Raw genomic sequence first — 57,671 nt, forward strand, 5'->3', positions numbered from 1 at the left:
ATTCAATATCAGGCTACAGTAAAGCTCCACGGGGTCTTTCCGTCCTGTCGCGGGTAACCTGCATCTTCACAGGTACTATAATTTCACCGAGTCTCTGGTTGAGACAGTGCCCAAATCGTTACACCTTTCGTGCGGGTCGGAACTTACCCGACAAGGAATTTCGCTACCTTAGGACCGTTATAGTTACGGCCGCCGTTTACTGGGGCTTCAGTTCAGAGCTTCGCTTACGCTAACCCCTCTCCTTAACCTTCCAGCACCGGGCAGGTGTCAGCCCCTATACTTCGCCTTACGGCTTCGCAGAGACCTGTGTTTTTGCTAAACAGTCGCTTGGGCCTATTCACTGCGGCTTTCCGTTAAGAAAGCACCCCTTCTCCCGAAGTTACGGGGTCATTTTGCCGAGTTCCTTAACCAGAGTTCTCTCGCACACCTTAGGATTCTCTCCTCGCCTACCTGTGTCGGTTTGCGGTACAGGCACCTTTTATCTCGCTAGAAGCTTTTCTTGGCAGCGGGGAATCAAAGACTTCGCTCCATAAGGAGCTTCCCCATCACAGCTCAGCCTTCACGATAAGCGGATTTGCCTACTTATCAGCCTAACTGCTTGGACGTGCACAACCAATCGCACGCTTCTTCTATCCTTCTGCGTCCCTCCATTGCTCAAACGATAAAGAGGTGGTACAGGAATATCAACCTGTTGTCCATCGCCTACGCCTGTCGGCCTCGGCTTAGGTCCTGACTAACCCTGAGCGGACGAGCCTTCCTCAGGAAACCTTAGGCATTCGGTGGACGGGATTCTCACCCGTCTTTCGCTACTCATACCGGCATTCTCACTTCTAAGCGCTCCACCAGTCCTTCCGGTCTGACTTCACTGCACTTAGAACGCTCCCCTACCACTGATACCATTGGTATCAATTCGCAGCTTCGGTGGTGTATTTAGCCCCGGTACATTTTCGGCGCAGAGTCACTCGACTAGTGAGCTATTACGCACTCTTTAAATGGTGGCTGCTTCTGAGCCAACATCCTAGTTGTCTAAGCAACTCCACATCCTTTTCCACTTAATACACACTTTGGGACCTTAGCTGGCGATCTGGGCTGTTTCCCTCTTGACTACGGATCTTATCACTCGCAGTCTGACTCCTAAGGATAAGTCATTGGCATTCGGAGTTTGACTGAATTCGGTAATCCGATGAGGACCCCTAGTTCAATCAGTGCTCTACCTCCAAGACTCTTACACTTAAGGCTAGCCCTAAAGCTATTTCGGGGAGAACCAGCTATCTCCAGGTTCGATTGGAATTTCTCCGCTACCCACACCTCATCCCCGCACTTTTCAACGTGCGTGGGTTCGGGCCTCCATTCAGTGTTACCTGAACTTCACCCTGGACATGGGTAGATCACCTGGTTTCGGGTCTACGACCACGTACTAAACGCCCTATTCAGACTCGCTTTCGCTGCGGCTCCGCCTCTTCAGCTTAACCTCGCACGGGATCGTAACTCGCCGGTTCATTCTACAAAAGGCACGCCATCACCCATTAACGGGCTCTGACTATTTGTAGGCACACGGTTTCAGGATCTCTTTCACTCCCCTTCCGGGGTGCTTTTCACCTTTCCCTCACGGTACTGGTTCACTATCGATCACTAGGGAGTATTTAGCCTTGGGAGATGGTCCTCCCAGATTCCGACGGAATTTCACGTGTTCCGCCGTACTCAGGATACATTCAAGAGAGAACGAAGTTTCGACTACGGGGTTGTTACCCTCTGTGACGGACCTTTCCAGGTCGCTTCGTCTACCTCGTTCCTTTGTAACTCCGTATAGAATGTCCTACAACCCCAAGAGGCAAGCCTCTTGGTTTGGGCTAGATTCCGTTTCGCTCGCCGCTACTCAGGAAATCGCATTTGCTTTCTCTTCCTCCAGGTACTTAGATGTTTCAGTTCCCTGGGTCTGTCTTCCATACCCTATGTATTCAGGTAAGGATACCATACCATTACGTATAGTGGGTTTCCCCATTCGGAAATCTTCGGATCAAAGCTTACTTACAGCTCCCCGAAGCATATCGGCGTTAGTCCCGTCCTTCATCGACTCCTAGTGTCAAGGCATCCACCGTGCGCCCTTTCTAACTTAACCAAACTAAAATTAAAAAAATATGAGCTACACTGTTATCTAGTTTTCAAAGAACATACATTTAAACTTGAGAGATAGTTCTCTCAAAACTGAACGAAACGAAACAAGTCAACGTTTATTGATGAACTGCGTTCATCAATTCTCCATAGAAAGGAGGTGATCCAGCCGCACCTTCCGATACGGCTACCTTGTTACGACTTCACCCCAATCATCTGTCCCACCTTAGGCGGCTGGCTCCATAAAGGTTACCCCACCGACTTCGGGTGTTACAAACTCTCGTGGTGTGACGGGCGGTGTGTACAAGGCCCGGGAACGTATTCACCGCGGCATGCTGATCCGCGATTACTAGCGATTCCAGCTTCATGTAGGCGAGTTGCAGCCTACAATCCGAACTGAGAACGGTTTTATGAGATTAGCTCCACCTCGCGGTCTTGCAGCTCTTTGTACCGTCCATTGTAGCACGTGTGTAGCCCAGGTCATAAGGGGCATGATGATTTGACGTCATCCCCACCTTCCTCCGGTTTGTCACCGGCAGTCACCTTAGAGTGCCCAACTTAATGATGGCAACTAAGATCAAGGGTTGCGCTCGTTGCGGGACTTAACCCAACATCTCACGACACGAGCTGACGACAACCATGCACCACCTGTCACTCTGCTCCCGAAGGAGAAGTCCTATCTCTAGGATTTTCAGAGGATGTCAAGACCTGGTAAGGTTCTTCGCGTTGCTTCGAATTAAACCACATGCTCCACCGCTTGTGCGGGCCCCCGTCAATTCCTTTGAGTTTCAGCCTTGCGGCCGTACTCCCCAGGCGGAGTGCTTAATGCGTTAACTTCAGCACTAAAGGGCGGAAACCCTCTAACACTTAGCACTCATCGTTTACGGCGTGGACTACCAGGGTATCTAATCCTGTTTGCTCCCCACGCTTTCGCGCCTCAGTGTCAGTTACAGACCAGAAAGTCGCCTTCGCCACTGGTGTTCCTCCATATCTCTACGCATTTCACCGCTACACATGGAATTCCACTTTCCTCTTCTGCACTCAAGTCTCCCAGTTTCCAATGACCCTCCACGGTTGAGCCGTGGGCTTTCACATCAGACTTAAGAAACCACCTGCGCGCGCTTTACGCCCAATAATTCCGGATAACGCTTGCCACCTACGTATTACCGCGGCTGCTGGCACGTAGTTAGCCGTGGCTTTCTGGTTAGGTACCGTCAAGGTGCCAGCTTATTCAACTAGCACTTGTTCTTCCCTAACAACAGAGTTTTACGACCCGAAAGCCTTCATCACTCACGCGGCGTTGCTCCGTCAGACTTTCGTCCATTGCGGAAGATTCCCTACTGCTGCCTCCCGTAGGAGTCTGGGCCGTGTCTCAGTCCCAGTGTGGCCGATCACCCTCTCAGGTCGGCTACGCATCGTTGCCTTGGTGAGCCGTTACCTCACCAACTAGCTAATGCGACGCGGGTCCATCCATAAGTGACAGCCGAAGCCGCCTTTCAATTTCGAACCATGCAGTTCAAAATATTATCCGGTATTAGCCCCGGTTTCCCGGAGTTATCCCAGTCTTATGGGCAGGTTACCCACGTGTTACTCACCCGTCCGCCGCTAACTTCATAAGAGCAAGCTCTTAATCCATTCGCTCGACTTGCATGTATTAGGCACGCCGCCAGCGTTCATCCTGAGCCAGGATCAAACTCTCCAATAAAGTTAGTTTGTCTAGCATCTAAAAATAAAAATTGACGTTCACGTTGTTTGTTTCGTTCAGTTTTCAAAGAACTACTTAGTCGCTCATTTGCGACTTCCTTATGTTAACATCTTCATTTTTCGATGTCAACTAAGTTTTTTAATTTCTTTTTTGTCGTTTTCTGCGTTTCCGCATCAGCGACGGTTATTAATATATCATGTGGAAAAATGAAATGCAATAGTTTTTCTAATAAAATTTTTAACTTAGTAAAAAAGCATAAAAACAGCACCTTTCTTCTATATAAGTATAGTTTTTTAATCTGGCATCCATTTAACGAGCAATAATCTCACTTTGCTTTTAATAGAAGGTTTCTCTCCCCTCAAATAAAGAAATAAAAAAAAGCTTTGGAGAAATCTCCAAAGCTTAGTCTTGTTTATGGCGCATAGCTGGGAATAATAGTACGTCACGAATAGATGGTGCGTTTGTTAATAACATAACAAGACGATCAATACCGATTCCTAATCCGCCCGTAGGAGGCATACCATACTCAAGAGCTTCGATATAGTCATCATCCATCATATGAGCTTCATCATTACCTTGCTCACGCTCTTTTAATTGGGCTTCAAAGCGTTCCTTTTGATCGATTGGATCATTTAACTCAGTGAATGCATTAGCATGTTCACGTGCAACGATAAATAACTCGAAACGATCTGTGAATCGTGGATCTTCGTCATTCTTTTTCGCAAGTGGCGAAATTTCTACCGGATGACCGTAAATAAATGTTGGTTGGATTAATTTATCTTCTACTTTTTGTTCGAAGAACTCATTAATAATATGACCAACTTCCATTGTATTTTTAATTTCTACATTATGTTCTTTTGCAAGTTCACGCGCTTCTTCTACACTCATTGGATTCCAGAAATCTGCTCCAGAGTGTTGCTTAATTGCATCTACCATATGAAGACGTGTCCATTCCGGTTCTAGATTAATTTCATAATCACCATATTGGATTGTTGTTGTACCCAATACTTTTTTCGCGATATGAGCAACCATATTTTCTGTTAGTTTCATAATATCATTATAATCAGCGTACGCTTCATATAATTCAATCATCGTAAACTCAGGGTTATGACGAGTTGATACACCCTCATTACGGAATACACGGCCGATCTCATAAACTTTTTCTAATCCGCCCACAATAAGACGTTTTAAATGAAGTTCAATTGCAATACGCATATATAATTCCATATCTAACGCATTATGATGTGTAGTGAAAGGACGAGCAGACGCTCCACCTGCAATCGCGTGCATCATAGGCGTTTCTACTTCAAGATAACCGTTGTCATCTAAATATCTTCTCATTTCACGAATGATTTTACTACGGGTAACGAACGTTTCACGGCTTTCCATACTTGTAATTAAGTCCAAGTAACGTTGACGATAGCGTTGTTCAACATCTTTTAAACCATGGTATTTATCCGGTAATGGACGAAGAGATTTCGTTAAAAGTGTAAATTCTGTTGCTTTTACTGAAAGTTCTCCAACGTTTGTTTTGAACACTTTACCTTCAATACCTACTAAGTCACCTAAATCTGCTGTCGTAAATAACTCGTACTCTTCATCTCCAACAGCATCTTTACGAACATAAATTTGAACTTGTCCATGTAAATCTTGAATGTGCGCAAATCCCGCTTTTCCTTTACCGCGTTTTGTCATAATACGACCAGCGATAGAAACAGTGATTTCTTTCTCTTCTAATTCTTCTTTAGAGAATTCTCCATATAGACTTACTAAGTCAGTTGTTGAATTTGTGCGTTCAAATCGTTTACCGAACGGATCGATTCCTTGCTCACGTAAATTATGTAGCTTTTCACGACGAACAAGCAATTGGTCGTTTAATTCTTCGTGGTTCATGTTATCCATGATATTGATATCACTCCAGCTCTATTAATTTTTACAATATATACAGTATAGCATTTTCTACTCAACTAGAAAAACTGCCAGCAACCAACTGGCAGTTCTTCTTTCTTTCACGTAATTATAGGAAGTGTATAGAAGAATGTCAATCTCCTATGCCCCCTTATTAACCAACATAAATTGTTTGTTGTTTCGCTTCTACTTCTTCTACAAATGCACCTAATAAATTCGCAAGGTCTTCACGGGTGTTACAAATATTGATACCATTGCGCACACTCGCATTACCACGAACACCTTTTAAATACCAAGCTGCATGCTTCCTCATCTCTCTTACAGCGACATTTTCGTTCTTTAAATCGATAAGACGATCTAGATGCAACATACATACATCAATTTTCTCACGCACTGTTGGTTCCGGCATTAATTCACCTGTCTCTAAATACTTTACCGTACGATAAATCATCCACGGGTCTCCAAGAGCAGCGCGGCCAATCATAACTCCATCTACACCAACTTCATCAAGCATACGCTTTGCATCTTGCGGTGTTTCCACATCACCATTTCCGATAACCGGGATATTCACAGATTGCTTTACTTGTTTAATAATATCCCAATCCGCTTTCCCTTCATACATTTGCACTCGTGTACGTCCATGAACTGCTACTGCTTGCCCACCAGCACGCTCAACAGCTTTAGCGTTTTCAACTGCGAAAATATGATCTTCATCCCAACCAATACGCATTTTAACTGTAACTGGTTTTTCAACAGCATCTACAACTGCCGCTACCATCTCATATATTTTATTTGGATCTAAAAGCCACTTTGCTCCGGCATCACACTTAGTGATTTTCGGTACTGGGCAACCCATATTAATATCAATAATGTCTGCTGTCGTATATTTATCTACGTATTTTGCAGCATCTACAAGAGTTTCTTTCTCTCCACCAAAAATTTGTAAACTTAATGGTTTTTCTCTCTCATCGATATATAACATATCTAATGTTCTTTTGTTATTAAGTAATATTGCCTTATCACTTACCATTTCAGCACAAACTAAACCTGCACCAAATTCTTTTACTGTCAAACGGAATGCAGAGTTACACACCCCCGCCATCGGTGCTAGTACAACTGGATTTTTCATCTCAATATTTGCAATCTTTAACACCCGACTTACTCCTTCCTTTATGGTCACTTCGGCATCAATTCGTCTATTGAAACGTTTAATGTTTTAGCGACTTCTACTACAAAATCTTGGGAAGGTGATCTATTGCCCCTCTCAACTTCACCTAAAACCGATACAGATACTCCTAATTCTTTCGCAAAACCTTCTTGCGTATAGCCTTTTAGCTTTCGAAAAGCACGAATGCGTCTTCCCCATTTTTCTGCTTCCATACCGTTACTCCCTCTCGCCTTTTCATTTCTTCTACTTGTGAACGTGAAATGTTTTGTTTTATATCTTGATTAATCTCTAACAACGGAACGATAACAAAAGCTCTTTCGAACATCCGCGGATGCGGAACAATAAGATTCTCTGCTTCAATATTTTCTTGATTATATAGTAAAATGTCAAGGTCGATGGTCCTCGGACCCCATCTGATTTCCCTTTTTCTTCCTAGATCATTCTCTACCCTTTGTGTTACTTTCAATAATTCTTGCGGTGATAAATTGGTAGAAATTTTTACAACTAGATTTAAAAAGCAATTTTGGTCAGTATAGCCAATCGGATCAGTTTCATATACAGACGAAACATCATCAACTTGGATATGCTGGTTTTTATTTAAAAACTGAATTGCTTCAGTTAAATAAGTATAACGCTCCCCAATATTCGAACCTAATGCAATGTACGCTATATTATTCATGGACGTTCTCTCGTAATTTCTACCGCTACAGCACGATAATGCCCCGGTATCGGCGGATCTGGTTTAATTACCTTAATTGTACACTGTGAAATACTCTCATATTGTTTCAATATATCTGTAGCGATATTTTCAGCGATACTCTCTACAAGCTTATACGTTCTATCTTCAACAACTTTTCTACATAGTTCGAAAAGCTCCCCGTAATTGACAGAATGCTCTAAGTCGTCACTTTCTCCTGCACGTTTTAAATCCAACTCCACCGTTAAATCCACTTTAAACCTCTGACCCAATTTATTTTCTTCTGGGAATACACCATGATAACCGTAAAACTCCATATCATGGATATAAATTTTATCCAATTACTTTACCCCCTTACCAATCATCGCGTCCATCATCTTAGCCATACGTGCCATTTCTTTCACATCATGAACACGGATAAACTCACAGCCCTTTTCAATACCAAGACAAACGGTAGCTCCCGTTCCTTCAAGACGCTCCTCCACGGGTAAATCTAATACATGGCCAATAAAGGATTTTCTTGAAGTACCTAATAGAACCGGGTAACCCAATACATTTAACTGCTCTAAATTACGCATCGCTTCTAAATTTTGTTCAGGTGTTTTCGCAAAACCAATACCTGGGTCTAAAATAATATTCTCATCTCGCACACCTGCATCTTTAGCAATTTTAATACTCTCATACAAATCAGCAATCATATCAGCCATTAAATTGCGGTAGTTCATATTATCTCGGTTATGCATTAAGATAATAGGCACATCATAATAGGCTGCAACTTCAGCAATCTTCGGTTCCACCTTCGCTCCCCAAATATCATTAATAATATGAGCACCAGCTTCAATCGCTTGTTTCGCAACCTCAGCTTTATACGTGTCAATAGAAATAGGTAGCTTCACTTCTTTTGAAACTGCCTGAATCATTGGAACAACTCGCTTTATTTCTTCTTCTACTGAAACTTTAGCGAAACCTGGGCGGGTAGATTCACCACCGATATCAATAATATGAGCACCTTCATTTTTCATTTCTTTCGCATGGCACACTGCAGCATCTACTTCGTTGTAACTCCCACCATCAGAAAATGAATCTGGCGTTACATTTAAAATCCCCATAATTAATGTCTTTTCATTTAAATTCAATGTATATTCGCCGCAGCGCAAATCATAATCCCACTTCAAACTACACATCTCCTCTTCGCAATTCATTTCTGCTCCACAATTTCTCTCTCTGCACTTCATAAAGATCCATAAGTCTTTTTGTAACCACTCCCACTTTACCCGGGAAATCTTTCTCCTCTATACGATAAAGGGGGACGATTTCTTGAATAGAGTTCGTTACGAACACTTCATCCGCTGAAAGCAATTCATCTTTTGTAAAGAAACCTTCCTTTACCTCTATATCTAGCTCTTCAGCAGCCTTTATAATAAACGCACGAGTGATTCCGTTTAAAATCCCTGTTTCTAGCGAAGGAGTATATAAAATATCTCCTTTAACAAAAAAGAGATTCGAAACAATACCCTCTGCAACATAACCTGTTTCAGTAAGAAAAATACCTTCCTTATTCACAACATTTCCAATTTCGCGTTTCCCTAAAATATTATTTAAATAATGATGGGACTTCAAGCGAAACGCACCTTCTGGTGTATTTCGCACTTGCTTTAAAATAACTCCTTCTTTTTCCACTACATTCCCTGGAGCTGCTAAAGATTTGATAAAAACAATAACAGACGGTTCTTCATATACTTCCGTTTGTAATCCTATTTCATCTATACCCGCCGATACATTTAAGCGCACATATGCATGTTTTAACCCATTCTTAACGAGTAGATTCTTTAAAATAAGCATCACTTCATCTTTTGGCATTGTCCATTTGATTTGCAATATATCGAGCGCATCCATTAAGCGTTCATAATGATCATCCAATAAAAAGGGATGACCATTATAAATACGAAATGTCTCAAAAACCCCAAGCCCATATAGGTAACCGTGGTCATAAGGAGAAATTTTCGCTTCACTCGCTTCTATATACGCGCCATTTACGTAAATTAACACGATGTCACGCTTGGGCTATATTTGCGAATGAAATTCTGTAGCAACTCTTTCCCGTGAGAAGTCATAATAGATTCCGGATGGAATTGTACCCCTTCAATCGGCAACGTTTTATGACGAAGCGCCATGATTTCACCTTCTTCAGTCCAAGATGTTATCTCTAAACAATTCGGTAATGTCTCTTTTTTAACGATAAGAGAGTGATAACGTGTCGCAGTAAATGGATTTGGAATATCAGAAAAAATCGTCTGCCCATCATGATGCATTAAAGATGTTTTTCCATGCATCAAACGCTCTGCCCTGACAACATCCCCTCCAAATACTTGTGCAATTGATTGATGTCCAAGACAGACCCCAAAAATCGGAATCTTTCCAGCAAAGTATTTAATAACCTCCATACTAACACCCGCCTCATTAGGACTACATGGACCTGGCGAAATCATTAAAAAATCTGGTTTCATATTCTCAATATCCGAAATAGTCACTTTATCATTACGCTTAACAACAAGCTCTTGTCCAAGTTCTCCAAGAAATTGCACTAAATTAAATGTAAAAGAATCATAATTATCAATCATTAATATCATTTCTCTCACCTAACCGTTTCTTCGCTACTTTCTTTTGCACGCCATAAAGCGATTGCCTTTTTTAACGACTCTTTATATTCATCTTTTGGATTTGAATCAATTACAATACCTGCTCCAGCTTGCACATGCGCTTGTCCATCTTTAGCAAGTAGTGTTCGGATTACAATATTCAATTCCGTATCTCCAGAATAACCAATCCAACCAATTGAACCCGTATAAATTCCTCGGCGAACAGGTTCTAATTCTTCAATAATTTCCATCGTACGTATTTTCGGGGCACCGGTAATTGTCCCACCAGGAAATACAGCCTTCACCAAATCGAAAGCATCTTTATCTGCTTCCACCTCACCACGCACATTAGAAACAATATGCATAACGTGTGAGTATTTTTCAATTACCATGAATTCATCTACTTCAACAGTGCCATATTTGCAAACCCGGCCCAAGTCATTTCGTTCTAAGTCCACAAGCATTACGTGCTCTGCTCTTTCCTTTTCGTTTTCAATTAATTCTTTCGCTAATTCCTCATCCTCTTGCTCACTTGCCCCTCGAGAGCGCGTACCAGCAATCGGTCTTGTACTCACTTCTTTTCCTTGCTTTTTAATTAGCAATTCAGGCGAAGCACTAACAATTTGAAAATCCCCAAACTCCAAGTAACCCATATATGGAGATGGATTAATTTCACGAAGACTTGTATAAATTTCTAGCGGATGTGTTTGTAACGTTCTTTCTTGTCTTGTCGACAAGTTTACTTGAAACACATCACCATTTCCAATATATTCTTGAATACGTTCAACAGCCTTCATAAAGCCTTCTTCCGTAAAAGCGACTGCTTCATTTTTCTTTTCAGGACATTCAAACGGCATAGTCACTTCGGGCACTTCTTTCACCCAAAGATCCTTCCATTCATTTAACCGTTCTTCTGCCTCTTCACACTCATCTATATAATGCGTAATAATCCATAATACTCTTTCTTGTTGATCATAGACAAACACGTCATCAAATAATAAAAAGAATATATCAGGTATATTAATGTCATCCTCCGCAAGAGAAGACAGTTTTTCAATATAACGGATACAATCATAACTAAAGTATCCAATTGCCCCACCTTGAAAAGGTGGGTACTCCGGATTATAATCCGTTTTCCATTTCTCCATATACGCTTGCATTAAATCTAGTGGATTCCCTCTCTCTATTGTTTCCTTATCACTTTCACTTATATGTAACGTCTCATTCTTACCCTGAATTATCGCTACTGGATCCAGCCCAACGATGTTATAACGACCACCACGTCCACTTTCTAACAAAATATGTTGTGGCTTATCCTGGGAAAGAAATTTATATTGCTTAAAGAAATCTAACTGATATGGAATAGAAAGCGCTAAAGATTTTCTTCGTTGCATATCAACACCCCGTCTTCTTTTATCCCACCCTCTTAAGCTAACCAGCTCAAACTACATAAAGTTATTTATATAGAGAATGATTATACTCGAGGGCTAGTGAAAATAAATTAATTATACTACTTCTTATTTTACATGAAGTTTTCTAGTCATTCACTCTTTTCCTTTTTCCAATCAAAAAGAAAAAGCATCCTTTTTCAAGGATGCTTTTCAAATCGCATTCAATTATGATTCAAATTGATAAAGTGGTGTACTTAAATAACGTTCACCGTTACTTGGGATGATAACAAGTACCTTTTTCCCTTTACCTAATTTCTTCGCAACTTCTATTGCTGCATAAACGACTGCTCCTGAAGAGATACCAACTAAAATACCTTCTTCTTTAGCTACTCTTCTCGCATATTCAAACGCTTGCTCTGTTTTCACTTGAATAATTTCATCATATACTTCTACATCCAATGTCTCCGGAACAAATCCCGCTCCAATCCCTTGGATTTTATGCGGTCCTGGCTTTCCACCAGATAATACTGGTGAATCCGCAGGTTCTACCGCATAAATTTTGATATCTTTATAAGCTTCTTTCAGCACTTCACCGGCACCTGTAATTGTTCCGCCTGTACCAATACCTGCGATAAACGCATCCAATTGATCACCCATTTGTTCAACGATTTCTGGACCTGTTGTTATACGATGGATTTCTGGATTCGCTTGGTTTTGGAATTGTTGTGGTATAAAGTAACCATGCTCTTTTGCTAATTCAGTCGCTTTTCGAATTGCTCCGCCCATTCCTTCAGGTCCTGGAGTCAATACTAATTCAGCACCGTAAGCACGTAATAAATTACGACGCTCAATACTCATTGTTTCTGGCATTACTAAAATCGCCTTATATCCTTTAGCAGCCGCTACCATCGCTAAACCAATTCCTGTGTTACCACTTGTTGGCTCAATGATTGTATCGCCTTCTTTTAATAATCCTTTCTTTTCAGCATCTTCAATCATAGCTAATGCAATACGATCTTTAACACTGCTCCCAGGATTCATAAATTCTAATTTTAAGTATACATCTGCGCTGTCTGATTCTACGATGCGGTTCAACTTAACGATCGGCGTTTTCCCGATTAATTCTGAAACTGATTGTGCCACTCGCATTCCTGTCACTCCTAACACCGAGTATTTTTATTGGTTTTATCTATATTTAGATTTTGTCAGAAAATTCCCTGTTTGTCAATCTATCCGAGCGAACAATTCTCCACTTAAACTTCCTTATTACAAGCTCACAATTATGCTTGTAATATCTTCTTTAGAGAATTTATATCGTTCATTACAGAAATGACAGTGCACTTCCGTCTCTTCTTCTTCTTCACGAATTTGCTCTAATTCTGTTTTACCTAAACTAATTAACACACTCTCAATTCGTTCGCGTGAGCAAGTGCAATTAAATTGAACATCCATAGTTTCTAATACTTTTACTTTATCTTCCCCAAGAACTGCATATAGTAGCTCTTCTGGAGAAAGACCTTGTTCGATCAATGTTGATACAGGAGGAATTTTTTGCAAACGATCTTCAATGAATGAAATTGTTTCTTCCTGTGCGCCCGGCATAATTTGAAGGATAAATCCACCTGCCGCTAATACGCTGTCATCTCCATTTACAAGAACACCAACACCAACAGAAGAAGGCGTCTGTTCAGAAACTGCAAAATAGTACGTGAAGTCTTCTCCTAATTCACCTGAAACAATTGGAGATTGACCGATAAACGGTTCACGCATACCAATATCTTTAATTACAGTTACAAACCCTTCTGTACCTACCGCTTGATATACACGCAGTTTTCCTTGTTCTGTTCCTTCAAAATCAACATGCGGATTCGTTACATAACCACGTACATCCCCATTTGCATGAGCATCCACTAGGATTGGACCAATCGGACCGTTACCCTCTACCTTAATTGTTAACTTTTGGTCACCTTTTAACATCGCACCCATCATTGTACCCGCAGTTAAAGAACGGCCAAGCGCTGCTGAAGCAGTTCTCCACGTGTCATGACGTCTTTGCGCTTCGCTAACTGTATTTGTTGTACGCACACTATACGCACGTACTTCTCCATCAAATGCTAAAGCTTTTACTAAATAATCTTTCATACTTATTTATTCACCTTTCTCATACTGTAAATTTGCATTACGTTCATATAACATATACAAACCTTTTAACGTTAAAAACGGATCTACGATATCAATTACATTTGATTCTTCTGAAATTAATTTCGCTAATCCACCTGTTGCAATAACTTTCGGTTCTTGCTTAGCTTCTTCTTTCATACGCTTAACAATACCTTCCACTTGTCCAACGTATCCATAAAGAATACCTGATTGCATCGCACTTACTGTATTCTTTCCGATAACACTACTCGGTTTTGTAATTTCAATACGAGGAAGCTTTGCTGCTCTGCTATATAAAGCCTCTGCTGAAATCATAATTCCTGGCGTAATGACGCCACCCATATAATGCTTCTCTTCGTTAATATAACAATATGTAGTAGCCGTACCAAAATCAACAATAATAAGCGGACTTCCATATAAGTGGATTCCTGCTACCGCATTTACAATTCGGTCCGCGCCTACTTCACGTGGATTTTCATATTTAATATTCAAGCCAGTTTTTATCCCAGGCCCCACTACAAGCGGTTTAATTTTAAAATACTTTTCACACATACGCTCTAAAGCGAACATAATTGGCGGTACGACTGAAGACACAATAATACCTTTCACATCTTCAAAAGAAAGACCTTCATGCTCAAGTAACTGCTTTACAAGCATCCCATACTCATCTTCTGTTTTATGACGATCTGTTTCCATGCGCCAATGCTGACAAAGTTTCCCCTCTTCAAACACACCTAATACCGCATTTGTGTTCCCTACATCCAATACAAAAATCATATTCTCACCACTTATCTTATTTAATCTTTATTTGTGCAGTATGTATAAAACTTATAAAAACATCATATCACACATACTTATATAATCAGTTTTTCTATACTCATCATTGTACAAAAAGATTACTCCCTATTTCAATTTTTAATAATAGTTTCATTTAAATTCTTTTGCCACTTAAATTCATTCCACAAAAAAAGGAGTGACTATTGTCACTCCTTCGTTTCTTACTTATCTTCTGTATCTTCATCGTCTTTCTTCGTATTGATGTTTACTTTCACATCATCTGAAGATGTTGGACGCTCAGGTAATCTGCCATAATCATATAAATGATTAATTTGCTCTGCATCTAATGTTTCTACTTCAAGTAACGTTTTCGCGATAATATCAAGCTTATCTCGTTTTTCAGTAAGAATTTGTTTCGCACGAGCATAACATTCTTTAATAATTGTTTGCATTTCCACATCAATTTCATGCGCGATTGCATCACTGTAGTTTTGTTCTGAATGGAAGTCTCTTCCTAAGAATACCTGACCACCTTGTGAGCTACCAAATTGCATCGGTCCAAGCTTATCACTCATCCCGAATTCTGTAACCATACGTCTTGCAATACCAGTCGCACGTTGGAAGTCGTTGTGAGCGCCTGTACTTGCTTCACCAAATACAATCTCCTCAGCTACTCGACCACCAAGTAAACCAGTAATTTTATCAAGTAACTCTGGTTTTGTCATGAAGTAACGATCTTCCTTCGGAAGCATTACCGCATATCCACCAGCTTGACCACGAGGGACAATTGTTACTTTATGAACGATATCTGCTTCATCAAGGACAACACCAATTACAGTATGGCCAGCCTCATGGAATGCAACAATATTACGTTCTTTTTCAGAGATAACACGACTTTTCTTAGCTGGACCTGCAATAACACGATCCGTCGCTTCATCGATGTCACTCATATCAATTTTCTTCTTGTCTTGACGCGCAGCTACTAAAGCCGCTTCGTTTAATAAGTTTTCAAGATCGGCACCAGAGAATCCTGGTGTACGAGTTGCAATTGCTCTTAAGTTGACATTCTCATCAAGCGGTTTATTACGAGCGTGTACTTTAAGTACAGCTTCACGACCATTTACATCTGGACGATCTACTGTAATTTGACGGTCAAAACGACCTGGACGTAATAACGCTGGATCAAGAATATCGGGACGGTTTGTCGCAGCGATGATAATAATACCTTCGTTTGCACCGAACCCATCCATTTCAACAAGCAATTGGTTCAACGTTTGTTCACGCTCATCATGACCACCGCCAAGACCCGCGCCACGTTGACGTCCTACCGCATCAATTTCATCAATGAAAATGATACAAGGAGCATTTTTCTTTGCATTTTCAAATAAATCACGTACACGGGATGCACCGACACCGACGAACATCTCTACGAAGTCAGAACCACTAATAGAGAAGAACGGAACGCCTGCTTCACCTGCAACAGCACGTGCTAGTAAAGTTTTACCTGTACCTGGAGGTCCCACTAATAGAACACCCTTCGGAATACGGGCACCAACTTCAGCGAACTTACGAGGGTCTTTCAAGAATTCAACTACCTCAACAAGTTCTTGTTTCTCTTCATCCGCTCCAGCAACATCTCTGAAACGAATTTTTTTCTTTTCATCATTATATAGCTTCGCCTTACTTTTCCCGAAGTTCATAACACGGCTACCGCCGCCCTGAGCTTGATTTAATAAGAAGAAGAATAAAATGAAGATAATGACAAACGGAATGATAGAAGTGAAGAACGTTACCCAAGCACTTGTTTCTTCTGCTGGTTGATACTTAACTTCAGCCCCTTGCGCTTTATCATTAATTTTCTTTTGTAATTCCTCAGTATTTGGTGCATAAGTAACAAATTGCTCTCCTTGGCTAGAAGTCTTGAATTGTCCCTTTACCTCAAACACACCATTTTTCGGTTGAAGCTGCACATTACGCACTTCACCTTTTTCAAGTTGAGTAATGAATTTATCGTAGCTAACTGATGTCGTTTTTTGCGTCGAACCATTAAAATAGCTTACGATTCCAATTACTACTAAGAATATCAGTAAATAAAAGATGGTATTACGGAAGATACGATTCATTCCTAACCTCCTCTCACGGCATAAACACTATAGTAAATCGTAACATAGAAAAACTTTCCTATACAATTGTAACGCCTATATTTAATTAATTTGAGTAAACACTTGGTTTTAATACTCCTACATAAGGAAGATTACGGTATTGCTCTTTATAATCTAATCCATATCCTACAACAAATTCATGAGGAACAGTAAATCCAACATAATCTGCTTTCAGATCAACCTTACGGCCTGTTGGCTTATCTAATAACGTAACAATCTTTACAGATTTCGCTTTACGATATTTAAACAGGTCTACTAAATAGCTTAGTGTAAGACCGCTATCAATAATATCTTCAACGATTAAAATATCACGACCTTCTACAGAAGTATCAAGATCTTTTAAGATTTTTACTTCGCCTGTTGAAACTGTAGAGTGACCGTAGCTAGATACAGCCATAAAATCCATTTCAAGATATGTATCTGTTCTCTTTAATAAATCTGCCATAAATGGCATTGCGCCCTTTAGTACACCAATCGCAAGAGGTACTGTATTTTTGTAATCCTCTGCAATAACTGCACCTAGTTCGTGCACCTTTTCCTGTATTTGCTCTTCAGAAATTAATACTTTTTCGATATCTTGATTCATCATTTCATTATCCTCCCGGAAGACTCCTTGCTTTTGTAGTGAATAATCATGTATTTACCCTTCTTTGCTATCTCTTTCGGAGTAGCAAATGCAGATCGTTTCAACAAGGGCACCCAAATAATATTTCCACTTGCGTCACAAACGATCGGCCATTCTTCTCTTTTTTCTTTCGGTACTTTCGCTTCGATAAAAATAGCTTTTATCTTTTTTGTACCAGCCATACCTTGCATTGACATGCGATCTCCATTTTCCCTAGACCGAATACGAAGTGGATACGATATATCATTATACTTAGCAACAAATACTGTTTCATTCATGTTACTCGGTATATCTTCGCTCACCTCTGTTACAAGTTTATCCCCATTCGGCAATATAATTGTCCCAGGTACTGATAAATCTTGCGAAAAAGGAGAAACAATTTCTTGTTTAAATCCAAAACTACATTCTTCGTATGTGCGAACAATTTTCAAACCACCCGGAAAATCTAGTGAACCTGAAGGCTGTGCCCGCTTAAAAAATTCAATCACCTTGTCAATATGTATAGAAGAAAGCGAAGATGGAATCTTATATTCATAAAGATAGTTTAATATTAGTTGAATCCCTCTTCTTTGTAAAGGCATAGACATGGATTCAAAGGCAGGAATTGATAAGCTAATTTGTTTATCTCTTTTTTTTGTAATTACTTTATTCATTTTCTCAAAAGCTAATTCCTGCAAATAAGCCTCATCCTCTTGCATCTGCACGCTGAATTTTTGAAATTTCTCATGCATTTGTGGATTTTCTTCTTTCAAATAAGGAAGGACATATTTACGTAATCGATTCCTTGTATATACTTCCTTTTTATTACTCGGATCTATACGCGGAATAACTTTTAATTTATTACAGTAATCAACAATTTCTTCCTTAGTTACCCCAAGTAACGGCCTAATTAAATATCCATTATGAAAAGAACGCTTCACTGCAATTCCTGCGTATCCTTTCGGAGTACTCCCTCGTACAAGGCGCATTAAAATCGTCTCTACTTGATCATCTCCATGGTGACCAAGAGCTACATATCTCGCATCATATTTCTTCATTATTCTTTCCAAAAATGCATATCTGCATTCTCTAGCAGCAACTTGCGCATTCATTCCATATTGCTGTTGATATTGCGACACATTAATCCTTAGCGTTTCACAAATAACTCCTAGCTCTTTGCAAAGACCCTGTACAAATTGTAAATCCTCATGAGATTCATTACCTCTAAACATATGATCCACATGCGCTACTACAATTTCGAGCTGTTTTTCTGCCCTTTTTTCTAACAAATAATATAAAAGAGCCAAAGAGTCAGGACCACCAGAAACCCCTACAACAATTGTTGAATGTTTCTTTAATACATCATGCTGCTTTACAAAGTCATCTACTTTTTCAACAAATGCATCTTTCAACTTCGCAATCACCTTTCATTAAACAAGAACAACATTAGTTACCTTGTATATAATGGTACAACTTTTACAAACATTGTGCAAAAAAAAGATGTAAAAAATCCACATTTTTATCTTACATCCCTCCTGTATATTTAACAAAGTAATCACATTACCTTTTTAATCAAAAAAACCTAGGTATCTACCTAGGTTTTTTTGATTATTTTATTGCGCCTGCATTCCCACTATTGGAATCGTAGCCCACTTCGGCATATTTTTCTTTACTTTCGCCACCACAATAGTCATATCATCATTTATATAACCATCACCGGAGCGAATTACTTCTTCCATAATAATATCAGCAATTTCCTGTGGATCTTCTGTTTGTAGTTCTTTAATTTTACGTTTTATCCATAATTCGTGATTCTCCACGTGTTGCGCTCCCTCAAAAATGCCGTCACTCATCATGATAAGAAGATCACCTGTTTTTAATTGCTCACCAACCACATCAACTTCAACATCTTCAATGATTCCCATCGGTAAATTACTTGCCTCAATTTTCAAAATATTATTTCCGCGTTTAACAAAACTTGGCGTCGATCCAATCTTTAAAAACTTCGCACTCGCATCCCGTAAATCTACCATAGCCAAGTCAAGCGTTGTATACATCTCCTCTGTCGTCCTTAAAGAAAGAATTGAATTGATGGACTTAATTGCTATTTCTTCATCAATACCTGATTGAAGTATCTTTTGTAATAATTTTACCGTTTCCCTACTCTCCATATGAGCCCTTTGTCCATTTCCCATACCATCACTAATCGCAAGTGCATATTTACCAACGCTCAAATCCATCATCGCGTAGGAATCACCTGAAATAAATCCACCACCTTTTGCAGCTGTGGCCAATCCTGTATCCAGAGAATACGTCTTCGCTGAACCAAACGATATTAAACTGTGCCCATTTGGATATGAGGATTTCTCTTCATGCTTAACGACGATATTCTCTTTTAAAATATCTGAAAGCATTGGAGCAACCAACTTCTCACATTCCCCATGTTCATTAGATGCAGCTGGAATCAACATCTCAATATCAATACTTCCTCTATCTAAACAATAAATATCAACATGCTCCACTTCGACACCGAAATCACGAAACGCTTGTAAAATTTGCTCCTCCTGCGCTTGATGGTTCTCTCTTTCTCGTTGTATCTCCTTAGCGAAATCTTCCATCACTTTTGATACACCTAGTAATTGTTCCGCTACAATTCTACGATTTTCCTTCATTTGTTTTCTTAATTTCTGCCCCTCATAGAAGTGATCTAATTCACCTGCTACTAAATCCGTTACTTTCTTCCCTCTCACACAATGCTTGTCCCATTCACGAACTAACTTCCGATTATGCTGCAGCGTCCCTTCTTCTGTTTCACTCATTATTTGTTTCATATAATCGTATGTTTTATCAAAATTAACTACCCAACATTGATCCTTCTTAAAGCATGTTTGACATGTTTTTGCAGTAATTGTACTTAAAAACAAATCGGCTTCTGTTTCTTTATCTTCCTCCTCCACATACCCATATACGGAAAAGCTATTAGACAAAGCAGCAAATACATTAGCAAATTGATTAATTTTATTTGCTGTAACATCGCGCACCCTTCTTAAATATTGTTGTTGATCTTGAGAATGTTCCTGTGTACCCGGCATAAATTTAGCAATACGATCCATAACAAGCTTCGGTGTTAACAAGAAGAAAACAATTGCTACACCAGATTCAATTAAAGTTGTTACAATACTTGTTTGCTTGTCTACATATAATGTAATTAAGCTTGTACCAATTAATAAACCTAAACTAACTCCTATACGCTTCCCTTCTTTTAACAATCCCCCGAGCAATCCTGAAAAGGCAAGGAGACTAAGTTGAGACAAGCTAGCCACATTCGCTAAACTTAATATTAACCCAGTGACAACTCCCACCGTGGACCCTGTAGCTGCCCCTGCAATAAAGGCAAATACCAATACTAAATATCTAGTGAAAATATGTTGAATAGAAGCATCATAAACAAACCAATCCGTTGTGCCCGTTAAAACAGATGCTAGTAATATAATTAAACAAACAATTTCTTCTGTTTCTAACGCTTGTTGCTTCCCTTTCCTTTCCACTAAAAGCGGAACACTTTGTAAAAATATCATCGTTAATACGAAGCTAAGCCCCGCTTCGATCGTACTGACGAGCAAATCATACATGGTGACGGTGTGCTGTGCAAAATATACAACAACTAAATGTGCGGTTAATGCGGAGATAAATACTTGGAATGGTACCAGTCCAACAGTTTTACGTGTAAACCGACTAAAGAAGATATTATAAATAAAGAAGGTAAAGATAGATGCAAAAGTAAAAAATAAATTATCTATCGAAACTGAAAGTGCCCCCCCCATTAGGGCTAAGAACGCGAGCGGCATTTTATCTCGCTTCATAACATAAACAGCAGCAAAAAACGGCAATGCAAACGGTAAAATGTTTGTTAATATATATGCTCGTCCCAAAAGAAAACCAATAACAGCAATAATGAATCCCCATCTAAAGAAAACTTGTTCAAACTTCATTCGCAACTTACTCGTCCACTTTATTGTTCCAAGCTGACCTTCATTCATCGCCAATGCACTTGTATTCATAGTATTCCTTCCTGCTTTAGGCATATTTTTAACACCACCTGCATAGTTTAATTACTGTTATTATAAAAGATGATTGTTGGGATTTTTGTCAAAACAACAGTTTTGACTTTTATAATCGTTCGACTTTTTATTCGAAATAAATCTACATATATACATAGTATTTAATTTATTTAAAGCGAGTTGAAAGAATGTTCAGAAAATATAGGGTGATTTTGTAGAAGTATTGTACGTCTTAATTTATATTCAACAAAAAAAGACCATGCAAATTTGCATGATCTTTTTAGATGACCCGTACGGGATTCGAACCCGTGTTACCGCCGTGAAAGGGCGGTGTCTTAACCACTTGACCAACGGGCCGTTAAATTAAATATAGCGGCGGAGGGGATCGAACCCCCGACCTCACGGGTATGAACCGTACGCTCTAGCCAGCTGAGCTACACCGCCATGTCGTCGTATTTAACGGACAATTAGTATCTTACATCAGATATGTTTTAAAGTCAACACATCTCAAAAACTTTTTTAAAAATATATTCTCTCACATAAAAAAGTACCCGAGTAATTACTCTGGGTACCTCTCTATATGTTAAGAATTAAACGGACTTATTATCCGCGACGTGCGCCACGGCCACCACGTTTAGATTCTGTGTTACGCTTTAAAGAAGTTAAACGATCTTCACTATCTTTTAAAAAGCGTGCCATCTTTTGCTCAAATGTTTCTTTTGGAGCGCGTTCGTTACCGCCACCGCGGTTATCTCTGTTGGAAGAACGATTATTACGTTGTGGACGTCCAGAACGTTGTTGATCACCACCGCGTTGGTATTCACCACGTGGACGATCTCCTTCTGTTTTTTCACGCTCTTTCGCTTTCTTAATAGATAGGCCAATTTTGCCATCTTTTTCAACATTGATAACTTTTACTTCTACTTGGTCGCCTACTTTTAAGTGATCGTTAATATCTTTCACATAATTATCAGCAACTTCACTAATATGAACAAGACCTGTTAAGCCTTCTGGCAGCTCCACAAAAGCCCCAAAATTTGTAATACCTGTTACTTTACCCTGTAACTTGCTGCCTACCTCGATTGACATAAAAAAAATGCTCCTCCTTAGTGGTTAAAAAGTCAAATTTTACTTTATTATATATAATCCTAAAATGTAGTGTCAATAAGACATACTCTACTTAGAAACAGGAAAAATTATCTCCCCTTTTCCGGAGAAGAAATAATCCCTTCTAGCAATCTTTAAAACGTACTCTTCATCATTCAACTTTTGAACTTCATCTTTTAGATTCTTTTCTTTTTTCGTTAATGAATCCAGTTCTTTTTTCATGTCCTTAACTTTTGCTTCTTTTGCTTTAATGGAACTGTTTTGTTGATAAAACGTCACACTAATACTAGCAATAATTGTAAAAGCAAAGACAAGAAAAACCGCTAAACGGCGATAAAGTCGCTTCCTGTTCTCATCCGTTTGTATTATATGTTCTTTAACAGGATTTGGACTCTGTTTTTCGATTGTTCTTTGTCTCAGTTCCCTCATTTCCGAGGTCCCCCTAACTTCTTTTTTATACGCTCCCATAATTGGAAGATATGTCCCTTCAATTTTGCTACATATTGCAGGAACCCTACATGCTTCATTATAAAAAGTTTAACACGATTAGGGAGAAGTTTCCATATGAGCAAAGCAATAAATCGAACAGGCGAGAAAAAAACTTTCCATATGAAAAGTAATATCCAAATCACCATTTTCCATAACACATGTCCAATTGAAAGCAGTATACGAAATAAGAATAATATAAATGCAATAAATAGCTGCGCTATAATAATAACAGGTTTTATCATGAGTAGCTGTATAATTCGAACAAAAAATTGTGTTGTTTGCACAAAAATATAGATGAGAAAATTTAACATCTTCATGTATAGTGCTTTCAATAAGCTTTGATATGCTGCAAAACCACATAGTAACGCCAAAAATACATATATACGTAGTTCGGCTTCATTCACACGCAGTAATACATAAAAAACGAATAATGCTTGGACAATCCAAAATAGTATATCCTGTATAAATACAAGCCAACGTTTACGCTCTTGGCGCTTTAAAAACCGTTGATATGTATCTAAAGAGGCACCAATCCAAGCACCCATCCCAATCATTGAAAGCATTGTATACAACTGAATTGTTAGGCTCATTTAAACAACTTACTAAAGAAGCCTTTAGTTTTCTCCCCTTGGTTCTCATCAATATACAGCATCTCATGAACTTTCCCTTTAATTGATACAACACCCTTTTCTACATCTAAATTCTTCATTTGCAAATTTTGACCACGAATTGTTAAAAAACCCATTACAGTCTCAAGTAAAAACTCTTCGCTATCAAAACTCTCTACTTGCTTTACACCAGTAATATCGATTACACGCCTGCCACGCATGATAATATCATGCTCTACAGAAACATTTTGTTGATTAGAAGACATAGGTGAGTAACCATTATTCACGAAAATCCCCCCATAGCTTTATACTAGCTAATAGTAATGTATGAAGGGATAACCTATTTTAGAACAAGCCTTCTTCCGCTTTCACTTTTTCCTCACGAACGAGACTATACATGTTTGCTGCATCTTCTTTTTTAGTTGTTTCTTTCAATTCATTTACTTTCACAGTTACTATTTTTTGCCCGAAACGAATTGTTAATTCATCCTCTACCTTCACATCTGAACTCGCTTTTGCCACTTGACCATTAATCGAAATTCTTCCTTGGTCAGACACTTCTTTTGCTAATGTTCTTCTTTTAATTAAACGTGATACTTTCAAAAATTTATCTAGACGCATATCAAATCCCCCTATTAACGCTCTGTTTGTTTTGCCTCTTCCCATAAAACATCTAACTGTTCTAATGATAAATCTTGCATTTCCTTATTCATTTCAGCTACTTTTGCTTCCATGTATAAAAAGCGATCCATAAATTTCTCATTAGTTGAACGTAACGCTTCTTCTGGATCTAATTTATAATGACGAGCTATATTAACAAATGCAAATAGTAAATCACCAAATTCACCTAGCATCTTTTTCTCATCCATGTTTACAACTTCTTGTTGGAATTCTTGCCATTCTTCTAAGGCCTTCTCTATCATCGGCTGCACATCAACCCAATCAAATCCAACCTTTCCAGCTTTCTTCTGAATTTCATAAGCACGCATTAGCTGTGGCAAGCTGTTTGGAATACCCGCTAAAACAGATTCTTTCACGGATCCCTTTTCTTGTTTTTTAATTTCTTCCCAATTAGCAATCACTTCATCAGCATTATTTACATCCGTATTCCCAAACACATGCGGATGACGACGAACCATTTTCTCAGCTAAAGTCCGAATAATATCATCTATAGAGAACCAACCTTCATCCTCTCCAATTTGAGCATGAAGCATAACTTGTAATAGTATATCACCCAGTTCTTCTACTAAATGATCATCATCCTCTTCATCAATTGCTTCTAGCACTTCATACGCTTCTTCAATTAAGTATTTCTTTAAAGATTGATGAGTTTGCTTTTTATCCCATGGGCAACCATTCGGTCCACGCAGTTCCGCAATAATTGCTCTAAGCACATCAAACTGCTGATACAAAGACGCACGTTCCTTAACCGGAGGTACATATACACTCGTTAAATTATTTAACTCTGTTTCATGATCTAACATGTATAACGGTACCTTTTTTACTTGCTCAAATGAAGTCCCTGCAGCTGTTACAATATACACTTCGTAATCATCTGGCAAAATCTCCATTAACATCAGTTTCACATCTGAAGCAACGAACGCATCATACACTTGGCAAAAGATTAAATGTTGACGTAATTCTAATTGCCCTCTTTCAAATGATGTAGCATCAATTAATTGGAATCCCTCAATCGGATCAATTTTTAGACTTGCAAACATCGGATCAAGGAAACTTTGTCCACCTTCAATTCGCATTTCAATATTTGCTGCTTCTCCTTTTTCCAAAAGTAGCTGAACTGTTCTTTCTGCTACAAGCGGATGACCTGGAACAGCATAAATAATTTCTGCACCTTTAGCTTGTTCTAGCAATGTATTCGCGATTGTTTCATATACAATTTCAAATGTATCATGTGCCTCATATACATTATCAAAGGCTGTATACTTTATACCTTCTTTCTCCAATTCTTCTATAACTGGATGTTCCTTCGTTCTAACAAACATATGGTCTGCTTCTTTTATCTTTCGATATACACCCATCGTTAACTGATCTAACTCACCAGCACCTAATCCTAAAATAGTAATGATTCCACTCACAACCAGTCACCTCTATCCACTCTTCTTCAATGAACCTTCTTTTTTCTCTTGTTTCATAACGGTTCCTAATTCTTCTTTTGTAAATACACGTAATTTTAAAATTAAAAACATATATGCTAATCCGCCGATAGCTACACCTAACAGCGCTTCAAGCGTCGCAATTCCTCTATGTCCTGTATCAATTACTAATCCAGACATTCGCAACATACGCATAAAGATTATTAATACAAACCCCATACCGATACCACTAATAGCCACACCTAACATATTCCGCCTATCAATAAGCGGCTTCGATACAGCTCGCATAAGTAACACACTATTTAGCAAGGCAATTACAATAAGCGCAACTAAAGTTGCAATTGCAGCTCCCTTCACACCAAAATACGGCATTAATATATAATTCAAAGCTAGCTTTAAACACCCTCCAAATACAACGAATATTGCTGGTTTTAATGTTTGTCCCACTCCTTGCAAAATAGACGCAGTTGTAATTGACAATGAACTAAATAAAATAGATAAAGATAAAATAGATAATACATCTGATCCATCACTATTTTCAAACAACATAATATTTGTAGGTTGAATAATACAAGTTAATCCAATAGCAGCTGCAAATCCAATAACAAATGTTATTTTCATTGCTAACTTTACCTTTTCTTGAATAAATGAAAGATCTCCTCTTTCTTTCGCCGCTGTAATAATAGGAATAAGTGACAATGAGAAAGAAGTTGTCACAACAGTACCTAATTGCATAAGCGGGATACTTCTATCATAAACACCTTTTAGTACCTTTGCATTTTCAACTTGCTCTCCCGCGCGAATAAGCAAAGTATAAAAGGAAATAGAATCCGCCATTTGTATAAAAATAAGGACTAAATTACTAACACAAATCGCTAATCCCTGCCAAAAAAGAATTCGAATAATCCTTTTTTTACCTCTAATTCTCCTCCAACTTTTAAAGAAAATAGCCTGGAAATCATGACGCATATAAAGTAAAAGTACGATAATCCCAATAAGACCGCCTGCAATTGAACCTAGCATAGCACCCGCACCAACTGTATATAAATCAAATCCCTTAGCAATAAGAAATAGTGATAGAAATACAATAATAGAAACACGAATCGTTTGTTCAATTACTTGCGAAACAGCCGTCGGCATCATATTATTGAATCCTTGAAAATATCCTCTCGCTACAGATAAAAATGGCATTAGTAGGAATGAAAACGAAATAACACGTAATAATTTATCTAAATGTATATCACCCATAGCCGATGCAATTGTTTCGGCCCCAAAGAATAATGTGAAAAATCCTATAAAGCCAATTCCTAATAAAAACCAAAAAGATACACAAATAATTTCTTCTGCTTCTTTTTGTTTTCCTCGTTCTAATCTTTCTGCGACCATTTTTGAAATAATAATGGGAAACCCATAAGTAGCTAAAATTAAACAAAATCCATAAAACGGATAAATTTGTTGGTAAATATAAAAACCAACATCACCCGCTATATTTTGATATGGAATACGGTAAAAAGCGCTTAATACCTTCGTAATAAAACTTGCGATTGTTAATATAATAGCCCCACGCCAAAAGGCTTGGTACTTCTTCGCTTCCATACAAGAAAACTCCTTTTTCTATTCTCACCCCTCGTATTATATCACAAAGAAAAACTGGCTCTCCTTCATATTCCTTACATTCACTGACTTCTTTCAACAGCAAAAATATTCAATGAAAAAAGGTAGCAAAGCGCTACCTTCGTTCAATATACTTATTTCTCCAAATAGTTAATTTCTCAAATAGAAATGTCATAATTAGGAAAGATTGCCACTTATAGAAATTACACTTCACTACTGCTCCATTTGTTTCGCTAAAAAGCTTGCAGCTGTATTTACTGACTTATGCTCTACTTCACTTATAATAGCCTCTTTAGAGAAGATAACAACAGCTCCAATTGGATCCCCATTCGCAACAATCGGGCCAATTGTATAGGAGCTCACTTTTTCTGTTACTCCATCAATAATTGAAATTTCGCTTTCATCTGTCATAATTACAGACTTACGCTCTTCCATTGTCTTCTCAATTAAATCGCCAACACTTTTATTTAAGTATTCTTTTTTAGATACGCCTGCTACTGCGATAATAGAATCACGATCGCATACAAGCACATTATGTCCTAAGCTATCGTATAAAGCTTCCGTATATTCCTTTGCAAAATTACCTAGTTCACTAATTGGAGAATATTTTTTCAAAATCACTTCTCCATCGCGATCAACAAATATTTCTAGTGGGTCCCCTTCTCGAATACGTAAAGTTCTACGAATTTCCTTCGGGATTACTACCCTGCCTAAATCATCAATTCGACGTACGATTCCAGTTGCTTTCATTCTAATGCTGCCTCACTTTCTACTGATGATCAAAGTGGTGAATTTACCTGTTCATGTAAAAATCACCAACTATTAAACATAGTATTTTACACATTAGTTCTTCTATGCACGTCGAATTGTATTTTTTATCTTATATTAGGCATTTATTACTTCTTTTTTTACATCTGGTAAGCCTTTTAATAAATTTTCAGCAATTGTTAACCATTTCGACGTCTCTAATCCATTCGTTTTCATCACAATTTTCAATTGTGACCCCTCCATACCAAGACCGATCATACGACCAAAACTACTTCCTAGCATGAATAATTTTCCACCATCTATATTTTGGCTCGCTTGTTCAGAAAACAGGAATGTTACTTCAAATTTGTTTTGCTTAATTAACTCAATTTGTTCTTTCATCGCCAACACTTTAATGTTTGCAATTTGTAATAAATAACCAACTTCTTGTGGATAATCACCAAATCTGTCGATCATCTCTTCCTGCAACTCTTCAATATCTTCAATTGCAGAAATACCTCTAAATTGTTTATACATCATAATTTTTTGTTTACTATCTGAAATATACGCATCCGGTAAATATGCATCGACTTCTAAATCAATTTCAACATTAACGGTATTTTCAACTCCATCTGTTCCTCTACGTTGCTCAATTGCATCTTTTAACATTTGAGAATATAGATCAAATCCGACAGAATCAATAAATCCATGTTGTTCTGCCCCTAACAAATTACCCGCACCACGAATTGATAAGTCTCTCATCGCAATTTTGAAACCAGATCCAAGCTCTGTAAACTCTTTAATTGCCTGCAGACGCCTCTCTGCAACTTCCGATAACACTTTATCACGTTTGTATGCAAAGTAGGCATAAGCGACGCGATTAGAACGTCCAACACGACCACGAAGCTGATACAACTGTGATAATCCCATACGATCTGCATCAAATACAATTAATGTATTTACATTCGGAATATCTACACCCGTCTCAATAATTGTTGTACTTACAAGAACATCATGCTGCCCTTCTAAAAACGATAGCATAACAGACTCTAATTCACCTTCATTCATTTTCCCATGTGCGTATGTTACACGAGCATCTGGAACTAACATCGAAATTTCATCTGCTTTTCTTTCAATATCCTCTACACGGTTATATAGGAAGTAAATTTGACCGCCTCTTGCCAACTCTCGCTCTATCGCTTCTCGCATTAATGCTGGATTATACTCTACTACATATGTTTGTACCGGGAAACGATTCTCTGGTGGTGTCTCAATAACAGATAAATCGCGCACACCAAGCATAGACATATGAAGTGTACGCGGAATCGGAGTTGCCGTTAATGTTAACACGTCAACATTTGCTTTCAATTGTTTAATTTTTTCTTTATGCGTAACGCCGAATCTTTGTTCTTCATCAATAATAAGAAGTCCTAAATCTTTATACGTAACATCTTTAGATAAAATACGATGCGTTCCGATTACAATATCCACCGTTCCATCTTTTAAACCCTTAATCGTTTCATTTTGTTGTTTTCGTGTACGGAATCTACTTAGTAATCCTATATTAATCGGGTAATCTTGAAAACGCTCTCGAATTGTTTCATAGTGTTGTTGTGCAAGAATTGTTGTCGGTACTAAAATCGCAACTTGTTTTTCATCCATAATTGCTTTAAATGCCGCGCGAATAGCTACTTCGGTCTTTCCATATCCTACGTCGCCACAAAGAAGCCTATCCATCGGACGTCCGCGTTCCATATCTTTCTTAATCTCTTCAATAGAACGTAATTGATCCTCTGTCTCTTGATATGGGAAAGAAGATTCAAATTCTTGTTGTTCTGCCGTATCTGGTGTATATGCATAACCTTTCGAAGCTTCACGCTCGGCATATAATTTAATTAGATCATCTGCAATGTCTTGTACAGATTTTTCAACTTTCGTTTTGACCTTCTTCCAATCATTTCCGCCTAATTTATAAACTTTCGGTTCCTTACCTTCAGACCCTACGTATTTTTGCACTTGATCAATTTGTTCAATTGGAACGTATAACTTATCATTACCTTGATATTTAATATTTAAATAATCTTTATGAACACCATTAATCTCTAATGTCTCAATACCTAAAAATTTACCTATACCATGATTTACATGAACTACATGGTCTCCAACTTTTAATTCCGAATAACTTTTAATACGTTCAGCGTTAGATAACTTTTGCTTACGTTGTGATTTTTTAACCTTCTTATGAAAAAGTTCCTTTTCAGTAATGACAACAAACTTTTGCATCGGCATTTCAAAGCCTGCATGTAAATCACCTACAGCAATTTGTAACCTTCCAGGCAATAAGATATCTGTGGCCTCTACAATGTCTGCATCAATATCATAATCACTTAAAATATGTTGTAGTTTTTTTACACGTTCATCATCTGTTCCAAGTACAACGGTCGTAAAATTCCCTTCATTCCATCTATCAATTTCAGTTTTTAACAAATGCATCTGTCCGTGGAAATCTTGCATCGTTTTACATGTCACATTCACAATATTTTGAGGATGTGTGTGTGCTATATGGCGTAAGAATAACGTTAAATATACAAAACTTCTTTTTTTATTATGAAGAAACTCCTCAAACGAATGGGAGAAAGATAAATCCTGAATAATTGTTCCTTCGCCAAGAAGTGAGATATACCATTCCGCTTCTTCTGTTTCAAGATGTGATGCTGTTTCTTGAATACGGGAAATCTCATCTAAAATTACAACACCGTTCTCTGGTAAATAATCTATCAGACTAGCAGGTTCTTTATAGAAAATAGATAAATATTTAAACATCTGTTCTATACTCTGCCCGTTTTTCAACATTTCAATTTCATGACTAACCGTCTCAAGCACAGTAGTCTTTAATTTATCATCGGAAAGCTTTTGCATCGTCTTAGTCAAACCTTCTTCAAGATGCTTAATTCCCGATTTCAATTCTTCCTGTGAAAATAAAAACTCTGTTGCTGGACCGAACTTAACACTTTCCTTTTTATCTTGAGAGCGCTGTTCATCCACATCAAACAATCGAATAGAATCGACTTCTGTATCGAAGAGTTCAATACGAAACGGTAATTCTTCCGTTAATGGGTAAATATCTAATATTCCCCCGCGTAAACTGAACTCTCCTGGAGCTTCTACCATTGACTTACGCTCGTAGCCAATATGATGTAAAGTATGCAAAAGTGCATCTAAATCAATCTCTTGCCCTAGATTGATTTCAATTTGCCTTTGCTTCCATAATTCTTTTATTGGTAAAAATCTACGTAGCCCTGCAACTGGCGCTACAATAATCCCATTCTCTCCCGCCGCTAAGCGATTTAACACTTCAATACGCTGCGCCTTCAATTCTGGACTTGCAACACCAACTTCCGATGCTATCAATTCATTTACCGGATATAGCCAAACATCTTTTTCACCAAGTAACGCCACTAAATCTTCATGTACTTTTTGTGCTTGGTATAAATTGTGCGTCACAATAAGTTGTGATTGCTTTGTTTTTTTATATAAAGCTGCCATTAATAATGAACGAGAGGATGTTGCCATACCCGATACAAGTTGTTCTTTCAACCCATCCTCTAGCCCATTAATAACCGATTGTATTTCTTCATTTTTATAAAATTGCTCTAATAAACCTATCATTTTCAAAACTCCTCTCAACATAAAGAGCAAGTTACTATATTTTATGCAAATATTTTGGAAAAAGAAAACAGAAAAATGCTTTGGACATGCCAAAGCGACAACATTTTATTGCAGAAATTTTTCATATTCATAATACTCAGGATAAGATGCGAGCGTTTCCTGACACGATTCACAAATCGTTTTTATATATATATTTCCATTCTCATGAAAATGAATCATATCCACTACTTCTTGCTCTGTTAGTTGAAACAAAACGTCGCTATATACTTTTTCTGCGATAATGGAGCCCACATTACTTCCGCAATGTCTACAGTAATAATAACCTTCCATACTAGCCTCCTAAATATCCAATTGCTACTAGTATGGGATAAAACAAAATAAAATATTCCGGATTGTGCGCTTAACCATTAAAAGTATTCATGATTTGGAGAAAAGGTTTATTTAACCATTCCTCACATGCATCTGCTGCATTTTCAATGGATTGATTAACGCCAGCTATTTCTTCAGATGTAAAACGCCCTAATACGTAATCCACTACTTTCATCCCATTTTTTGGACGATCGATTCCCATACGGATACGTTGAAATTCTTGTGTTCCTAAATGTGAAATTGTTGATTTCACACCATTATGTCCACCCGCACTACCTTTCATGCGAAGGCGTAATTTACCTACAGGAATATCTAAATCATCATACATAACAATGAAGTCCTCAACATCAATTTTATAATAATCCATGAGCGGACGGATACTTTCCCCAGATAAATTCATATATGTAAGTGGCTTTAGTAAGATTACTTTTTCCCCATTGACAAAACCTGCACCAAATAATCCTTTAAACTTTTGTTCATTCAAAGAAATACTCCAACGCTTTGCAAGCTCATCGATCGCCATAAATCCAATATTATGCCTTGTTAATTCATATTCTCTACCTGGGTTCCCAAGTCCTACTATTAATTTCATTCTTGTACCACTACTTTCTTTTTTCGATACGAAAAGACGTAACCAAGCTTGGTTACGTCTCATTCTATCCAATTAATTGAATAATACACTTACAGATTCTTCTTCGTATACACGAATGATTGCTTCTCCGATTAATGGAGCAACTGAAAGTTCATGTACTTTATCAATTTTCTTCTCTTCTGGTAATACGATAGAGTTCGTTACAACTAACTCTTTAATATTCGAATTTTGAATACGTTCAATTGCTGGACCAGATAATACTGGGTGTGTACAGCAAGCATATACTTCAGAAGCGCCGTTCTCAACAAGAGCATTTGCCGCTAATGTAATTGTACCAGCTGTATCAATGATGTCATCAATTAAAATTGCTGTTTTGCCTTCGATGTTACCGATAATGTTCATTACCTCCGATACATTCGGACGAGGACGACGCTTATCAATAATAGCGATTGGCGCTTTTAGGCGATCCGCCATTTTTCTAGCACGAGTTACACCACCGTGATCAGGAGATACGATTACGATATCTTTAAGGCCTTTTGTTTCAAAGTAATCTGAAAGAATCGGTACACCCATTAAGTGGTCGATCGGGATATCAAAGAATCCTTGAATTTGTGGAGCATGTAAATCTAGAGTGATTACACGAGTTGCACCTGCTGTTTCAAGCAAGTTTGCTACAAGTTTCGATGTAATTGGTTCACGAGAACGCGCTTTACGGTCTTGACGCGCATAACCATAGTAAGGAATAACAATATTAATTGTTTTTGCAGATGCACGTTTTAATGCATCAATCATAATAAGTAATTCCATGATATGTTCGTTTACTGGGAAGCTTGTAGATTGAATAATGAATACATCGCAACCACGGATACTTTCTTCAATGTTAATTTGAACTTCTCCATCACTAAAACGATCAACAGAACATTTTCCTAGTCCTACTCCAATATGCTTTGCGATTTGCTCAGCAAGTTCCTTATTAGAGTTTAAAGAGAATACTTTCAAATTAGAATTTAGATATTGAGTCGACATCTAGATTAACCCTCCACATTATGATTTTTTCTTATTCAGCAATTGATCAACATAGTCTTCTTTGTTAACTTGACGCGCACGTGCTACAGATAATGCTTTTGACGGAACATTCTCTGTTATTGTAGAGCCTGCTGCCACATAAGCACCATCTTCAACTGTTACAGGAGCAACAAGGTTTGAATTACATCCAATAAATACCCCGTTACCAATTACAGTTTTAAATTTATTCTTGCCGTCGTAGTTCACCGTAATTGAACCACAACCAAGATTCACGTCTTCTCCAACTTGTGCATCCCCGATATAACTTAAGTGTGAAGCTTTACTTCTATTACCAAAAACAGTTTTTTTGATTTCTACGAAGTTTCCAACGCGCACTTCATCTCCAATAACTGAATCTGGGCGAATATGTGCAAATGGACCAACCGATACTTCTGTACCAAGTTTGCTGTCATGTACAGTAGATTGACGAATTACCGTACGATCTCCAATTTCACTATCGCGAATTACTGTATGCGGTCCAATTTCACAATCAGAACCAATTACAGTGTTACCCTCAATAACCGTTCCTGGGTGAAGAACTGTATCACTACCAATAATTGCATCAGCAGAAATGTATGTGTTACTTGGATCAATAATTGTAACACCATTTACCATATTCTTTCGGTTGATACGATTTTTCATAATAATTTCCGCTTGCGATAGAGCGACTCTGTCGTTAACACCTAACGTTTCATCGAAGTGCTCTGTTTGATAAGCTGATACAATATGACCTTCATTTTTTAAAATTTCAATAACGTCCGGAAGGTAATATTCGCCCTGTACATTATCATTTGAAACTTTAGAAAGTGAAGCAAATAAAGCTTTATTATCAAAACAATACGTACCTGTATTGATTTCTTTAATAGCTAATTCTTTTTCATTTGCATCCTTATGCTCAACAATCTTTTCAACATGACCATTCTCATTACGAACGATACGGCCATATCCAGCAGGCTCTTCTATGTAAGCTGTTAGTACCGTTGCCATTGCTCCCGCTTCTTCGTGTTGCTGAAGCAATGCTTCCATCGTTTCAGCAGTTATTAGAGGTGTATCACCACAAATAACTAAAGTTGTTCCTTCTTCATTTGCAAGTACACTTGCAGCTTGATCGACAGCATGAGCTGTACCAAGTTGTTCTGCTTGTAATGCAAACTCACTTACGTTTCCTAGCTGTTCTTGTACCTTTTCAGCACCATGTCCAACGACCGTTACAAGTTTCTGCAATCCTAATTGAGATACTTCATTGACTACATGTTGTACCATTGGTTTTCCACATACAGGATGCAGCACTTTGTATAGCTTGGACTTCATACGTGTGCCTTTACCTGCAGCTAGAATCACTGCAAATCTGTTTGACATATAGACCCTCCATCGCAACCTATTTATCCATTAACGATATTATCCTAAATCATCATATATTTCAAGAAACACATTATAACTATTAAATTTTACCATAATTCTTATAAGATGTTTTACTCTTTAGTATCTTTTTTAAGGAATAAGCTATACTATTTTAAATGATTTTGAAAAAATTAGAAGTTTTTCATCTTTATTTTTTCAAAATATGAATTTTTACAATTAGAAACGTATATTATTCAAAAAAAAAACAAACTCCTGTAAATGCTTACAGGAGTTTGCTACAAAATTATAAGGCTTTCTTTCAAAAGCCCTTTTTATTCGAATTTTACGAAGCGCCTGCTTCTTCAAACTCAACCTCTTCTAACTCGCCTAAACGATGATACTCTGTTAAAACCGCATCTTGAATTTTAGAGCGTGTATTAGAATTAATTGGATGTGCAATGTCACGGAATTCTCCATCTGGAGTACGTTTACTTGGCATTGCTACAAATAATCCATTATTACCATCAATTACACGAATATCATGAACAACAAATTCATGGTCTAGAGTAATAGAGGCAATTGCTCTCATGCGGCCTTCTGTGTTTACGCGGCGTAATCTTACGTCAGTCACTTCCATCTTGTGTTCACCACCCTTTTCTAAATAAGCGATATATTTGTATAAATTCCACAAAATTTCTATTTTCCCTTTAATTTTTTAAAAATTTTTAAGATAAAAATTTTTATTGTAGTTGAATATAAAGATTAGTAGAGATTATCGCTTACAAAAGGTTACTTAACTAGGGCAATTACTTCGATTTCAACAGAAACATCTTTCGGTAATTTTGCTACTTGCACACAAGAACGCGCTGGTTTATGAGTAGAGAAATAAGAACCGTATACTTCATTAACAGCATTAAAATCATCCATATCCTTTAAGAATACTGTTGTTTTTACCACTGTATCAAATGAAGCACCAGCTTCTGTTAATACTGCTTGTAAATTTTCAAATACTTGCTCTGTTTGTACTGTTACATCTCCTGTTACAAGTTCTCCACTTGCCGTTAACGGAATTTGTCCTGAACTATAGAACATATTATTTACAATAATCCCTTGTGAATATGGTCCGATTGCTTGTGGTGCTTTACTTGTTTGAACAACTTTCATACTTTTCACCCTTTTATTATTTATTTTTACTCTTTAAAAATAGTGTACCAAAGGCAGTTTGTCCATCTATTTTGTAATTTATAAATAGAGATAAAAAAAGGTAAAGCTATCTGCTTTACCTTTTTACTCAGCCTCTACAAGCCCTTTATCAAATGGTGCAAGTGAATAATTCCCCTTTTCCACTTGAATCGCTTTTTCTTTCACATCAACTTCTGACAGACGAATTAATGATACAAAGTTATTAATAAGTCTTTCTTCAATATCCGTAGACTCTACTAATACGCCAATTCCAACAACATTAGCTTTAAACTCTTCTAGCATGCTCATCATACCTTGAATGGTTCCGCCAGCTTTCATAAAATCATCAATAATTAAAACATTGGACCCTTCTGGAAGGCTACGCTTTGCTAAAGTCATCGTTTGGATTCGCTTAGAGGAACCTGATACGTAGTTAATACTAACAGTGGGTCCTTCTGTTACCTTATTATCTTTTCTCGCAATTACTACCGGTACATCTAAGTAGTTCGCTACTGCATAAGCAAGCGGAATTCCTTTTGTCGCTACCGTCATAACCGCATCAATTGGCTGCCTAGCAAAAACAGAAGCAAATAAACGACCTGCGCCATTAATCTGGCGAGGATTACTTAAAAGATCCGTCATATATAAGTAACCGCCAGGCAAAATACGGTCTGGGTTTTCAAATAAGCTACAGAGCTCATTAATAATCAGATTCGCCTCTTCTTCACTTATATATGGAATATATTTCACTCCTCCTGCTGCTCCTGGTACCGTTTGCAATGTGCCGACTCCTTGTTGTTCAAACGTTTGCTTAATAATAACTAAATCTTCACTAATGGAAGATTTAGCCGATTGATACCTTTCAGCAAAAAAAGTGAGAGAAACTAGCTGACGAGGATTTTGTAACAAGTAATAAGTCAGATCAACCAATCTTGTACTTCGTCTAATTTTCACACTCTCACCTCAAATCACGAATATTCTAAACAAATCATAACGTATTATACGTCTTTATTCAAGCGTTTCTCGCTCTCCTAATAAACGAACTGCATATACTTGTTCGCAAAATCCTTTTAATCCGTTATATATACGATGCATTCGCGAATCATGGTGTACAAGACCAAATACAGTTGGACCACTTCCACTCATTAATACGGCATCCGCACCGAATCGTTTCATCTGCGCCTTAATACGTGCAACCTCAGGATGCATCACAAACGTAACATCTTCTAAAACGTTACCAACAGTATCACAAATTCCTTTATAGTCCCCGTCATTAATGACTTCAACCATTTTATCTACATTTGGATGTGTAACACGATTTAATTTTAAATTTCCGTACACATCAGCAGTAGATACACCGATGTGGGGCTTTGCTAAAATAACCCAACAAGAAGGTGGAGTCTTTATATGTTCAATTTTTTCTCCTCTTCCAGTGGCAATTGCAGTTCCGCCATATACACAGAACGATACATCTGACCCAATTGCTGCGCCAAGCTCTGCTAACTCCTCAATTGTCAGCCCCAAATTCCATAACTTATTAAGGCCACGTAATGTCGCTGCTGCATCACTACTTCCACCTGCTAATCCAGCGGCTACTGGAATCGTTTTTTCAATAGTAATAGATACACCTTTTTTTACATTAAACTTCTCTTTTAATAATTTCGCTGCTTGATAAGCTAAATTGCGTTGGTCGTCTGGGACATACCGATTATGGGACAAAATTTCAATACGGTCTTCTGCTAATTCCATTAGCTCTAAACGATCTGCTAAGTCTATTGTTGTCATAATCATTTTCACTTCATGATATCCATCTTGTCTTTTTCCCAGTACATCTAACGACAGATTAATCTTTGCTGGTGCTTTCACTAGTAGCTTCAATCTATTCACCCACTCTATGTACTCAATCTTTTATCGTTTATTTTACCATAAATTTATAGTAAGACGATGACACTTCCCTAATTATAACGAAAAGCATTCAGAATGAAACTACTTATGTCAAATGACGGCACCTTTTAGCGTGCAAAAAGCCGAGGAATCTCTCCTCGGCTACCGTAGCATAGAAAGTATCTTACAACTACTGGTTTCGTTTCATTAATTGCTGTTCTGCAATTTCTATAGCACGTTTCACCATATTACCAGCATCTTTCGCACGAATTCCGCCCCATCCTTCTTTCTGAACAACATCATAAAAGCCAAGCTCTTTTGCAAGCTCTTCTTTAAATTGATTTGACATGACTCCTCTTCGTCTACTCAATGCAGAGTCCCTCCTTATTTTGCTACGGTATAATTAGTATGCAAAATAATATAGCTTTTCATTTGTGGGAATATATGTAACAAACAACACATTAATTATAAAATGCTTCATTATGAGGTTCATCGTAAAATGTTAACTCTACTGTCTCTGTTAAAACATCTGCATAACTATAAGATACGCGTTGCAATGCATCTTCTTGCTGATCTAACTGTACAACAAACACAGAACGATACGTTTCTGCAAGTACACCTGATTGCTCCACAGTTTTTCTTCTTCCACTATTCGCCTTTAACATAAGTCGCTGTCCAAGATGGTGATCTAATTCGCTTTTAATTTCATCTAAACGTTTTGACATATACCTTGCTACACCTCGCTGTAATTTAGATTGAACACTTAAAACACGATATATCTATCCCAATTATTAACCGCAATTTACAGACAATATCATTATAAAAGCATCATGCGTTCAAATAGATGGAAAAAATACTATATTGTACAAGTATCATTGTATAGTCTGCACGTTCTTGTCTCTTTTTATCCAGATTCATTTAAATCATTTCCGCATGAAAAAGCAAGATACGTATGTACCTTGCTCATTCATCATAATGTTGAAAGGGTAATCCCGTTCGTAAAATTCCTCTTGTTTCAATTCCGCCTAGTCCCTTTTCACCAGTAATTGTATTACGCACAACGTCCCATACATTGACTCTTTCCATAAATGAGGTGAAACTAACTTTGCCAACTACATATACCGGATCTAGAGCATGAATATTAATTCTAGACGGTGAACTAGCGAAATTAGCACCTGCTCGGATCAACGCCTCAAAGTGTGATTGACAAGCCCCAGCAAAAATAACGAGTTGATCTAATGATGGATACTTTTTTCGCACTTCTCGAACAGCCTGTACAAAATGTCTAGAATGTCTATATGCTGCTAAATCTCCCATAACTCCTTTTGACTTTGTATATGCATCATGTCCTGTAATAACTAAAATGTCTGGGCGAAAATGATCTATTAAGTCTACTACCTTTTCATGCATCTCTGTTTCCTTACAATGAATACCTTGAACAGGAACGCCTATTTTATTATATAAATCTAAGCACTTGCGCAAATATAAAGGATCTCCGTCTATATGCAATACACGCCCTGGCATTTGAAAATAATTCACTTCACTTGTATATCCACCAGTTGAATTATGTTCATGTCTTTGTTTCATCAACACGTAATCTTGCTGAAACAACCGGTAAGTACGCTCCATTGTTTCTTTTTCACGCTTCACTCTTTTTTTATGTTCTCGTTGATCTATACTAATTAAATCTGCAAGTGGTGCATCCGCCACAAGTCTAATTTCCTCTCCAAATAATATTGCCATATCGCCTTTTATTTCTATAACACGAAAAAGAATATCCCTATTATGAGAATATCGTTCAACTAATTCTCCAACATGTAAAGCCATTCTCCTACCTCCAAACTCGTTAGGCCATCTTACCTGTTTTTAAAGTATGAATTTAGGAAAAGAAAGGTGACAAAAGGGACAGCTCAAGTTGAACTGTCCCTTTCATATTCTTATGACAATTTATGAAGAATTAATGCATTACTTAATGTTGCAAACTCTTCGATAGATAACGTTTCGCCTCTTCGCTTCGGATCAATTCCTACTTCTGTTAAAATTCGATCCAACAGCTCTTTATCTTTCGGGAAACCATTTAAATTATTTGATAAATTATTCATTAAAGTTTTACGACGCTGTGCGAAACTTGCTCGTACTACTTCAAAGAAGAAAGTTTCATCCGTCACTTCTACAACCGGCTTAGGACGCTTTAGAAGACGGATAATCGCAGAATCAACATTTGGTTGTGGCACAAACACTGTACGTGGTACAGTCATAACTGTTTCTACCTCTGTATAATACTGAATGGCAATTGATAAAGAACCATACTCTTTCGTTCCTGGTTTAGCAGCTAAACGATCCCCAACTTCTTTTTGCATCATAACAACAAATCCACGAACCGGTAATTTTTCTTCAAGCAATTTAAATAAAATTGGTGTTGTAATGTAGTATGGTAAGTTAGCTACTACCATTACATCTTGTCCTTCTTCGAATTGCTCACTAAACACTTCATGTACATCTGCTTTTAGTACATCTTTATTTATGACTGTAACGTTGCTATATGGAGCTAACGTCTCGTCTAAAATTGGTAATAATCTCTGATCAATTTCAAAAGCCACTACTTTTTTAGCACGCTTCGCCAATTGCTCTGTTAACGCACCGATACCTGGTCCAATTTCAATTGCGCCACTTTCTGAACCGATTTCTGCGTGATCAACGATACGATTTAATACATTTGTATCAATTAAAAAATTTTGTCCTAAACTTTTTTTGAATGAAAATCCATATTTTTCAACAATGTCTTTCGTACGATTTGGTGTTGCGATATCCTTCATTTTTTTTCCTCCTGTATTACTTGCTTATAAGCTTCTGCAAATGATTCCTTTGAAACTTGAAACATTTGTAAACGTTTATGTAACTGTTTTGCGTTTGTATAACCAATCTTTAATAGCTTACCCACTCTTTCTCTGCGACCCTTTGCCATTTCTCCGCCCACTAAGCCCGCATCGACTAGATCACTCCAACTAATTTCACTTGTGTAAGCTTCCATTTCTTCATGTATATTCTCTAAAGCACGGCGAATCGACTCATTAGAAGCATGTTCGATTCCAACACCTTTTTTTCTTTTAGCAAGTGCTTCTTCCTTCGTTAAAAAAGCATGCTTACATCCGGGAACCTTGTCAGAAATAATTTTTCGAATACGCTCTCCAGGATAATCCGGATCTGTGAAAATAATAACGCCTCGTTTTTGCTGCGCTAATTTAACTTGCTCAATAACATGATCACCGATTGCTGAACCGTTCGTTTCGATTGTATCCGCATCAACAGCACGTTTAATCGCAACTGTATCATCTTTACCCTCTACAACGATAATCTCTTTAATTTTCATGCTTGCCTCCACACTCTTTTCATCTCTACTTAGTAAAACAAAAAAATGACGACTTTTCCATTATTATTTTCCCAATCTTACATTTTAAAAAGTAGAAGAGAAAAATCTTTGTTCACTATCCTTATTGTAACACTTCTATCTCCATCTTAATTTATCCGCAATATTTCTATACTTATGTTATGAGTAAATAGTGGGTTCTTATCATTTCTACTATCTCTCTTCTCAAAAAACAAAAAAAGAATGGGACTCCCCATTCTTTTTTATTCAACACCAAATAAGGCTTTGGCATTCTTTGTTGTTACTTGTGCTACTTCGTCATAAGAAATTCCTTTTAAATTCGCAATTTCTTCTGCTACCAGTTTTACATAACTCGGTTCATTTCGTTTCCCTCGAAATGGATGTGGTGTTAAATATGGACAATCTGTCTCTATCAATAATTTTTCTAACGGAATCTCCATAGCAACTTCTTTCGGTTTCTTGGCATTTTTAAATGTTACTGGCCCACCTAATGAAATTAAAAAATTCATATCGACACATCGCTGCGCTACTTCTACACTACCGCTAAAGCAATGCATAATGCCTCCTACTTCAGCTGCATTCTCTTCCTCTAGGATGTCAACAATATCTTGAGTTGCATCGCGGTTATGTATAATAATCGGCAATTTCACCTTTTTCGCTAATGCAATTTGTTTACGGAATACTTCCTTCTGTATTTCTTTTGGAGACTTATCCCAGTGGTAATCTAATCCCATTTCTCCAATTGCAACTACTTTAGGATGGGCAGCTAATTCTTCTAACCAAGCTAAATGTTCTTCTTTCATGTCGATTGCATCAACCGGATGCCATCCAACTGCAGCATAAATAAAATCATAAGCCTCTGCCAATTCAATTGCTTTCTTTATCGTTACTTCATCAAATCCAACAACAACCGTATATGTAACTCCCGCTTCTTTCATTCTCGCGATAACTTCTTGTAAATCTTCTTCAAATTGCTCTGCATTTAAATGTGAATGTGTATCAAACAACATAATAAATAACTCCTTTTATATTGAAATCAATTCTCTCATAGAAAAATTACACTCTTTCTAACTTAACGATAACAATACTACAATTTTAATGCAAAAAAAGGGAATGTAAAAAGAAAAAAGACGCTTCACCAATGTTACACGTGAAACATCTCTTTTCTTGTCTCAATTACTTGATTTTTGTACCATTTGGTAAATTTTGGTCGATTGATGCTAATGACAATACGCCATTCTCTTCACCTGCTAAAATCATACCTTGTGATAATTCACCACGTAATTTTACGGGTTTTAAATTCGTTACACAAATAACCTTTTTACCTTTTAGTTCTTCTGGGGAATAGAATTTAGCAATCCCAGAAACCACTTGACGCTTCTCTGTACCTAAATCAAGCTGAATTTTTAACAACTTATCTGCTTTTTTCACAGGTTCAGCGGATAATACTTCAGCTACTCGTAATTCTACTTTAAAGAAATCATCAATTGTAATTTCTTCTGCCTTTGGTTCTTCTTCTTTTTTCTCTTCTACTTTAGGAGCAGAAGCTTGCATTTGTTTTTTAATATACTCTACTTCTACTTCCATTTCTAAACGAGGGAAAATTGGGTTTCCTTTTTCTACTTTTGTTCCGCCTGGAATACATCCAATTGTAGATAGGCTTTCCCAAGATTTATGCGCCTCTTCAGTAAGGCCAAGTTGAGCAAACATCTTACTTGGTGCTACTGTTAGGAATGGCATAAGCATAATACCTGTTTGACGAAGTACCTCAGCTAAGTGGGCCATTACAGACGCAAGTTTTTCACGATCATTCTCATCCTTCGCTAATACCCATGGCTGTGTTTCATCAATATATTTGTTCGTACGGCTAACTAATTGCCAAATGGAACTTAGTGCTACAGAGAATTCCATATTCTCCATTGCCTCTTCTACTTTTTTCAATGTATCTTGGGCAAATATCACTAGCGTTTCATCGAACTCAGTTACATTTGCTTTAAATGCAGGGATTTCCCCGTTAAAGTATTTATCAATCATAGCTACTGTGCGATTTAATAAGTTACCTAAATCATTCGCTAAATCAAAGTTGATTCGTTCAACAAATCCTTCTGGTGTGAATACTCCATCAGATCCAAATGGAACTTCGCGAAGTAAGTAGTAACGCAATGCATCTAATCCGTAACGATCGATTAGTGTAACTGGATCTACTACGTTTCCTTTTGACTTACTCATTTTTCCATCCTTCATTAAAATCCAGCCATGAGCAAAGACTTTCTTCGGAAGTGGTAAATCTAAGGCCATTAAAATAATCGGCCAATAAATTGTATGGAAACGAACGATTTCTTTCCCAACTAAATGGACATCTGCTGGCCAGAATTTTTTATACTTCTCGTCATTTTCTGTTCCATATCCTAATGCAGTAATGTAATTAGACAACGCATCTACCCATACGTAAATAACGTGTTTTGGGTTACCTGGAACACGAACTCCCCAGTCAAATGAAGTACGAGAAACAGCTAAATCTTCTAATCCTGGTTTAATGAAGTTATTAATCATTTCATTTTTACGGGACTCCGGCTGAATGAAGTGAGGGTTATCTTCATAGAACTTTAATAGTCGGTCTACATATTTACCCATTCTAAAGAAATAAGATTCTTCGCGAACAAGTTCTACAGCGTGACCACTATCTGGGCTTTTTCCACCAACTACTTTGTCACCTTCCATAATTGGATCTACTAATTGATGCGCTGTATAGAATGTTTCATCTTGTACAGAATACCAACCTTCATATTCATCAAGATAAATATCGCCTTGATCTACTAGCTGCTTGAAGATTTTCTCAACAACATCTTTATGACGATCTTCAGTTGTACGAATAAAATCATCATAAGAGATATCCATCTTCTCCCAAAGTTCTTTAATCCCTGATACAATGTTATCCACATATGCTTGTGGTGTAACATTTAGTTCTTCTGCTTTCTTTTGGATCTTCTGTCCATGCTCATCAGTTCCTGTTAAATAATGAACATTGTATCCTTGCATACGCTTATATCGTGCCATCGCATCTCCTGCTACCGTCGTATAAGCATGTCCAATGTGTAACTTTCCACTTGGATAATAAATTGGGGTAGTAATATAAAAGGACTTATTTTCCTCTTTCATCGTTTTGGACCTCCCGAATAACCTCATATGTATTTATAAACAGTATATCAAAAACTCACATATAAAAACGAGTTAATGCTCGATATCTTTATCATCTATTACTCATATTCAAAAAAATATACAATATTTTTTCCAAAAGGTATAAACATTATAAAAATAATACGAAACAATTATAGAAATGACTCACATTCTATTATATATAAGAAGTATAAAAATCTATAAATCTTTTTTTAAAATATAGAATTTAAGAATTGACGGAAATGTAAATGATTGGTATCATATGTCCATAGGGTATTTTGTCGAAAAATGACGAATCAAAAAATAGACTCGAAACTTATAAACTATTTATTTAGGAGGAAAAGAATTATGAAATCTACTGGTATCGTTCGTAAAGTTGATGAATTAGGTCGTGTAGTAATTCCAATCGAATTACGCCGTACTTTAGGTATTGCAGAAAAGGATGCTCTTGAAATCTACGTTGATGACGAGAAAATCATCTTAAAGAAATATAAACCAAACATGACTTGCCAAGTAACTGGTGAAGTATCTGATGGTAACCTATCTTTAGCTGAAGGTAAAATTATCTTAAGTAAAGAAGGCGCTGAACAGGTCTTAAACGAACTTCAAGATTATATCGAAACAGCAAAATAAGCTTCTCAATTATGAGAAGCTTATTTTTTATCCACATGATAGATTTGATATACATCACGTTTCGACAAATCTCGGTCTTTAGCGACTGTTTTAATCGCTTCTTTTGAATTCATACCTTTTTCATTTATATAATGTTCAATATGATTATATACTGAAATAGCTTCCCACCATTGCTCTTCTGGAGTAGGTTCTTCTGTTGAACCTGCTACTAAAATACAAAACTCACCACGGACTTCATTTTGCTTCGTCCATTCAATTGCTTCCTCAATTGTGCCACGAATAAATTCTTCAAATTTTTTCGTTAGCTCGCGACATAATACGATTTCTCTATTTCCTAACACGTCTTGCATAGAGATTAAAGTATCATCTAAACGATGCGGTGCCTCGTAAAACATCATTGTAGTTGGAATATAGCGCAGCTTTTCTAACTCAATCTTACGTTCCTTTTTATTTCTTTGCAGGAAACCATAGAAATAAAAGTGTTTTGTCTCAAGTCCTGATGCAATCAATGCTGTAAGAGCCGCATTTGCCCCAGGGAGTGGAATAACATGATATTGTTCTGCCACAGCCTCTACAACAATATCGTAACCAGGATCTGAAATACATGGCATACCAGCATCACTTACAATGGCTACAGTCTTACCATCTTCTAACTTATCCAAAATTTTTCGTCCACTTACTTCTTTATTATGCTCGTGATAACTCATAACTGGTGTTTCAATTTCAAAATAATTACAAAGCTTCTTCGTTTGCCTTGTATCTTCTGCAGCAATAACATCTGCCTCTTTTAAAATTCGGACTGCACGAAATGTCATATCCTCTAAATTTCCAATTGGAGTCGGTACTAAATATAAAAACCCTTTTTCATTTTGCTGAAAGCTTTTTTGTTGCCACATAGCGTTCTCCTTTTTGCATATATTCTTCTTTTTGTTTCCTAGTTAACTGTTTAAAGTGATATTCAGCTTGCATAGCCGTTCGTTTATCCTCATGATTCTCTACATATTTTAAACCAACTGGAAGTCTAGCGCGTGTATATCTAGCACCTTTTCCACTATTATGGGTCTGAATCCGTTTTTCTATATGATTTGTATATCCAGCATAATAACTTCCATCAGAACACTCCACCACATAAAAACAATGCTTATTCTTCTCCATATAAAATTGAACGAAGCTCCTTTGTATATTCATTGTTTTCTTCGTATACAAAAAGAGGTGGTAAGATTTTTAAATCTGCATTCCCATCCTTAATTCCTTCAATTAACAATGTATTCGCTTCTTTACCAGCCTTAGGATAAACAAATCGCACACGTTTCGGTTCGATTTTGTATTTACGCATTAATGTGACGATGTCGAGCAACCGACCTGGACGATGTACAAATGCTACTTTCCCACCCTGTTTCACTAGCTGGCTACTTGCATATACAACATCCTCTAATGTGCACATAATTTCATGACGAGCTATCGCTAAATGTTCATTTATATTCTTCTCAGAAGTTTGTGGTGTTTGAAAATAAGGAGGATTACATGTTACAACATCATATTGATGACGTCCAAGTTTCTCTGGCATATCTTTCAAATCTCCATGGATTAAATGAATTCTTTCTTCTAAATTATTGTATTGAACGCTTCTTATTCCCATATCATATAAGCGCTCTTGAATTTCTACACCTGTAATTTTCCCTTTTGTCCTCGTACTTAATAAAAGAGGGATAACTGCGTTACCTGTACACAAATCAAGTAAATTACCTTTTTGAATTGGAACCCAAGCAAAATCTGCAAGTAAAACAGCATCCAAAGAAAAATTAAATACTGATGGACTTTGTACAATCTTCATATCTTGCGCTAATAAGTAATCTAAACGCTCATCTTCATATAAATTCATATATTGCTCCCTTTCTTACACTTAACCTACCCTATTTCATCCTCTATTAATGTAAAAATAAATTTCATTCTACTCTCATGTATAAAAAATTACCTTTCCAATTATATTGGAAAGGTAATCTCATTTTTTATTTAAAAATGACAGACAGAATAAACAATCTCCCTCTTTACGTACACTTCCATAATGTAGATTACAAATATGAAAACCTTCTTGATATAGTCTTGCTAGGTTATCGTAGCCTTCACCAATATCTGTCTTCGCCTTCATTTCTTTGCGTTTTTGAGTTTTTTGTTTTTCCTTGTTCTGCACTTCTTCAAAACGATGTCGCAAATTTTCATTTTCCATTTTTATATGTTGGTTTTCTTCCAATAATTCTGCAAGATGTTGTTTTAATTCTCCCAACTGTTTGTATAAATGTCCAATTTGCTCTTCCATACTAGAAACCGATGCAAAAATATCCTTTTTCTCCACAAGCACCCACCTCATTAATCTGTGGTTTGACTCGAAACGACCCCTTTATTAATTAATTCATCTAACGTATATTCTACTATCCGTTCCTTGTCTACTAGCTCCACTTGAATCAATCTTTCTAAAATATTTAATCCGATAACACGGCCAGTACCATGCGGTGTTTGTATACGTTGATCTAAATCAGGAAGTTGTTCCTTTGCTGCCTCATATTCATCATTCTCATATTTTAAGCAACACATTAAGCGACCACATAAACCAGAGATTTTTGCAGGATTTAATGATAAATTTTGATCCTTTGCCATTTTAATGGATACAGGTTCAAAATCTCCTAAAAAAGTAGAACAACAAAGCATACGACCACATGGACCAATACCACCAAGCATTTTTGCTTCGTCACGAACTCCGATCTGTCTCAGCTCAATTCTTGTCCTAAAAATTGCCGCTAAGTCTTTCACTAGTTCCCGGAAATCAATCCGACCATCCGCAGTAAAGTAAAAAATAATCTTATTACGATCGAACGTATACTCTACATCTACAAGCTTCATATCAAGATTATGTTCTCCTACCTTTTGTTGACAAACTTGATATGCTTCTTTCGCAGCATGCCTATTCTCTTCAACAATGGTACGATCATTTTCATTTGCAATACGAATAACTTTTTTAAGCGGTAATACAACGTCGTTTTCATCAACTTGCTTTTTGGTAATAACTACTTTTCCGTATTCAATACCTCTTACTGTTTCTACAATTACAAACTCATTTTCTGAGATATCGAACTGATTTGGATCAAAGTAATATACCTTTCCGGCCTTCTTAAAGCGAACACCTACTACATCATACAAAACGGTCATCCCTCCTGCAACCGCAACACTAACTGTTCGAACACAAGCTGCGCATTTACATTAGCGTTGATTCTATTTTTTGCCTCTAATATATTAAAGAGAGCTGATACAATGCGCTTCTGAGCATAAGAAAAGGATTCAAACATCTCTTTCTGCTCATGAAAAACAAGACGATCTTCTTCTCCAAGTTGAACATATAATAAATCCTTATAAATAAGGAGTAACATATCTAAGCCTTGCTGTAATTGTTCTTTCTCTCCAAAGTGCTTCCCCCATTTTTCTTGTACAAAAAAAATAGAGGCTTTATCTTTTTCGAGCGCTTCACATAATTTTATCACTAAAGCTCTCGCTTGTGCAAACCATTCATCATTACACATTAATAAAGCTTCTTCAAAACTATTTGTAAGCTGCGCAGCAAGTGTAGATAAAGAAACTGTAATACCCTCTTCCTCTAACCTCTTAATTAAAGATTCTGTAGGCAACGGCCTAAACGTAACAACTTGACAACGAGATAAGATTGTATTTAAAATCTGATGACTTTGTTCAGTAAGTAAAATAGCTGTTGTATCACTACTTGGTTCTTCTAAAAACTTTAAGAGCGTATTCGCTGCATTTGCTGTCATACGATCTGCATGCTCAATAATATATACTTTTTTATTTGCTTCTAATCCTGTTTTTGAAAACTCTTCTTGTAAATCATGAATTTGCTGTTTTTTAATAGATAATCCATCTGGTTTTACAATATGTAAGTTTGGGTAGTTACCTGAATCAATTCGGCGACAATTCGTACATACATGACAAGGCTCTACACCATTTCTTTGTGAACAGAGAAAACTTTTTGCCATTTGAATTGCTGTGGCGAACTTCCCAGTCCCTTTCCCTCCCTCTAACAAGTAAGCGTGGGATATACGCTCTTTTGCAATGCTATTCATCAACATTTTGACACCGATGGGCTGTATAGCAGAAAGCTGCTCCCACGTATTTATCATACTGCATACCTCACTTATTTCATTCTTTCCTTCTATTATAACAATTTATCTTCTATAATCTGAACAACTTCTTCTATAAGTTTTTTCATCGGTTGATCAGCATTTACTAATACGATGCGATTAGAGAAACGCTCTACAACTTGTAAATATCCTTCACGCACACGTTTATGGAAAGAGATATCTTCCATATCTAGTCGATTTACTTCACGTCCTGCATCTTTTTCAATTCGTGCTAAACCTACCTCCGGCTCAATATCTAAATAGATTGTTAAACTAGGCATACAATCTTCCGTTGCGAAACGATTAATTTCAAATACTTTATCCATACCTAAGCCTCTTGCATATCCTTGATACGCTAAAGAGCTATCTATAAAACGATCACATAGTACAAGATAGTTTTCCTCAAGTGCTGGCATAACTTTTTCCACTAAATGTTGTCTACGTGCAGCAGCATACAGAAGCGCCTCTGTACGTGCTTCCATCATCGTATACTCTTGTTTATGTAAAATGGTTCTAATATCTTCAGAAATTACAATACCACCCGGTTCCCTGGTCGCCATTACCTTTTGTTCCTTTTGCTCAAAATATGGTAATAAACTTTTAATTAATGTTGTTTTACCCGAACCTTCTGGCCCTTCAATTGTTACAAATAATCCCTTCATCCTAAAACCTACTTTCTATATCATACACGTTCATATATTTTGTACTACCCTGAAAACGAGCCCCTGTTTTCTCTAAATGAGTAATTTGCTTTGTATGTTCTTGAGTAATTCTCTCTCCATACATGATCAATGGAATTCCAGGTGGATACGGAATCACCATTTCTGCAGCTATCATACCAACGGCTTCTTCTATAGATACTAACTTCGTTTTGTATCTCTCTAATTGTTTATACGTATACGGTAAAGGGGAAATCTCCCCTTTATAAGTATAACGAATTGATGCTGTCTTGTCTTTTACCTTATATTTCTGCAAAGCTACTCGAATTATCTCTATAGCTTTCATATACCCCTCATTTACTTGTAACGGTAATATAAATAGAACGTTATATGGATCTGCCATCTCCGTATATATACCGACCTTTTCAAATACAGACTGTAATTCATACCCCGATAACTGACAGCGCGTTTGCACCGTAACCTTTAATTCATCCTGCGATGGATATTGTAAAATGGCTATTTGTGGGATAGATCGCAATCCTTCTTTAAATCGGCGTAAAAACTCAACGATTTCATCATGCCCCTCTTCCTTTATAACTGCTATTGCAAAGCGCGCTATATCAAGAGAAGCCATAATTGGATACGATGGGCTACTAGATTGTAGCATACTTAAATAGGAGGAAACTTTTTCTTCGCTCACCAAACGGCTATTTATATGTAAATAAGATCCCATTGTCATCGCAGGTAATGTTTTATGTGCGGAATGAACCACAATATCCGCACCATAAACTAATGCTGACTTCGGGAAGGGGTCCCCTATACAAAAATGTGCCCCATGGGCTTCATCTACTAGAACAGGGATTTTATGTGCATGTGCGTAAGCGATACTTGCCTCTAAATCAATTCCCATACCATAGTAATTAGGATGTGTTAAAATAAGTGCTTTTGCATTTGGATACTTTGTAATTGCCTCCTTAATAACTTCATCATGAACACCTACCGGTACGTTATGTACTTCATCAATCCATGGATTTAAAAAGACTGGATTCGCCCCTGCTAATTTCAAACCATTAATGATTGATTTATGACAATTTCTTTGTACGAGGACAATATCATGCTCGCCGCAGCAAGACAAAATCATTGCTAAATTTCCAACTGTTGAACCATTAATTAAAAAATAACTTTTGTGCACGCCATATACTTCAGCTAATAATTGCTGTGCTTCATCTATACATTCAAACGGACTATGTAAATCATCTAATCCTGTTAACTCTGTTACATCAATAGATAATATGTCCTTAAACCCCCCTGTAGCTTTCTGAGGGAAGTTTAAACCATTCTTATGACCTGGAACATGAAAAGATAGTAGTCGCCTTTCTTTAAATTCCATTAAAGCCTCATATAAAGGCATACGATTTTGATTCATATGTACCTCTTCCTTATTGTTCATTCTGTATCTATTATACAGATATTAGGGCAAAAAAAATAATAGGCATAATGCCTATTTAAAAATATGATACTTCTAATTTTCGCAGTTGTTTTAAATAATGTATATACTTCGGGTCATTTGTCTCAGTATTCACCAGATTTCTTTCGCACTCGTAACATATTAAATTATTATATACATATATTCCTTCTCTTCTTTTTGTCTCACAAACGATGCAAATTTCACTTGGTAATTTCATAATCTTTCCTCCCTTTTAAATAAACATATTATATACCTCTATTCCTTGACAAATTTCCGGAAAATATACATCAATTTCTTATATAATATGATTTACTCTTGGGCAACGTGTTTGTATTACTTATGTATTCCCTTTACTTCTTTCGCGTACTGTTTAAAAACAAAAAACACAAGTCAAAAGACTTGTGTTTTTATCTTGCTTGGCGACGTCCTACTCTCACAGGGACAAGGTCCCAACTACCATCGGCGCTAGAGAGCTTAACTTCCGTGTTCGGTATGGGAACGGGTGTGACCTCTCTGCCATCATCACCAAACTATGAAGGCATATTCCTTCAAAACTAGATAACATTTGCTTCATATTATATGGTTAAGTCCTCGATCTATTAGTATTCGTCAGCTCCACATGTCACCATGCTTCCACCTCGAACCTATCAACCTGATCATCTTTCAGGGATCTTACTAGCTTACGCTATGGGAAATCTCATCTTGAGGGGGGCTTCATGCTTAGATGCTTTCAGCACTTATCCCTTCCGCACATAGCTACCCAGCTATGCCCTTGGCAGAACAACTGGTACACCAGCGGTGCGTCCATCCCGGTCCTCTCGTACTAAGGACAGCTCCTCTCAAATTTCCTACGCCCACGACGGATAGGGACCGAACTGTCTCACGACGTTCTGAACCCAGCTCGCGTACCGCTTTAATGGGCGAACAGCCCAACCCTTGGGACCGACTACAGCCCCAGGATGCGATGAGCCGACATCGAGGTGCCAAACCTCCCCGTCGATGTGGACTCTTGGGGGAGATAAGCCTGTTATCCCCGGGGTAGCTTTTATCCGTTGAGCGATGGCCCTTCCATGCGGAACCACCGGATCACTAAGCCCGACTTTCGTCCCTGCTCGACTTGTAGGTCTCGCAGTCAAGCTCCCTTATGCCTTTGCACTCTACGAATGATTTCCAACCATTCTGAGGGAACCTTTGGGCGCCTCCGTTACACTTTAGGAGGCGACCGCCCCAGTCAAACTGCCCACCTGACACTGTCTCCCGGGTCGATAAGACCCGTAGGTTAGAATTTCAATACAGTCAGGGCGGTATCCCACCAGCGCCTCCACCGAAGCTAGCGCTCCGGTTTCAATGGCTCCCGCCTATCCTGTACAAACTGTACCAAAATTCAATATCAGGCTACAGTAAAGCTCCACGGGGTCTTTCCGTCCTGTCGCGGGTAACCTGCATCTTCACAGGTACTATAATTTCACCGAGTCTCTGGTTGAGACAGTGCCCAAATCGTTACACCTTTCGTGCGGGTCGGAACTTACCCGACAAGGAATTTCGCTACCTTAGGACCGTTATAGTTACGGCCGCCGTTTACTGGGGCTTCAGTTCAGAGCTTCGCTTACGCTAACCCCTCTCCTTAACCTTCCAGCACCGGGCAGGTGTCAGCCCCTATACTTCGCCTTACGGCTTCGCAGAGACCTGTGTTTTTGCTAAACAGTCGCTTGGGCCTATTCACTGCGGCTTTCCGTTAAGAAAGCACCCCTTCTCCCGAAGTTACGGGGTCATTTTGCCGAGTTCCTTAACCAGAGTTCTCTCGCACACCTTAGGATTCTCTCCTCGCCTACCTGTGTCGGTTTGCGGTACAGGCACCTTTTATCTCGCTAGAAGCTTTTCTTGGCAGCGGGGAATCAAAGACTTCGCTCCATAAGGAGCTTCCCCATCACAGCTCAGCCTTCACGATAAGCGGATTTGCCTACTTATCAGCCTAACTGCTTGGACGTGCACAACCAATCGCACGCTTCTTCTATCCTTCTGCGTCCCTCCATTGCTCAAACGATAAAGAGGTGGTACAGGAATATCAACCTGTTGTCCATCGCCTACGCCTGTCGGCCTCGGCTTAGGTCCTGACTAACCCTGAGCGGACGAGCCTTCCTCAGGAAACCTTAGGCATTCGGTGGACGGGATTCTCACCCGTCTTTCGCTACTCATACCGGCATTCTCACTTCTAAGCGCTCCACCAGTCCTTCCGGTCTGACTTCACTGCACTTAGAACGCTCCCCTACCACTGATACCATTGGTATCAATTCGCAGCTTCGGTGGTGTATTTAGCCCCGGTACATTTTCGGCGCAGAGTCACTCGACTAGTGAGCTATTACGCACTCTTTAAATGGTGGCTGCTTCTGAGCCAACATCCTAGTTGTCTAAGCAACTCCACATCCTTTTCCACTTAATACACACTTTGGGACCTTAGCTGGCGATCTGGGCTGTTTCCCTCTTGACTACGGATCTTATCACTCGCAGTCTGACTCCTAAGGATAAGTCATTGGCATTCGGAGTTTGACTGAATTCGGTAATCCGATGAGGACCCCTAGTTCAATCAGTGCTCTACCTCCAAGACTCTTACACTTAAGGCTAGCCCTAAAGCTATTTCGGGGAGAACCAGCTATCTCCAGGTTCGATTGGAATTTCTCCGCTACCCACACCTCATCCCCGCACTTTTCAACGTGCGTGGGTTCGGGCCTCCATTCAGTGTTACCTGAACTTCACCCTGGACATGGGTAGATCACCTGGTTTCGGGTCTACGACCACGTACTAAACGCCCTATTCAGACTCGCTTTCGCTGCGGCTCCGCCTCTTCAGCTTAACCTCGCACGGGATCGTAACTCGCCGGTTCATTCTACAAAAGGCACGCCATCACCCATTAACGGGCTCTGACTATTTGTAGGCACACGGTTTCAGGATCTCTTTCACTCCCCTTCCGGGGTGCTTTTCACCTTTCCCTCACGGTACTGGTTCACTATCGATCACTAGGGAGTATTTAGCCTTGGGAGATGGTCCTCCCAGATTCCGACGGAATTTCACGTGTTCCGCCGTACTCAGGATACATTCAAGAGAGAACGAAGTTTCGACTACGGGGTTGTTACCCTCTGTGACGGACCTTTCCAGGTCGCTTCGTCTACCTCGTTCCTTTGTAACTCCGTATAGAATGTCCTACAACCCCAAGAGGCAAGCCTCTTGGTTTGGGCTAGATTCCGTTTCGCTCGCCGCTACTCAGGAAATCGCATTTGCTTTCTCTTCCTCCAGGTACTTAGATGTTTCAGTTCCCTGGGTCTGTCTTCCATACCCTATGTATTCAGGTAAGGATACCATACCATTACGTATAGTGGGTTTCCCCATTCGGAAATCTTCGGATCAAAGCTTACTTACAGCTCCCCGAAGCATATCGGCGTTAGTCCCGTCCTTCATCGACTCCTAGTGTCAAGGCATCCACCGTGCGCCCTTTCTAACTTAACCAAACTAAAATTAAAAAATATGAGCTACACTGTTATCTAGTTTTCAAAGAACATACCATTTACTATATAAAATAGCTTTTTGGTGGAGCCTAGCGGGATCGAACCGCTGACCTCCTGCGTGCAAGGCAGGCGCTCTCCCAGCTGAGCTAAGGCCCCGTAAAATGTATGGTGGGCCTAAATGGACTCGAACCATCGACCTCACGCTTATCAGGCGTGCGCTCTAACCAGCTGAGCTATAGGCCCATACAAATTGCGGAATTTATTTATATCATATTCCTATTTAAGAGTCAATACTTATATTGAACTCTCAAAACTAAACGAAAACGAAACACGGAAACTTATATTGATGAACTGTGTTCATCAATTCTCCATAGAAAGGAGGTGATCCAGCCGCACCTTCCGATACGGCTACCTTGTTACGACTTCACCCCAATCATCTGTCCCACCTTAGGCGGCTGGCTCCATAAAGGTTACCCCACCGACTTCGGGTGTTACAAACTCTCGTGGTGTGACGGGCGGTGTGTACAAGGCCCGGGAACGTATTCACCGCGGCATGCTGATCCGCGATTACTAGCGATTCCAGCTTCATGTAGGCGAGTTGCAGCCTACAATCCGAACTGAGAACGGTTTTATGAGATTAGCTCCACCTCGCGGTCTTGCAGCTCTTTGTACCGTCCATTGTAGCACGTGTGTAGCCCAGGTCATAAGGGGCATGATGATTTGACGTCATCCCCACCTTCCTCCGGTTTGTCACCGGCAGTCACCTTAGAGTGCCCAACTTAATGATGGCAACTAAGATCAAGGGTTGCGCTCGTTGCGGGACTTAACCCAACATCTCACGACACGAGCTGACGACAACCATGCACCACCTGTCACTCTGCTCCCGAAGGAGAAGTCCTATCTCTAGGATTTTCAGAGGATGTCAAGACCTGGTAAGGTTCTTCGCGTTGCTTCGAATTAAACCACATGCTCCACCGCTTGTGCGGGCCCCCGTCAATTCCTTTGAGTTTCAGCCTTGCGGCCGTACTCCCCAGGCGGAGTGCTTAATGCGTTAACTTCAGCACTAAAGGGCGGAAACCCTCTAACACTTAGCACTCATCGTTTACGGCGTGGACTACCAGGGTATCTAATCCTGTTTGCTCCCCACGCTTTCGCGCCTCAGTGTCAGTTACAGACCAGAAAGTCGCCTTCGCCACTGGTGTTCCTCCATATCTCTACGCATTTCACCGCTACACATGGAATTCCACTTTCCTCTTCTGCACTCAAGTCTCCCAGTTTCCAATGACCCTCCACGGTTGAGCCGTGGGCTTTCACATCAGACTTAAGAAACCACCTGCGCGCGCTTTACGCCCAATAATTCCGGATAACGCTTGCCACCTACGTATTACCGCGGCTGCTGGCACGTAGTTAGCCGTGGCTTTCTGGTTAGGTACCGTCAAGGTGCCAGCTTATTCAACTAGCACTTGTTCTTCCCTAACAACAGAGTTTTACGACCCGAAAGCCTTCATCACTCACGCGGCGTTGCTCCGTCAGACTTTCGTCCATTGCGGAAGATTCCCTACTGCTGCCTCCCGTAGGAGTCTGGGTCGTGTCTCAGTCCCAGTGTGGCCGATCACCCTCTCAGGTCGGCTACGCATCGTTGCCTTGGTGAGCCGTTACCTCACCAACTAGCTAATGCGACGCGGGTCCATCCATAAGTGACAGCCGAAGCCGCCTTTCAATTTCGAACCATGCAGTTCAAAATATTATCCGGTATTAGCCCCGGTTTCCCGGAGTTATCCCAGTCTTATGGGCAGGTTACCCACGTGTTACTCACCCGTCCGCCGCTAACTTCATAAGAGCAAGCTCTTAATCCATTCGCTCGACTTGCATGTATTAGGCACGCCGCCAGCGTTCATCCTGAGCCAGGATCAAACTCTCCAATAAAGTTAGTTTGTCTAGCATCTAAAAATAAAAATTGACGTTTCACGTTGTTTGTTTCGTTTAGTTTTCAAAGTTCAATGCCGCGTTTCAGCGACTTTTATAATTTAACATTTCGACTTAAATCTGTCAACAACTTTTTTCTTTCGTTCCTGACGACGCTTATTAATTTATCATATTACTCATAGATAAGTCAACGCTTTTTAAAAAAATGCCAAAATAAATTTATCTTGGCATTATATATAGCTTAATAATCACTAATGCAACAACACCTGGCACCCCTAATAAACTCGATACTGTAGCTGTGCCTATATTAATTGGAATATGAAAATCAAAGTATGTCCCTGCAACATTCACAATGAATAGTAACGCTATACCTAAAGTGACATGAAAGAGCGCTTTCCCTATAAAACGTATTGGTTTAGCAGAAACACCAAAAATAAGAAAAATAAAAACCAAGGTAAGAATGCCAACAATAATAATTGTAGAATTCATTTTTTCCTCCTTATGAATGACCTATACATATCCATTTGTATGGGACAAGACGATAAAAAAGAACATCTACAACACAACTCCT

The 57,671-nt window shown here is 38.4% G+C and carries 51 protein-coding genes, 4 tRNA genes and 5 rRNA genes (1 of these 60 running past the window's edge); 1 reads left to right on the top strand and 59 read right to left on the bottom strand.

Annotation, left to right across the window (positions count from 1 at the left end; genetic code table 11):
* From QCI75_RS26370 to metG, 44 genes are all read right to left on the bottom strand, one after another.
* Nucleotides 1–2,119 (bottom strand): 23S ribosomal RNA (locus tag QCI75_RS26370); it reaches 803 nt to the left of the window's first position.
* Nucleotides 2,120–2,265: 146 nt separating this feature from the next.
* Nucleotides 2,266–3,817 (bottom strand): 16S ribosomal RNA (locus tag QCI75_RS26375).
* Together the 16S and 23S rRNA genes form the textbook arrangement of a ribosomal RNA operon.
* Nucleotides 3,818–4,219: 402 nt before the next feature.
* Nucleotides 4,220–5,719 (bottom strand): lysine--tRNA ligase, encoded by a 1,500-nt coding sequence (lysS, locus tag QCI75_RS26380; protein ID WP_353761448.1) that lies wholly within the window; start codon nucleotides 5,717–5,719, stop codon nucleotides 4,220–4,222.
* 160 nt (nucleotides 5,720–5,879) lie between these two features.
* Nucleotides 5,880–6,878: a tRNA dihydrouridine synthase DusB gene (gene dusB / locus QCI75_RS26385; protein WP_353761449.1), complete on the bottom strand. Its 999-nt coding sequence runs from the start codon at nucleotides 6,876–6,878 to the stop codon at nucleotides 5,880–5,882.
* A 23-nt stretch (nucleotides 6,879–6,901) separates the two neighbouring features.
* On the bottom strand, nucleotides 6,902–7,105 hold the full coding sequence (locus QCI75_RS26390; RefSeq protein WP_002009706.1) for a helix-turn-helix domain-containing protein: 204 nt from the start codon (nucleotides 7,103–7,105) through the stop codon (nucleotides 6,902–6,904).
* Entirely contained in the window at nucleotides 7,057–7,572 is a 516-nt protein-coding gene (gene folK, locus QCI75_RS26395; protein ID WP_199675213.1) for a 2-amino-4-hydroxy-6-hydroxymethyldihydropteridine diphosphokinase, read from the bottom strand. Before folK ends, QCI75_RS26390 begins: the two co-directional genes overlap by 49 nt.
* Nucleotides 7,569–7,931, bottom strand: a complete 363-nt coding sequence (gene folB / locus QCI75_RS26400) for a dihydroneopterin aldolase (RefSeq protein WP_002113276.1) — start codon at nucleotides 7,929–7,931, stop codon at nucleotides 7,569–7,571. The genes folK and folB overlap by 4 nt, the downstream gene beginning before the upstream one ends.
* Complete coding sequence (folP, locus tag QCI75_RS26405) at nucleotides 7,932–8,792, bottom strand: dihydropteroate synthase (protein WP_144505715.1); 861 nt, start codon at nucleotides 8,790–8,792, stop codon at nucleotides 7,932–7,934.
* On the bottom strand, nucleotides 8,767–9,639 hold the full coding sequence (gene pabC, locus QCI75_RS26410; protein ID WP_353761451.1) for an aminodeoxychorismate lyase: 873 nt from the start codon (nucleotides 9,637–9,639) through the stop codon (nucleotides 8,767–8,769). The genes folP and pabC overlap by 26 nt, the downstream gene beginning before the upstream one ends.
* Complete coding sequence (pabA, locus tag QCI75_RS26415) at nucleotides 9,633–10,220, bottom strand: aminodeoxychorismate/anthranilate synthase component II (RefSeq protein ID WP_353761452.1); 588 nt, start codon at nucleotides 10,218–10,220, stop codon at nucleotides 9,633–9,635. The genes pabC and pabA overlap by 7 nt, the downstream gene beginning before the upstream one ends.
* 5 nt (nucleotides 10,221–10,225) lie before the next feature.
* Entirely contained in the window at nucleotides 10,226–11,623 is a 1,398-nt protein-coding gene (gene trpE / locus QCI75_RS26420) for an anthranilate synthase component I (protein ID WP_353761453.1), read from the bottom strand.
* Nucleotides 11,624–11,845: 222 nt separating this feature from the next.
* On the bottom strand, nucleotides 11,846–12,769 hold the full coding sequence (gene cysK / locus QCI75_RS26425) for a cysteine synthase A (RefSeq protein ID WP_144505709.1): 924 nt from the start codon (nucleotides 12,767–12,769) through the stop codon (nucleotides 11,846–11,848).
* A gap of 117 nt (nucleotides 12,770–12,886) precedes the next feature.
* On the bottom strand, nucleotides 12,887–13,762 hold the full coding sequence (gene hslO, locus QCI75_RS26430; protein WP_100062276.1) for a redox-regulated molecular chaperone HslO: 876 nt from the start codon (nucleotides 13,760–13,762) through the stop codon (nucleotides 12,887–12,889).
* A gap of 6 nt (nucleotides 13,763–13,768) precedes the next feature.
* A complete protein-coding gene (locus QCI75_RS26435; RefSeq protein WP_144505707.1) occupies nucleotides 13,769–14,557 on the bottom strand; it encodes a type III pantothenate kinase in 789 nt (262 codons plus the stop codon).
* A 221-nt stretch (nucleotides 14,558–14,778) separates the two neighbouring features.
* Nucleotides 14,779–16,680, bottom strand: a complete 1,902-nt coding sequence (gene ftsH / locus QCI75_RS26440) for an ATP-dependent zinc metalloprotease FtsH (RefSeq protein WP_144505705.1) — start codon at nucleotides 16,678–16,680, stop codon at nucleotides 14,779–14,781.
* An 85-nt stretch (nucleotides 16,681–16,765) separates the two neighbouring features.
* Nucleotides 16,766–17,308, bottom strand: a complete 543-nt coding sequence (gene hpt / locus QCI75_RS26445) for a hypoxanthine phosphoribosyltransferase (protein WP_002124550.1) — start codon at nucleotides 17,306–17,308, stop codon at nucleotides 16,766–16,768.
* A complete protein-coding gene (tilS, locus tag QCI75_RS26450; protein ID WP_144505703.1) occupies nucleotides 17,305–18,735 on the bottom strand; it encodes a tRNA lysidine(34) synthetase TilS in 1,431 nt (476 codons plus the stop codon). The genes hpt and tilS overlap by 4 nt, the downstream gene beginning before the upstream one ends.
* A 201-nt stretch (nucleotides 18,736–18,936) precedes the next feature.
* Nucleotides 18,937–21,408: a stage II sporulation protein E gene (gene spoIIE / locus QCI75_RS26455; protein ID WP_144505701.1), complete on the bottom strand. Its 2,472-nt coding sequence runs from the start codon at nucleotides 21,406–21,408 to the stop codon at nucleotides 18,937–18,939.
* Between the two features lie 261 nt (nucleotides 21,409–21,669).
* Nucleotides 21,670–21,741: transfer RNA gene (locus QCI75_RS26460), tRNA-Glu, on the bottom strand.
* Nucleotides 21,742–21,754: 13 nt separating this feature from the next.
* Nucleotides 21,755–21,828: transfer RNA gene (locus QCI75_RS26465), tRNA-Met, on the bottom strand.
* 159 nt (nucleotides 21,829–21,987) lie between these two features.
* On the bottom strand, nucleotides 21,988–22,473 hold the full coding sequence (locus tag QCI75_RS26470) for a S1 domain-containing RNA-binding protein (RefSeq protein ID WP_002009683.1): 486 nt from the start codon (nucleotides 22,471–22,473) through the stop codon (nucleotides 21,988–21,990).
* A gap of 87 nt (nucleotides 22,474–22,560) precedes the next feature.
* Complete coding sequence (gene divIC, locus QCI75_RS26475; protein ID WP_002124547.1) at nucleotides 22,561–22,920, bottom strand: cell division protein DivIC; 360 nt, start codon at nucleotides 22,918–22,920, stop codon at nucleotides 22,561–22,563.
* A complete protein-coding gene (yabQ, locus tag QCI75_RS26480) occupies nucleotides 22,917–23,570 on the bottom strand; it encodes a spore cortex biosynthesis protein YabQ (protein WP_098779709.1) in 654 nt (217 codons plus the stop codon). The genes divIC and yabQ overlap by 4 nt, the downstream gene beginning before the upstream one ends.
* Nucleotides 23,567–23,875, bottom strand: a complete 309-nt coding sequence (yabP, locus tag QCI75_RS26485; RefSeq protein ID WP_001059101.1) for a sporulation protein YabP — start codon at nucleotides 23,873–23,875, stop codon at nucleotides 23,567–23,569. Before yabP ends, yabQ begins: the two co-directional genes overlap by 4 nt.
* 58 nt (nucleotides 23,876–23,933) lie before the next feature.
* Nucleotides 23,934–24,209 (bottom strand): RNA-binding S4 domain-containing protein, encoded by a 276-nt coding sequence (locus QCI75_RS26490; RefSeq protein ID WP_002009677.1) that lies wholly within the window; start codon nucleotides 24,207–24,209, stop codon nucleotides 23,934–23,936.
* A 14-nt stretch (nucleotides 24,210–24,223) separates the two neighbouring features.
* Nucleotides 24,224–25,684, bottom strand: a complete 1,461-nt coding sequence (gene yabN / locus QCI75_RS26495) for a bifunctional methyltransferase/pyrophosphohydrolase YabN (RefSeq protein ID WP_144505697.1) — start codon at nucleotides 25,682–25,684, stop codon at nucleotides 24,224–24,226.
* Between the two features lie 12 nt (nucleotides 25,685–25,696).
* Nucleotides 25,697–27,298 carry a putative polysaccharide biosynthesis protein gene (locus tag QCI75_RS26500; protein WP_144505695.1) on the bottom strand — a complete coding sequence of 534 codons (1,602 nt, stop codon included), beginning with the start codon at nucleotides 27,296–27,298 and terminating at the stop codon, nucleotides 25,697–25,699.
* A gap of 231 nt (nucleotides 27,299–27,529) precedes the next feature.
* Nucleotides 27,530–28,066, bottom strand: coding sequence for a stage V sporulation protein T (gene spoVT / locus QCI75_RS26505; protein ID WP_000648312.1), 537 nt, complete (start codon nucleotides 28,064–28,066; stop codon nucleotides 27,530–27,532).
* A gap of 135 nt (nucleotides 28,067–28,201) precedes the next feature.
* On the bottom strand, nucleotides 28,202–31,732 hold the full coding sequence (gene mfd / locus QCI75_RS26510) for a transcription-repair coupling factor (protein ID WP_144505693.1): 3,531 nt from the start codon (nucleotides 31,730–31,732) through the stop codon (nucleotides 28,202–28,204).
* Between the two features lie 105 nt (nucleotides 31,733–31,837).
* The gene (locus QCI75_RS26515) at nucleotides 31,838–32,062 is read right to left on the bottom strand and encodes an anti-sigma-F factor Fin family protein (protein WP_002091576.1); all 225 of its coding nucleotides are present in this window, start codon (nucleotides 32,060–32,062) and stop codon (nucleotides 31,838–31,840) included.
* Nucleotides 32,063–32,132: 70 nt separating this feature from the next.
* Entirely contained in the window at nucleotides 32,133–32,693 is a 561-nt protein-coding gene (gene pth, locus QCI75_RS26520) for an aminoacyl-tRNA hydrolase (RefSeq protein ID WP_337692281.1), read from the bottom strand.
* A 72-nt stretch (nucleotides 32,694–32,765) separates the two neighbouring features.
* Nucleotides 32,766–33,719 (bottom strand): ribose-phosphate diphosphokinase, encoded by a 954-nt coding sequence (locus QCI75_RS26525; protein WP_000107420.1) that lies wholly within the window; start codon nucleotides 33,717–33,719, stop codon nucleotides 32,766–32,768.
* An 18-nt stretch (nucleotides 33,720–33,737) separates the two neighbouring features.
* A complete protein-coding gene (glmU, locus tag QCI75_RS26530; protein ID WP_002091584.1) occupies nucleotides 33,738–35,117 on the bottom strand; it encodes a bifunctional UDP-N-acetylglucosamine diphosphorylase/glucosamine-1-phosphate N-acetyltransferase GlmU in 1,380 nt (459 codons plus the stop codon).
* A 325-nt stretch (nucleotides 35,118–35,442) separates the two neighbouring features.
* Nucleotides 35,443–35,736: a septation regulator SpoVG gene (spoVG, locus tag QCI75_RS26535; RefSeq protein WP_000454042.1), complete on the bottom strand. Its 294-nt coding sequence runs from the start codon at nucleotides 35,734–35,736 to the stop codon at nucleotides 35,443–35,445.
* A 152-nt stretch (nucleotides 35,737–35,888) separates the two neighbouring features.
* Nucleotides 35,889–36,263 carry a RidA family protein gene (locus tag QCI75_RS26540; RefSeq protein WP_070140504.1) on the bottom strand — a complete coding sequence of 125 codons (375 nt, stop codon included), beginning with the start codon at nucleotides 36,261–36,263 and terminating at the stop codon, nucleotides 35,889–35,891.
* A 123-nt stretch (nucleotides 36,264–36,386) separates the two neighbouring features.
* Nucleotides 36,387–37,235, bottom strand: coding sequence for a pur operon repressor (gene purR / locus QCI75_RS26545; protein ID WP_002144539.1), 849 nt, complete (start codon nucleotides 37,233–37,235; stop codon nucleotides 36,387–36,389).
* A gap of 54 nt (nucleotides 37,236–37,289) precedes the next feature.
* A complete protein-coding gene (gene ispE / locus QCI75_RS26550) occupies nucleotides 37,290–38,159 on the bottom strand; it encodes a 4-(cytidine 5'-diphospho)-2-C-methyl-D-erythritol kinase (protein WP_144505689.1) in 870 nt (289 codons plus the stop codon).
* A gap of 196 nt (nucleotides 38,160–38,355) precedes the next feature.
* Complete coding sequence (gene sspF / locus QCI75_RS26555) at nucleotides 38,356–38,535, bottom strand: acid-soluble spore protein SspF (RefSeq protein WP_002094215.1); 180 nt, start codon at nucleotides 38,533–38,535, stop codon at nucleotides 38,356–38,358.
* A gap of 91 nt (nucleotides 38,536–38,626) precedes the next feature.
* A complete protein-coding gene (gene veg, locus QCI75_RS26560) occupies nucleotides 38,627–38,890 on the bottom strand; it encodes a biofilm formation stimulator Veg (RefSeq protein WP_144505687.1) in 264 nt (87 codons plus the stop codon).
* 238 nt (nucleotides 38,891–39,128) lie between these two features.
* Nucleotides 39,129–39,992: a sporulation peptidase YabG gene (yabG, locus tag QCI75_RS26565; protein WP_098779726.1), complete on the bottom strand. Its 864-nt coding sequence runs from the start codon at nucleotides 39,990–39,992 to the stop codon at nucleotides 39,129–39,131.
* Between the two features lie 110 nt (nucleotides 39,993–40,102).
* Nucleotides 40,103–40,981, bottom strand: coding sequence for a 16S rRNA (adenine(1518)-N(6)/adenine(1519)-N(6))-dimethyltransferase RsmA (gene rsmA, locus QCI75_RS26570; RefSeq protein WP_002091590.1), 879 nt, complete (start codon nucleotides 40,979–40,981; stop codon nucleotides 40,103–40,105).
* Complete coding sequence (rnmV, locus tag QCI75_RS26575) at nucleotides 40,978–41,535, bottom strand: ribonuclease M5 (RefSeq protein ID WP_353761457.1); 558 nt, start codon at nucleotides 41,533–41,535, stop codon at nucleotides 40,978–40,980. Before rnmV ends, rsmA begins: the two co-directional genes overlap by 4 nt.
* Before the next feature lie 260 nt (nucleotides 41,536–41,795).
* Nucleotides 41,796–42,563, bottom strand: coding sequence for a TatD family hydrolase (locus QCI75_RS26580; protein WP_002091591.1), 768 nt, complete (start codon nucleotides 42,561–42,563; stop codon nucleotides 41,796–41,798).
* A gap of 166 nt (nucleotides 42,564–42,729) precedes the next feature.
* Nucleotides 42,730–44,739, bottom strand: coding sequence for a methionine--tRNA ligase (metG, locus tag QCI75_RS26585; protein ID WP_353761458.1), 2,010 nt, complete (start codon nucleotides 44,737–44,739; stop codon nucleotides 42,730–42,732).
* Between the two features lie 339 nt (nucleotides 44,740–45,078).
* Here metG and QCI75_RS26590 point away from each other — a divergent pair, with 339 nt between their 5' ends.
* Nucleotides 45,079–45,363: a transition state genes transcriptional regulator AbrB gene (locus QCI75_RS26590; protein WP_000843037.1), complete on the top strand. Its 285-nt coding sequence runs from the start codon at nucleotides 45,079–45,081 to the stop codon at nucleotides 45,361–45,363.
* 20 nt (nucleotides 45,364–45,383) lie between these two features.
* On the opposite strand, the gene rsmI is transcribed toward QCI75_RS26590, so the two are convergent.
* The 15 genes from rsmI to QCI75_RS26665 all read right to left on the bottom strand — a co-directional run bounded on the left by rsmI (nucleotide 45,384) and on the right by QCI75_RS26665 (nucleotide 57,589).
* On the bottom strand, nucleotides 45,384–46,259 hold the full coding sequence (rsmI, locus tag QCI75_RS26595; RefSeq protein ID WP_070140496.1) for a 16S rRNA (cytidine(1402)-2'-O)-methyltransferase: 876 nt from the start codon (nucleotides 46,257–46,259) through the stop codon (nucleotides 45,384–45,386).
* A complete protein-coding gene (locus QCI75_RS26600; RefSeq protein ID WP_098779732.1) occupies nucleotides 46,228–46,518 on the bottom strand; it encodes a GIY-YIG nuclease family protein in 291 nt (96 codons plus the stop codon). Before QCI75_RS26600 ends, rsmI begins: the two co-directional genes overlap by 32 nt.
* Nucleotides 46,505–47,245, bottom strand: a complete 741-nt coding sequence (locus QCI75_RS26605) for a tRNA1(Val) (adenine(37)-N6)-methyltransferase (RefSeq protein WP_016106811.1) — start codon at nucleotides 47,243–47,245, stop codon at nucleotides 46,505–46,507. Before QCI75_RS26605 ends, QCI75_RS26600 begins: the two co-directional genes overlap by 14 nt.
* 120 nt (nucleotides 47,246–47,365) lie before the next feature.
* Nucleotides 47,366–47,716, bottom strand: coding sequence for a DNA replication initiation control protein YabA (gene yabA, locus QCI75_RS26610; RefSeq protein WP_002009639.1), 351 nt, complete (start codon nucleotides 47,714–47,716; stop codon nucleotides 47,366–47,368).
* A 14-nt stretch (nucleotides 47,717–47,730) separates the two neighbouring features.
* Nucleotides 47,731–48,558, bottom strand: a complete 828-nt coding sequence (locus tag QCI75_RS26615) for a PSP1 domain-containing protein (RefSeq protein ID WP_002107285.1) — start codon at nucleotides 48,556–48,558, stop codon at nucleotides 47,731–47,733.
* 5 nt (nucleotides 48,559–48,563) lie between these two features.
* Nucleotides 48,564–49,547, bottom strand: coding sequence for a DNA polymerase III subunit delta' (gene holB / locus QCI75_RS26620; protein WP_002009636.1), 984 nt, complete (start codon nucleotides 49,545–49,547; stop codon nucleotides 48,564–48,566).
* Between the two features lie 35 nt (nucleotides 49,548–49,582).
* Entirely contained in the window at nucleotides 49,583–50,209 is a 627-nt protein-coding gene (gene tmk / locus QCI75_RS26625) for a dTMP kinase (protein ID WP_144505681.1), read from the bottom strand.
* Between the two features lies 1 nt (nucleotide 50,210).
* The gene (locus QCI75_RS26630) at nucleotides 50,211–51,632 is read right to left on the bottom strand and encodes an aminotransferase class I/II-fold pyridoxal phosphate-dependent enzyme (protein WP_353761461.1); all 1,422 of its coding nucleotides are present in this window, start codon (nucleotides 51,630–51,632) and stop codon (nucleotides 50,211–50,213) included.
* Between the two features lie 79 nt (nucleotides 51,633–51,711).
* The gene (locus QCI75_RS26635) at nucleotides 51,712–51,891 is read right to left on the bottom strand and encodes a sigma factor G inhibitor Gin (protein WP_088057259.1); all 180 of its coding nucleotides are present in this window, start codon (nucleotides 51,889–51,891) and stop codon (nucleotides 51,712–51,714) included.
* 197 nt (nucleotides 51,892–52,088) lie between these two features.
* A 5S ribosomal RNA gene (gene rrf, locus QCI75_RS26640) occupies nucleotides 52,089–52,204 on the bottom strand.
* 49 nt (nucleotides 52,205–52,253) lie between these two features.
* A 23S ribosomal RNA gene (locus tag QCI75_RS26645) occupies nucleotides 52,254–55,175 on the bottom strand.
* Between the two features lie 79 nt (nucleotides 55,176–55,254).
* Nucleotides 55,255–55,330: transfer RNA gene (locus QCI75_RS26650), tRNA-Ala, on the bottom strand.
* A 10-nt stretch (nucleotides 55,331–55,340) separates the two neighbouring features.
* Nucleotides 55,341–55,417 (bottom strand) — tRNA-Ile (locus QCI75_RS26655).
* A 131-nt stretch (nucleotides 55,418–55,548) separates the two neighbouring features.
* Nucleotides 55,549–57,100: ribosomal RNA gene (locus tag QCI75_RS26660) — 16S ribosomal RNA — on the bottom strand.
* A gap of 219 nt (nucleotides 57,101–57,319) precedes the next feature.
* Nucleotides 57,320–57,589: a pro-sigmaK processing inhibitor BofA family protein gene (locus QCI75_RS26665; RefSeq protein ID WP_144507860.1), complete on the bottom strand. Its 270-nt coding sequence runs from the start codon at nucleotides 57,587–57,589 to the stop codon at nucleotides 57,320–57,322.
* Nucleotides 57,590–57,671: the final 82 nt, after the last annotated feature.

The organism is Bacillus cereus group sp. RP43 (assembly GCF_040459645.1).
Classification (GTDB): Bacteria; Bacillota; Bacilli; order Bacillales; family Bacillaceae_G; genus Bacillus_A; species Bacillus_A mycoides_C.

Bases quoted from the DNA above. Each gene is read 5' to 3' on its own strand.
- lysS (WP_353761448.1), bottom strand. From the start codon at position 5,719: ATGGATAACATGAACCACGAAGAATTAAACGACCAATTGCTTGTTCGT.
- QCI75_RS26390 (WP_002009706.1), bottom strand. From the start codon at position 7,105: ATGGAAGCAGAAAAATGGGGAAGACGCATTCGTGCTTTTCGAAAGCTA.
- folK (WP_199675213.1), bottom strand. From the start codon at position 7,572: ATGAATAATATAGCGTACATTGCATTAGGTTCGAATATTGGGGAGCGT.
- folP (WP_144505715.1), bottom strand. From the start codon at position 8,792: ATGAATTGCGAAGAGGAGATGTGTAGTTTGAAGTGGGATTATGATTTG.
- pabA (WP_353761452.1), bottom strand. From the start codon at position 10,220: ATGATATTAATGATTGATAATTATGATTCTTTTACATTTAATTTAGTG.
- trpE (WP_353761453.1), bottom strand. From the start codon at position 11,623: ATGCAACGAAGAAAATCTTTAGCGCTTTCTATTCCATATCAGTTAGAT.
- cysK (WP_144505709.1), bottom strand. From the start codon at position 12,769: ATGCGAGTGGCACAATCAGTTTCAGAATTAATCGGGAAAACGCCGATC.
- hslO (WP_100062276.1), bottom strand. From the start codon at position 13,762: ATGAAAGATTATTTAGTAAAAGCTTTAGCATTTGATGGAGAAGTACGT.
- QCI75_RS26435 (WP_144505707.1), bottom strand. From the start codon at position 14,557: ATGATTTTTGTATTGGATGTAGGGAACACAAATGCGGTATTAGGTGTG.
- ftsH (WP_144505705.1), bottom strand. From the start codon at position 16,680: ATGAATCGTATCTTCCGTAATACCATCTTTTATTTACTGATATTCTTA.
- hpt (WP_002124550.1), bottom strand. From the start codon at position 17,308: ATGATGAATCAAGATATCGAAAAAGTATTAATTTCTGAAGAGCAAATA.
- spoIIE (WP_144505701.1), bottom strand. From the start codon at position 21,408: ATGCCTAAAGCAGGAAGGAATACTATGAATACAAGTGCATTGGCGATG.
- QCI75_RS26470 (WP_002009683.1), bottom strand. From the start codon at position 22,473: ATGTCAATCGAGGTAGGCAGCAAGTTACAGGGTAAAGTAACAGGTATT.
- divIC (WP_002124547.1), bottom strand. From the start codon at position 22,920: ATGAGGGAACTGAGACAAAGAACAATCGAAAAACAGAGTCCAAATCCT.
- yabQ (WP_098779709.1), bottom strand. From the start codon at position 23,570: ATGAGCCTAACAATTCAGTTGTATACAATGCTTTCAATGATTGGGATG.
- QCI75_RS26490 (WP_002009677.1), bottom strand. From the start codon at position 24,209: ATGCGTCTAGATAAATTTTTGAAAGTATCACGTTTAATTAAAAGAAGA.
- QCI75_RS26500 (WP_144505695.1), bottom strand. From the start codon at position 27,298: ATGGAAGCGAAGAAGTACCAAGCCTTTTGGCGTGGGGCTATTATATTA.
- spoVT (WP_000648312.1), bottom strand. From the start codon at position 28,066: ATGAAAGCAACTGGAATCGTACGTCGAATTGATGATTTAGGCAGGGTA.
- mfd (WP_144505693.1), bottom strand. From the start codon at position 31,732: ATGATAGGTTTATTAGAGCAATTTTATAAAAATGAAGAAATACAATCG.
- QCI75_RS26515 (WP_002091576.1), bottom strand. From the start codon at position 32,062: ATGGAAGGTTATTATTACTGTAGACATTGCGGAAGTAATGTGGGCTCC.
- pth (WP_337692281.1), bottom strand. From the start codon at position 32,693: ATGAAATTAATAGTAGGACTTGGGAACCCAGGTAGAGAATATGAATTA.
- QCI75_RS26525 (WP_000107420.1), bottom strand. From the start codon at position 33,719: ATGTCGACTCAATATCTAAATTCTAATTTGAAAGTATTCTCTTTAAAC.
- glmU (WP_002091584.1), bottom strand. From the start codon at position 35,117: ATGTCAAACAGATTTGCAGTGATTCTAGCTGCAGGTAAAGGCACACGT.
- spoVG (WP_000454042.1), bottom strand. From the start codon at position 35,736: ATGGAAGTGACTGACGTAAGATTACGCCGCGTAAACACAGAAGGCCGC.
- QCI75_RS26540 (WP_070140504.1), bottom strand. From the start codon at position 36,263: ATGAAAGTTGTTCAAACAAGTAAAGCACCACAAGCAATCGGACCATAT.
- veg (WP_144505687.1), bottom strand. From the start codon at position 38,890: ATGTCAAAACGTTTAGATGAAATTAAAAGCGAATTAGATCACCATCTT.
- yabG (WP_098779726.1), bottom strand. From the start codon at position 39,992: ATGGCTTTACATGTTGGAGAATTAGTTGAACGATATTCTCATAATAGG.
- rsmA (WP_002091590.1), bottom strand. From the start codon at position 40,981: ATGAAGGATATCGCAACACCAAATCGTACGAAAGACATTGTTGAAAAA.
- rnmV (WP_353761457.1), bottom strand. From the start codon at position 41,535: ATGAAAATTAAAGAGATTATCGTTGTAGAGGGTAAAGATGATACAGTT.
- QCI75_RS26580 (WP_002091591.1), bottom strand. From the start codon at position 42,563: ATGTTGTTTGATACACATTCACATTTAAATGCAGAGCAATTTGAAGAA.
- metG (WP_353761458.1), bottom strand. From the start codon at position 44,739: ATGAGGTTATTCGGGAGGTCCAAAACGATGAAAGAGGAAAATAAGTCC.
- QCI75_RS26590 (WP_000843037.1), top strand. From the start codon at position 45,079: ATGAAATCTACTGGTATCGTTCGTAAAGTTGATGAATTAGGTCGTGTA.
- rsmI (WP_070140496.1), bottom strand. From the start codon at position 46,259: ATGTGGCAACAAAAAAGCTTTCAGCAAAATGAAAAAGGGTTTTTATAT.
- QCI75_RS26600 (WP_098779732.1), bottom strand. From the start codon at position 46,518: ATGGAGAAGAATAAGCATTGTTTTTATGTGGTGGAGTGTTCTGATGGA.
- QCI75_RS26605 (WP_016106811.1), bottom strand. From the start codon at position 47,245: ATGAATTTATATGAAGATGAGCGTTTAGATTACTTATTAGCGCAAGAT.
- holB (WP_002009636.1), bottom strand. From the start codon at position 49,547: ATGATAAATACGTGGGAGCAGCTTTCTGCTATACAGCCCATCGGTGTC.
- tmk (WP_144505681.1), bottom strand. From the start codon at position 50,209: ATGAAGGGATTATTTGTAACAATTGAAGGGCCAGAAGGTTCGGGTAAA.
- QCI75_RS26630 (WP_353761461.1), bottom strand. From the start codon at position 51,632: ATGAATCAAAATCGTATGCCTTTATATGAGGCTTTAATGGAATTTAAA.
- QCI75_RS26635 (WP_088057259.1), bottom strand. From the start codon at position 51,891: ATGAAATTACCAAGTGAAATTTGCATCGTTTGTGAGACAAAAAGAAGA.
- QCI75_RS26665 (WP_144507860.1), bottom strand. From the start codon at position 57,589: ATGAATTCTACAATTATTATTGTTGGCATTCTTACCTTGGTTTTTATT.